Origin of the sequence: Flagellimonas maritima (genome assembly GCF_003269425.1) — a bacterium.
Lineage (GTDB): Bacteria > Bacteroidota > Bacteroidia > Flavobacteriales > Flavobacteriaceae > Flagellimonas > Flagellimonas maritima.
In genome coordinates this window covers 57672-115342 of the sequence record NZ_CP030104.1, presented here as the reverse complement: position 1 = coordinate 115342, position 57671 = coordinate 57672, and the positions used below count along the sequence as shown (strand labels likewise).

Genomic DNA, 57671 nt, shown 5'->3' with positions numbered 1-57671 from the left:
CCCCAAATGCGGTACTGAACGAACCTGTTGCACCAGAAATGTAATCGCAGACCAACATCGTGGAGACAAATCCCATTCCCATGCCGCCATAAGATTCTGGTACGGCTACACTCAAAAGACCAAGTTCGCCAGCTTTGCGCATGGTTTCTTCGGTGTAGGCATAGTCTTTTTTCTCAAATCGTTCCCAATGCGCCCATAGTTCTCTGTCTACAAACTCCTTGGTACTTTCACGCATCATTTTCTGTTCCTCGTCTAAGTCTTCAAGGGTGAAAATATCTTCACAATCGGTCTCTTTTACCAAAAACTGGCCACCTCTGAGGATTTCTTTTTCTTTTATTTCCATAGTTTTTTAGATTAATAGAGTCAAGAATCAAGAGCCAAGATTTACTTGCCTAAACTGAGTTGAAAACTTGAAATCATTTTTTGTAATTGTTTTATTTTTTGTTCTAATTTCTTAAATGTTTCTGCTGATATATACTTTTCATTATGGGCAATTATCAATTGTGTTTCCCATTCAAAAGCGGAGCCCAAACTAATTTCCAAGTAATTTTTGAAATGCTTATCGGAGCTTTTACTGGAACCTTCCGCAATGTTTGATGGAATTGAAGTCACACATCTATTCGTTTGACTGGCCAATCCAAATTTTTCAAAATCAGGAAAGGTCTTGGTGGTATTGTAGGATTCTGAAACCAAGTCCATACTATCTTCCCAGATTTTTAATTTTTTGAAATTATGCATTATCGTCCTGATTCCTGAATCTAGATATCTTGTTTCTTATGATAAAAATTCATAAATCCCCGCTGCACCTTGTCCAGTTCCTACACACATGGTGACCATCCCGTATTTTCCTTTCATATTGCGTTTGCGCATTTCATCGAACAACTGCACGGAAAGCTTTGCACCAGTACATCCCAAGGGATGCCCCAAGGCGATTGCACCTCCGTTTACGTTCACGATTTCTTGGTTTAGACCCAGTTCACGGATTACTGCCAATGATTGGGATGCGAATGCTTCGTTCAATTCTATAAGTTCTATCTCATCCTGTTTCATTCCAGCTTGTTTTAATGCTTTTGGAATCGCTTTTACCGGACCAATTCCCATAATGCGGGGCTCTACACCGGCAGCGGCATAATTTACGAGGCGTGCAATAGGTTCGAGGTTTAGTTCTTTTACCATTTCTTCACTCATCACCATGACAAAAGCTGCACCGTCGCTCATTTGGGAAGAATTACCTGCTGTTACGCTTCCACCAGCTGCGAAAACTGGACGCAATTTGTTCAACGTAGGAATATTGGTTCCCTTTCTTGGACCTTCGTCCTTATTTACGGTATAGGTCTTGGTCTCTTTCTTTCCAGCTTCGTTTACAAAGGTATGCTCCACGTCTATAGGGACGATTTGGTCTTGAAATCGGTTTTCCTCTTGGGCCTTTAACGCTTTCATATGAGAGCTGTAGGCAAAAACGTCCTGATCTTCCCTAGAAACCTTGAATTGTTGTGCCACTGCTTCCGCAGTAAGACCCATACCCCAGTAATAATCTTCGTTACCTTCTTTGGCAGTTGCATAGTCGGGAGTAGGTTTATATCCTCCCATAGGAATGTAACTCATACTTTCCGAGCCGCCGGCAATAATACAGTCTGCCATTCCAGATTGAATTTTAGCCGTAGCGATTCCAATGGTTTCCAGCCCCGATGCGCAATACCTGTTCACGGTAACGCCTGGCACATCGTCGACATTCAAACCCATCAACGAAATCAAACGTGCCATGTTCAATCCTTGTTCCGCTTCTGGCATGGCATTGCCTACAATTACATCATCGATTCTTTTTTTATCGAGATTCGGCAGTTCCTTCATCATATATTCAATGGTCTCTGCTGCCAGTTCGTCCGGTCTTTTAAATCGGAACAGTCCTTTGGGCGCTTTGCCAACCGCTGTTCTGTATGCTTTTACTATGTATGCTGTTTTCATTTTTTAGATACTAGATTTTAGTATTGAGTATTGAGTTCTTTGTTTACCAATGATTTTTGAAGGCTATAATTCATTTTTTGAATCTCAACGCACAATTCTTTTATGGGCTTTATTTTATTTTCTGAAATTAGGTTTAAATCAATTAAAAGCGTTAGCTGCGTATGAAGTTCATAGGATGAGCCGTTAGCAATACCTAAAAAATGCTTAAATTCTTTTTTAGAATTTCTTCCTGCTCCTTCGGCAATATTGGAAGGAATGGATACAGCGCACCTTTTTATCTGTGACGCAAGACCGAACCTTTCTTCTAACGGTAATTTGGTAGCCAACAAATAAATTTGTTTTGTCAAGTTCATGGCTTTGTTCCAAATCTTCAAATCTTCTACTTTATGCATTTTCTAAATACTATATGCTAAATACTCAATACTAAGAAACTCCTAGTTTCGTAACGGTTTCCCTGTTTTCAACATGTGCTGTATGCGTTCCAATGTTTTTCTTTCGGTACAAAGGGATAAAAAGGCCTCCCGCTCCAGATCCAAAAGATATTGCTCGGAAACATAACTGGCTTCGGACAAATCACCACCGGCCATTACATAAGCCAACTTATCGGCAATTTTTTTATCATGTTCGGAGATATAATGCCCAGCTTCCATGGAGTCTGTCCCTACTAAAAACATTCCTAACGCTTGCTTACCGAGTACTTTTACATCTTTCCGTTTAGGGGGTTTTGTGTAGCCAGCTTCTGCCATTAATCTAGCGTGTGCTTTGGCCGTAGCAATTTGTCGGTCTTTATTGACCACAACTACATCTTTGCCCTTTTGTAAAATACCTAAATCAAATGCCTCATATGCCGAAGTAGATACTTTTGCCATACCAATGGTCAAGAAATACTCTTGAAGTACATTGAGCTCAACATCATTTTTCCGGAATGTGTCGGATGCCCGTAACGCCATTTCTTTGGATCCACCACCACCTGGAATGACACCAACACCGAATTCCACCAAGCCTATGTAGGTTTCTGCAGCTGCAACGACCTTGTCGGCATGCATGGAAAGTTCACATCCTCCGCCCAAACACATCCCATGCGGAGCTGAAATTGTAGGAATTGAAGAATAGCGCATACGCATCATGGAATCCTGGAACATTTTAATAGCCATGTTCAGCTCATCGTATTCCTGTTCAACGGCCATCATGAAGATCATTCCAATATTGGCGCCTACCGAGAAGTTTGCAGCTTGATTACCAACAATCAACCCTTGAAAATCCTTTTCGGCAATATCGATAGCTTTGTTCAATCCTGAAAGCACATCACCACCAATAGTATTCATTTTGGATTGGAACTCTACATTTAGAATACCGTCTCCTAAGTCCTCAACTACTACGCCACTATTTTTGAATACTTCGTTTGATTTTCTAATATTATCAAGAATGATAAATGCATCCTGTCCCGGGATTTTCTCCATGGCTTTTTTCGGGATATCGTAGAAATAGGTGGCCCCATCCTTTACCGAGTAAAAAGTTTCAATTCCAGCTTCTTTCATCTTCGTTACCCAAGAAGAAACTTCCAAACCTTCGGCTTTTGCAAATTCCAAACCTTTATCCAAACCTACGGCGTCCCAAATCTGGAAAGGTCCGTGTTCCCAACCGAATCCTGCTTTCATAGCGTCATCTATTTTGTAGAGCTCATCGGAAATTTCAGGAATTCTGTGGGAGACGTACGCGAATAAGGCGCCAAAACTTTTTCTGTAGAATTCACCTGCTTTGTCTTTTCCAGCAGTTAGAACCGAAAATCGGTCAACGACTTTATCTATGGTTTTTGTAAGTTCAAGTGTAGCGAATTTTGCACTTTTTTTGGATCGATACTCCATGGTTTCCAAATCCAAGGTGAGGATTTCGCTCTTGCCCTTATCGTCTTTTACCTTTTTGTAAAAACCTTGTCCCGACTTGCTTCCCAGCCATTTGTTTTCCATCATGGTATTGATGAAATCGGGCAGTTTGAACAATTCCAATCGCTCATCGTCCTTACAGTTCTCATGGATTCCATTGGCAACATGTACCAAGGTATCCAACCCGACAACATCTACAGTTCTAAAGGTTGCGGATTTTGGTCTGCCGATGACGGGACCTGTAAGTTTGTCCACTTCTTCAACGGTCATTCCCATATCCTTTACCATATGGAACAAACTCTGAATACTGAAAATACCTATTCGATTACCGATAAAGGCAGGCGTATCCTTGGCTATGACCGAAGTTTTCCCTAAATATTGTTCTCCATAGCTGTTCAAAAAATCCAAAACCTCTGGAGAAGTTTCAGGACCGGGAATAATTTCAAAAAGTTTGAGGTAACGGGCAGGGTTAAAGAAGTGCGTACCACAAAAGTGTTCCTTAAAATCGTCACTTCTTCCATCACTCATAAACTTTATGGGGATGCCGGAAGTGTTTGAAGTGATCAACGTACCCTCTTTTCTGTATTTTTCGAGATTTTCAAATACTTGTTTTTTAATATCCAATCGCTCAACGACCACCTCAATAATCCAATCCACCTTACCAACTTTTGAAATATCGTCTTCCAAATTACCGGTAGTTATCCTATTGGCGAATTTTTGATGATAGATTGGGGATGGTTTAGACTTGAGAGCCGCAGCCAAAGAATCGTTTACGATTCTATTGCGAACGATTTTGTCCGATAGGGTCAAACCCTTTGCTTTTTCTTTATCGTTGAGTTCTCGGGGAACTATGTCCAATAATAAAACCTCGACCCCAATATTTGCAAAGTGGCAAGCGATACCGCTTCCCATAATACCAGACCCTATAACGGCAACTTTATTGATATGCCTTTTCATTTAAGAATTAGAATTAAGTTGTTGTTTTTATATATATTTTTTTATCTGAAATGAGTTTGTTGATGACTTCCGTGGTCTTAAAAAAACTCAACAAATCTTCATCGGAAACATGTTCTTTTACCACATCGTTAAAACGCAGTACCACATCCTTGGAATCTCTTCTTTTTTCCAATCCCAAAGCCGTTAAATGAATAAGTACACCTCTTCCATCTTTTGGGTTTGGTCTACGTTGGATATATCCTTTTTCCTCAATACTCTTTAAAATTCTGGACAAACTGGTTGCTTCCATTCCCATTTTCGGCCCCAAAGCAGTGCTTGGCGTTCCTTTTTTGGGGTCAATGCTCAATAAGGTGAAACCGATGGCCATGGTAAGTCCATAACTTTTTGCCTCTTCATTGTACATTCTTGCTACTGCCTGCCAAGTAGCCCTTAGGGCGTAGTCAATAGTTAATTCTTTCATAATTGAGGTTTGGTGCTTTCAAATATAGGAAAATTTATTATGCATGCATAATAAATTATAATTTATATGTCGTAGTAAAATAAAAAAGCCTACAGTTTGTGCAGGCTTATGTATTAAGTTTTGGATTCTTCCATTTACTATTTAGTATCCGTAAATACTGTTGTATAAATCCTTGTACTTCTCTTTAATGATTTTTCTTCTCAATTTCATGGTAGGTGTCATATGCCCGTCATCAATGCTCCAAGTATCTGGCGTCAATCTAAACTGTTTTACTTTTTCCCATTTTGCAAAGTCTTCGTTGGCAAGATCTACTTCCTCCTGTATTCTAGAGATTACTTTATCATTTAAAATGATATCCGAGTTTTCGCCTAGCGTAATATTATGACGTTTTGCCCATTCGTATAGAAATTCAAAGTTTGGCTGAATTAAAGCTGCAGGCATTTTCTCACCCTCACCAACAACCATAATTTGTTCAATAAAGCGGGATTGTTTAAAACGATTTTCCAACAACTGCGGAGCAACATATTTTCCGCCTGATGTTTTGAACATTTCTTTTTTACGGTCGGTAATCTTCAAGAAGCCATCAGCATCCAATTCGCCTATGTCGCCCGTATGGAAATATCCGTCCTTGATTACTTCTGCGGTTTTTTCAGGGTCCTTATAATATCCCATCATAACCTGTGGTCCTTTTATACATATTTCGCCATCGTCGGCAATCTTTACTTCTGTTCGATCTATAGGGATTCCTACGGTACCAATTCTAAAACCATTGTTTCGCATATCGTTCACTGAAACAACAGGGGAGGTCTCGGTAAGACCATATCCTTCCATAACACCCATTTCGGCTGCATTGAATATACGTGCCAATCTGGGTTGCAATGCTGCGCTCCCGGATGCAATTACCCTTAAGTTGCCACCTAATCCTTCTTTCCATTTACTAAAAATCAATTTTCTGGCCAATGCCAATTTTTGTTCGTACAACCACCCATTTTTTCCATACGGCTCATATTGTAGACCGATGTCAACGGCCCAAAAGAAAAGGTTCTTTTTTATACCACTGAGTTCTGTACCCTTGGCAATGATTTTGTCATATACTTTTTCCAATAACCGTGGTACGGCCGTCATAACATGAGGTGCGGTTTCCTTTAGATTCTCGCTAATGGTTTCAAGTGATTCCGCATAATAAATAGTAACGCCTCTATACTGATATAAATAAATGAGCATACGCTCATAAACATGACAAAGTGGTAAAAAGCTTAAAGATTTTGTCTCTCCGTCCACAATTGGAAATCTTTTGGAACTTTCAATGGCGTTACTGACCAGATTGTCATGGGATAACATGACACCTTTTGGACGCCCCGTAGTTCCTGATGTATAAATTAAAGTGGCCAAGTCTTCAGGCTTGACTTCCGCTTTCAGTTTTTCAACTTTTTCTTGGTTGGAATCATCTGAGCCCAATTCCAAAACCTCTTTCCAGCTTTTACAGTTGTCTAGGTCGTCAAACGAATATACGTCGTTTAATTTCTTGAGCTTTGGAGTTACCTCAAGCACTTTTTCCAAAACTTCACCGCATGAAACAAAACAATATTTTGCTTCTGAATGATTTAGTACGTATTCATAGTCTGCTGCAGAGATAGTAGGATAAATAGGCACATTTTGAGCTCCGATCTGGAGAATGCCGATGTCCATTATATTCCATTCCGTCCTATTGTTCATGGATATGATAGCTATTTTATCATTTGGTTTGACGCCCATCCGTAATAGCGCACGGCTAATCTTATTCGCTTTGTCAATATATTCTTTTGTTGAGGTGGCTACCCATTTACCGTCGTATTTGGTAACCAACGATTTCTCTAGCGGGAACTTGTCCAGTTGATAATATGGAAAATCAAAAAGCCTAGTAACTGTTTGCATAGTAAGTTTCTAAAAAGTAATTGCAAAATAGGGAAAGGAAGCGGGATTATAAAATGAGTTTTTCAAAAACTATCTAAAAAAATTGCTAATCTTATAATATATGTAGCTTCATTCCTTCGTGTGATGGCTCAAATCCCAAAGATTTATAAAATTTAAGTGCATCCGGTCGCTTTTTATCAGTGGTCAGCTGAACAACATGGGCTTTATTTTCTCTGGAACGTTCAATTGCCCACTTAAAAAGAATTTTGCCAATTCCCTTGCCGCGATAATTTTCATGAATGCGAACGGCTTCAATTTGAGCCCTTATACCTCCCCTATAGGTCAAATATTGAATGAAGCTTAGCTGAAGTGTCCCGATGACTTCCTTATTCTCATTTTCAAGAACGACCAATTCTTGATTTGGGTCGCTGTTTATATTATCAAAAGCCAAATAGTATGTATTGGGAAGCGGATCTTGATAATCTTCACGGAGCTTTCCTAACTTATCATTTGCTATCATTTTTACAATAGCGATTACATCTTGTCTTTTTGCACGTCTAACGTTCATTATTTACGTTTTCTACCCATTTTCGTGCGTTTATAAAAGCTTCCAACCAAGGCGAAACTTTGTCGTTTCTGTCTTTTGGATAATGCGCCCAGTTCCATGGAAAAATAGAGCGCTCTATATGAGGCATAGTAACTAGATGACGGCCTGTTTTATCACAGAGCATGGCTGTATTGTAGTTACTTCCGTTTGGATTTGCAGGATAATTTTCATATCCATATTTAGCAACGATATCGTAATTATCTTCAGGTAAGGGGAGATTGAATTTTCCTTCTCCGTGGGAAATCCAAACGCCTAGAGTTGTTCCTGCCAAAGAGGATAGCATTACGGAATGATTCTTCTGAATTTTTACCGATGTGAAATTACTTTCATGTTTGCTCGAATCATTATATGTCATTTTGGCTAGTTTCCCATACTCGGGATTGATCATATCCAGTTCCAAGAACAATTGGCATCCGTTACAGATTCCAACAGATAGCGTGTCTGGCCTTGCAAAGAAATTTTTAAGTGCTTTATTGGCTTTTTCATTGTATTTGAAAGCTCCCGCCCAACCTTTGGCACTGCCAAGCACATCAGAATTTGAAAAACCACCGACAGCGCCGATAAATTGAATATCCTTCAATGTTTCCCTTCCAGAAATTAAATCGGTCATGTGTACATCCTTAACGTCAAAACCTGCCAAATACATGGCATTGGCCATTTCGCGTTCAGAATTACTTCCTTTTTCGCGCAGAATTGCGGCTTTGGGGCGGTGACCGAGCGTAGCAGAAGTTACTGGATTCGTTCCTTGAGTGGATTCGAAGGTAACACTGCCTTTAAAATCTTTGGGAAAAATATATCGTAAAGGTTGATTCTTATAGTTATCAAATCTATTCTTCGCCAAACCATTCTGGGTTTGCTTGTTATCCAAAAGGTAAGAAGTCTTAAACCATGTGTCACGTAAGGACGGAATATTAAGACCAATTTCGATTCCTTTATTTTTAATACTCAACATATCCGATTCAACAACAGCACCTATTTTTTTGAATTCGACACCTGCATTTTTGAGCGTATTTTCAATAGTGTCGTCTTTGGATTGAAAAATCAATCCTACATTTTCCGAAAACAATAGTTTTATTGTATCGTCCTCTCCAAGTGTTGACAAATCTAAATTAGCACCCAGTTGATTATCAGCGAAACACATTTCCAGCAAACTGGTAATTAGGCCTCCGGATGCAATATCATGTCCAGCAAGAATTTGATTCTTTTTAATTAAGTCCTGTAGCGTGTTGAAAACAATTTTAACATAGTTAGAATCCAATGTTGAAGGTGTTTCATCGCCAATTTCATTCAAAATTTGGCTAAAAGAGGAACCCCCTAATTTAAAGCCATCTCTTGAGATATTTACATAATAAATGGCTCCACCATTTTTTTGAAGAACAGGTTCCACAACTTTGGTAATATCGTTACAATTTCCCGCTGCAGAAATAATTACCGTTCCCGGTGAAATCACATCGCCATCTTTGTATTTCTGTTTCATGGAAAGCGAGTCTTTTCCTGTGGGGACATTGATGCCCAATTCGATGGAAAACTCAGATACCGCTTTTACCGCTTCATATAATCTAGCATCTTCGCCTTCATTTTTGCAGGGCCACATCCAGTTTGCGGATAAGGAAACAGATGTAAGGCCATCTTTTAATGGTGCCCAGACCAAGTTTGTCAATGCCTCGGCAATACTGTTCCTACTTCCCGCAATAGGATTTATTAAGCCTGAGATAGGGGAATGTCCAATACTGGTTGCAATACCTTCCTTCCCTTTAAAATCCAGAGCCATAACACCACAGTTGTTCAAGGGCAATTGTAATGGACCGGTGCACTGCTGCTTGGCTACACGACCTCCTACACAACGGTCTACCTTGTTTGTCAACCAATCTTTGCAAGCCACAGCTTCCAATTGTAGTACCTGTTCCAGATAATCATGAAAATGTTCCAAAGAATAGACGAGGGGATTATAGTCCCTCTGTACTGTCTTATCGTCCATGATGGTTTGCGGTGAGCTGCCAAACATATCGGAAAGTTCAAGATTCATTGGTTTCTTGCCTGTTTTTTCAGATTCAAAAGTAAAACGATGGTTGCCCGTTACAGTACCTACATTATACATTGGTGAGCGTTCTCTTTTAGCAATTCTATCCAGTAAATTCAGGTCTTCCTCTCCAATCACCAACCCCATTCGTTCTTGGGATTCATTTCCAATAATTTCTTTGGCAGACAAAGTGGGGTCACCTATTGGAAGTTTATCGGTATTTATCTTACCACCAGTTTCTTCCACTAATTCTGATAAGCAATTTAGATGTCCGCCCGCACCGTGGTCATGAATAGAAATAATAGGATTTTCATGACGCTCCACCATGCCGCGAATAGCATTTGAGGCTCGTTTTTGCATTTCTGGATTGGATCGCTGAACCGCATTTAACTCAATAGCCGAACTGAACTCTCCAGTATCTGCACTTGAAACGGCGGCCCCACCCATTCCAATACGGTAGTTATCCCCACCAAGAATTACAATTTTATCTCCTTTTTTAGGAGTGTCCTTTAGGGCTTGCTCAGATTTTCCATAGCCAATACCTCCAGCGAGCATAATAACTTTATCAAAACCTAATCGGCGTGCTTCCTCTTGATGTTCAAAAGTGAGTACGGATCCCGCAATCAAAGGTTGTCCAAACTTGTTTCCAAAATCTGAAGCGCCATTGGATGCCTTTATCAAAATATCCATGGGAGTTTGATATAACCATTCCCGCTCTTGCATTCCATTTTCCCACGGTCTGTCCCCAGCCAATCTAGAATAGGAGGTCATGTAGACCGCTGTACCGGCCAGTGGCAATGAACCCTTGCCGCCCGCCAAACGATCTCTGATTTCACCTCCAGAGCCCGTAGCAGCTCCATTAAAAGGTTCTACAGTAGTTGGAAAATTATGGGTTTCCGCTTTAATGGACAAGACGGATTCAAAATCAACTTCTTCGTAAAAATCTGGGATATCAGCACTTTTTGGCGCAAATTGAATCACTTTTGGCCCTTTTATAAACGCAACATTGTCCTTGTATGCAGAAACGATATCGTTTGGATTTTTCTCTGATGTTTTTCGTATTAATTTAAAGAGCGATAATGGCATCTCTTTACCATCTATTATAAAAGTACCGTTGAAAATCTTATGGCGACAGTGCTCCGAGTTTACTTGACTAAAACCGAAAACTTCAGAATCCGTAAGTTTCCTTCCCAGTTTTTGGGATAGGTTTTCCAGATAGACCACCTCATCTTCATTTAAGGCCAGACCTTCCTTTGTGTTATAACCTGCAATATCATCAATCTCTAAAATAGCCTCTGGAGTAATATTAATGGTGAAAATATCTTGGCTCAATCCATTGTATTTTTGAAAAAGCATGGAATCATAATCAGAATACTTTTCCTCTACGGTATGAAATTCTTCAATTCTAAGAATGTCCTCAATTCCCATGTTTTGGGTAATTTCTGTGGCATTTGTACTCCAGGGAGTTATCATTGCAGCACGTGGACCAACAAAAAAGGCGTCAAGGGACGCCATATTTATCTTGGGCTGGTTGCCAAACAACCATGTAAGCTTTTCAATGTCCTTTATTGCAATTTCTTGAGTGGTTTGGACTGCGAATACTTTTGTCGCCACATCTCCAAAGAAATGAATCATACAGTTTGCTGATTGAACGGTTTAAGAAAATGCAAATTTACAAGTTTTATATGTGTTTTTTGATTGATTCTTTAACAGTTTTAAACCATCACTTGTTGATAATAAACTATTTTCTTTCAAGTCGAAAGGAGTACACGTCAATTAAGAATGGACATTGATCAAAACAGCAACTTTTATCTGTGCCATCCGCTTAGGTTTGAAGATTTTTACAATTATTTATCTTTGAAAAACGCAAGGAAAGAAAAACCAAGCCACCAATTTAAACGCCAGGGTAAAACAATCTTGGCCTTTGCTATTATTGCAATTATTACAGTAATTATAATTTGTTTATTCTTTCTTTCAGAAGAGAGGGATATAATTAATCTGGTAAAATATTTTCTGAAAAATATTTTCAAATCTATTTAAATAATGGTGCAGTCATACTTTCAGCATACCTAACTTAAAATTATCTGGATTAGGTCTCTACTATTTTTTTGAGTACATCTACAGGTTTTTTTTGTAATAAAGGTATGGTATCATTAAATAAATGATATTTTCAACTACATCTCAATTTTTCCAAAGTATTTCTGTATCTTTTTCAATGCTAATTCAAAAATCCAACCTTTATGAAATCCCTTAAACCCTTTCTATCCGGAGTTTTCCTCCTTGGTTTTGTGGTAACACTCACCGCACAAAAGAAATTTTCAAAAAAACAGATTGAAAAACTTAAAACGGAAGTCGCTGAAATTGTTGAAGCCAATAAAAAGCAGACCCAAGTAATGGTGGACAAGATTTTCAGTTTTTCAGAACTTGGTTTTCAGGAATATGAGTCTTCCAAATATTTAACAGGTATTTTAAAAGAAGCAGGATTTGCCATAGAAAATTCAATATCGGGTATCCCGACAGCGTGGTTTGCAAAATGGAGCAATGGCGACGGACCTGTGATTGCATTGGGCAGTGATGTGGATTGTATTCCCAAGGCTTCACAATATCCTGGAGTTGCCTACCATAAACCCATAGTGGAAGGAGCTCCCGGCCATGGGGAGGGCCATAATTCAGGAATACCACTGAACATAACTTCAGCATTGGCGGTAAAACAACTTATGGAACGTGAAAATATTGGTGGAACATTGGTAGTATGGCCAGGAATAGCCGAAGAATTGGTAGCTGCAAAGGCATGGTACGTACGTGATGGTCTGTTCGATACTATTGATATGTGTATTTTCACGCATGTTAGCAGTAATTTAAGTGTGTCTTGGGGTCCTACGCGTGGTACGGGGTTGATTTCCGTAGAGTACCTTTTTGAAGGTGAAGCGGCCCATTCAGCAGGCTCGCCATGGCGTGGAAAAAGTGCTCTGGATGCAGCGGAATTGATGAATATTGGATGGAACTATAAAAGAGAACATTTGCACCCATTAAAACGTTCGCATTCCATTTTTACCGATGCGGGTGATCAACCTAACGTGGTCCCTTCAAAAGCTGCTATTTGGTTTTATTTTAGGGATATCAAGTACGAGGGTATTATGGAAATGTACGCAGAAGCGAACGATATAGCAAAAGGAGCGGCCTTAATGACAGGAACTACCATGAGTTCAAGAGTTTTGGGAACAGCGTGGCCCAGACATTACAATAAGGTTATTGCTGAAACTATGTATAAAAATATTAAACAAGTAGGGCTGCCTTCTTGGTCAGAAAAAGACCAGATTTTGGCAAAGGCAGTACAGAAGAAGGTAAATTCAAAAAAGACTGAAGGTTTGGATGTAGAACTATCTGAAATTGGACTGCCAGTAAAAGAACCTATAAGTGGAGGATCTGATGATATCGGCGATATATCTTGGAAGGTACCCACAGTTACAATGCGATTTCCATCAAATATTCCCGGGCTGCAAGGACACCACTGGAGCAATGCAATTACAATGGCAACACCTATAGCGCACAAGGGTGTAACAGCAGGGGCCAAGGCAGAAGCGATGACCATATTGGATTTTCTTTTGAAACCTGAATTATTGACTCAGGCTTGGGATTATTTCAATAACGAACAAAGTAAGGAAACCAAATACGAGCCGATGATTTCTGCAGATGATATGCCGCCCACATATCTGAATAAAGATAAACAAGAGCAATTTAGAACGCAGCTTGAAAAGTACTACTATGATGAAACCAAATATGATTCATATTTGGAACAATTGGGTGTTGAATATCCTACAGTTGATAAATAGAAATTAAAAGGTAATTTCTTATAATGGATTTATGCTGCTAAATTGCAATCAGAGCAGTTTTTAATTTCACCATAATAGGTTTCTCTGTATCTGTGTAATGTATGGATCGGGATACCCAAAACATATTTTTTAATATATGTAACTTTAGTGGTAAGCTTGCCCATAGAGCGGCTATACCTTTTTTCGTATTTTGATTTGCGGTGTATTTTTATAAGTTTCATGCGATTATTGATTTTAAAAGTTCTGAGCTATGCAGTAGTACCCCTACGCGAAAATAAGCGCGAGGAAACAGAGCATTTAAATTGCTCGGTTTTTAACAGAATTGGTAAATTTTAATGTGAAATTAAATACGGATAAATTCCTTTTGACTCAAATTTATTTCTTTTAAAAGGTCCTCTGTAAATTTGAAGTGCCCCCTGGTCGTTATGATTTTGAACCTGTTTGATTTCAATCTGCTAAAAGTATCAAGCAATAACCATTTTGATTTTAAAATTTCAGGCTTTTCCGATTTTAAACTTATATCAAAAAAATACTTGCGACCATTTTTCGTTGCTGAAAGGTCTGGCGTGATTTCTAATCCGCTTCTCTGACTTTTGAATGTTTTTGGGGTTTCGTAATTTGGCATATCCGCCTTTATATTTTCAAATCCGCTGAATTTGAGATGTGAAATGGATTGCTCTAAAATTTCTTGATTTTCTTCTTTTTGTTTTTGAATCATAGCTATCCAATTTAAAAGAATTCCTTAAAGTTCCAAATTTTAGAAGGACTTTATGCTTTCTTTATGACTTATATTTTTTTTATCAACGCCATATAAAAACCATCATAGCCACTTTCTGACGAATAAATGTTTTGCTCTTTGATAAGCTTAAATTCCAAACCATTTTCAGAATCAAGAAAGGCCTTTACCTGATTTGTATTTTCTTGTGGCAGGACAGAACAGGTGGCATATACCATTTGTCCGCCTTTCTTTACCATTTTGCTGTAGTTTTGAAGTATATCTTGTTGAACCCCCATTATACGTTCCATAAACTCAGGTTCCAATTTCCATTTGGAATCTGGATTTCTTCGAATTACTCCTAAGCCCGAGCAGGGAGCATCCAATAAAACCCTATCAGCACTACCATGTAATTTTTTAATGACTTTGGTAGAGTCGATAGCTCGGGTCTCTACATTGTGGACGCCATTTCTTCTTGTACGGATTTTCAGCTTTTTTAACTTGCTCTCATAAATATCCAAGGCTATTAATTGACCTTTGTTTTGCATTTGTGAAGCCAAGTGAAGTGTTTTACCTCCAGCACCTGCACAGGCATCGACGACCCGTTGTCCCGGTTTAACCTCTAAAAAGGGTGCAACTAGTTGAGAGGATGCATCCTGAACTTCAAAGAACCCGTTCTTAAAAGCTTCGGTAGTGAAAACGTTTTTGCGTTCCTTCAATTTTAATGCATCGGGATAACCTTCAATAGGAATAGTTTCAATTTCACTATCGGCTAGTAATTCTTGAAGCTGTGCTTTTTGGATTTTGAGCGTGTTGGTTCTGAGTATGACCTCAGCTTGCTTGTTAAGCGCTGCTATCTCTTTGGTCCATAAATCGTTTCCCAAGGATTTTTCTCCCAATTCATCTAACCAATCAGGAATGGATTCTCGAAATTTTCTTATTTTTGAAAGCTCATCGAACCTTCCTTTTATACGCCGTTCCGGAGTAGTTTCCAATTGCTTCCAATCCGGTATTGAAATTCCTTTTAAAACACACCAAACAGTAAACAACCGAAATAGATTTGGTCTGGAATATGGTTCACGGACCTCTGCAATTTCAGAGTACAAACGCTTCCAACGGACAATATCATAGGTAGTTTCTGCAATAAAACCCCTGTCTCTTGCGCCCCACCGCTTGTCATAACGCAATACTTTTTCAATGACCTTATCCGCATATTCCTTTTCGTTGAATATGAGATTTAACGCATCAATTACGGCAAAGACAAGATTTCTATGTAAGCGCATCCTCAAAAATTAAGATTTGCAAAGGTATGGTTTCTTATAGGATTCCAATTACATTTGGTAAAAATGGAAATGATGTACAAATCAGTATTTATTCTTGTCCTTTTACTACTAGTTGGATGTACTTCCGAAGAAAAACTAAAAACCTTCTCATCTGTATCAATTAAGACAATCTATACAGATTCGGTCAGCATAAGGGCCATAGAATTTTTAGATGGGCAAACTTTAGCATTTGCAGGAAGCAATGGGGTGTACGGTTCTATAAATACATATACGGATAAAGTTCGTGCTAATGTCCAAAAGTTTGACACCATATTTCCAGAGTTTAGAGCAGTAGGACATACAAATTCAGATTTTTTCATGCTTTCTGTCGCTAACCCGGCACTTTTGTATAAAACTGGTGAAAATGGGCAGATGGAGTTAGTTTACAAAGAAGAAGCAGCAGGTGTTTTTTACGATGCGCTCAAGTTTTGGAACAATAAGGAAGGAATTGCCGTAGGTGATAATATGAATGGTTGTTTATCCATAATTATAACCAGGGATGGCGGTAAAAGTTGGAATAAGCTTTCCTGCAGTTCGTTGCCCAAAGCAATTGAAAGTGAAGGCGCGTTTGCGGCCAGTAACACCAATATTGAAACCATAGGAGATAAAACTTGGGTGGCCACGACTTCTGGCAGGATTTACTTTTCTTCTGATAAAGGAAAAACATGGTCGGTCATAAAAACACCAAGCTTAAGTGAAAAACAGACCGAAGGAATTTATTCCATCGATTTTTATGATGAAAATCTAGGGTTTGGAATAGGAGGTGATTATACAATACCCAAAGCAAACATAAATAACAAAATAATTACTGAAGACGGAGGAAGAACTTGGCGAACTATCGCTGATGGCCAAGAACCGGGATATAAAAGCTGTGTCCAATTTGTACCAAATTCAGAAGGAAAAGGTATTGTAGCAGTTGGATTTACGGGGATTTCGTATTCAAAGAACAAAGGGGAAAACTGGAAATCTTTGAGTAAAGAAGGTTTTTATACTATTCGATTTTTGAACGATTCCATAGCTTACGCGGCAGGAAAAAACCAAATTGCGAGATTATCATTCAAATTAAAAACAGCGGGAATAAAACTACCCCCGCCGCTTCAACTAACCAAACCAAACTAATTATACATTTACGACTACATAGTTTCTGCCTGTTCTTTTATACCATACCCCTCTATATTTATACAATCTTCTTCCGTTGACCACTACTACGCTGCGCGTTCTTGGCAGCCTTCTTACTTTAATTCCTACGGGTGCAGCTGCTACAACATAATTGCGACCTCTGGCTCTATACCAAACCCCGTCAGCAAAGTAAAAATTGGTCTTATTATGAACAACGACACTAGGGTTATTGACCGTTTTTACAACAGTACCATGTTTTGGGTATACGCGAACAACTGTTCTTTGAGCGTTTGCCATACTAAAAGACCCAAGGATCAATAAGGTTATTAAAATAGATTTTAAAGTTTTCATAATATATTTCTTTAATATTTCTAAACCTATGACTTAAGACTTGTGAAATGGTTTAATTGAAGGGGCTTTTTAGAAATATGATTATTGAATCAGTCAGGTTAAGTCTGTCTACCAAGATTGAATATCAGTTGGTTATGAATATTTCTACAAGTCTAACGTGAATTAGCAGGCACTTTTGAAAAACTCCTACTTGCATTTCATTAAAAAATAGCCATTAGATTTTTGCGATTTGTCAGGTGTGACATCTTGATAAAAATGACCAGCAAATAATAAAGTACAAAACAAGATATTTGGTTACGCGGCTCTTGTGACACAGTGATTGTGGTTTTAATACCTTCTATGACACAGACATTTTATTTTATCCGCCTCCCTGGCGTTTACGATATTGTTGCAACAATCGCTTTTTAAAATTGTTTTCTGCCCTAAACAATTGAATCACTTTTTTTGACGGAATCACACCTTGTAAGCCTTTGATAAATTCATTTTCGATTTCGAGTTTTTCTGCCTGTAGATTTATATATCGATCAATCATTTTAGCGGCCTCGTTCTCGGAGACGTTGGACATGTCCTCAAAACGACTGCCAAACTGTTGGCGCTCCTTTTTTCGAATATCCTCCAAAGCATCCTCATGTTCATTATAAACAGGCCAAAATTGCTGTGCTTCTTCTTTGGTCAGACTCAATTGTTCGGTCAGGTACGCCACTTTTAATGCCTTTATCCTGTCTTTAGCAGGTCTTTGGGCATAAAACCAATTAATCCCCATTAAAAAAACAAATACTATGAGCAACCTTCTATTCATAATCATTGTATTCTAAATTTAAATCTTCAATATCCTCAACATTTTCATTTAAATATTCCAAGATATTTTCTTCGTTCAATTCCGTTTCCAATATATCATCCATGCTTATTTCCTCAACTTCCATTATCTCGGCGATTTCGTATGAACTCAGACCAAATTCCATAGTATTAAAATAAGAATCTATTTCGGCATTGGCCAAATCATCAAAGCTTAGCTGGGGTTGATCGTTCCATGTGATTCCAAATATCAAAATAAATATTGCGGCTATGGCAGCAGCACTATAATATAATTTTTTAACGGACGTTAATCGAATGACCTTAATTTGTTTTTGGTCTGTTTTGGAAATTATTTTTTGATCCAAGTTTTCAAAATACCCATCTGGAACACCAAAACCATCAGTTTTTGGAATAATAGCTATCGCATCACGAATTTCCTGACCCTGCATTTTATCCATAAGTCGCTCATGGAAACTTTCAAAGTAACCTTCTGGAGTGTTAAAGGTATTTTTTTTCTTTTTGTCCATCTTTATGTTTTGATAGTCAATTCTTTAAAAGGTTTAATTTGTTGTGAGATGTGTTTGAATCTTCTTGACCGCTAGATGATACGAAGCTTTTAACGCCCCTACGGATGTCTCAAGAACTTCTGAAATCTCATCATACTTCATTTCCTGAAAATATTTCATGGTAAAGACCAATTTTTGCTTATCGGGAAGAGTGGCCAATGCTTTTTGCAATTTTAACTGTATTTTGTCCCCCTCAAAATAAACATCGGATTGTAGGTTCTCCACCAGTGAAATCTTTAATGCTTCATCACTGATGCCCATTTTCTTTGATTTCTGTTTTAGAAACGTCAAAGCTTCATTTGTGGCTATACGGTACATCCAAGAATATAATTTACTTTCCCCTTTAAATCCACCGATATTTCTATAAACTTTAATAAAGGTATTTTGAAGCACATCATCGGCATCATCATGGTTTAAAACAATTCTACGAATATGCCAATACAAACGTTCTTTGTAAGTGTTGACCAACACCTCAAAGGCCTTTGCCTGGGTACTTTCTTGCTTTAATTCTTTGACTAATGCTTCTTCAGCAATCAATTGTTCTTACAATTTGGTGCTTTGACTCAGTTTTTATCTAAAAGTTTAATCAGGCAGTAAATGATTGCATTTCCACCAGTTTTTTATATCCTTTTTCAGACTTCATCAATTCATCATGGGTGCCTTGCTCCACTATTTTTCCTTTGTTCAGTACAACTATGGAATCTGCGTTCCGAATTGTAGAAAGTCTGTGCGCGATGACCAAGGAGGTTCTGTTTCGCATCATATTCTCCAAGGCATCCTGGACCAAACGCTCGCTCTCGGTGTCCAGTGCAGATGTGGCTTCGTCCAAAATCATGATTGGGGGGTTTTTTAATACGGCCCTAGCTATGGAAAGCCGTTGTTTTTGACCTCCACTCAATTTATTGCCGCTATCCCCAATATTGGTGTCGTAACCATTGGGCAAATCCTTAATAAAATCATGGGCATTGGCCACTTTGGCGGCTTCAATGATTTCTTCGTCCGTAGCACCTTCTTTGCCCAATGCAATATTGTTATTCACCGTATCATTGAAAAGTATTGAATCCTGAGTGACCAATCCCATCAACCCACGAAGGGATTTTTTTGAAATATCCTTTATGTTGGTCCCATCAATCAAAATTTCACCTTCGTTAACATCATAAAACCGTGTAACCAAGTTGGCGATCGTACTTTTTCCACTCCCGGATTGGCCGACCAATGCCACGGTCTGGCCTTTTTTTACCTTTAAATTAAAATCCTTTAGAACGTAGTCTTGTTCATATTTAAAGGAAACGTCGTTAATTGCTATGCTGTCGGCAAAGCTTGTTTTTTCTGTAGCGTTTTCACTATCCGATATTGGATTTTGGGATTCAAGAACCTCCAATACACGTTCTGCAGCTGCGTTTCCTTTGCGCACACCGTATGAAGCTTTGCTAATGGCCTTGGCAGGAGTAAGTATATTATAGGCCAATCCCATATATGCTATAAAGGATGAGGCATCCAATGTTTCATCAACCAATACCATTTTGCCTCCAAACCATAATAATACGCCAATAACTAAAATCCCCAAAAATTCACCTGTTGGGGAAGCCAGATTTTGTCTGTTCAATAAGGAATTGGAGAATCTAAAAAAACGATCGGTGGAATTTTTAAATGTTTGATAAAATCTAGATTCTGAATTGAAGGCCTTTATAACCCTTAACCCACTTAGGGTTTCCTCTACAATGGATAAAAATTCGCCTTGTTCTTTTTGTACCTTGTCCGATTGTTTTTTTAGTGATTTGCCTATTCTCGAGATTATCATTCCAGCAATAGGGATAAACACAAATACGAAAATGGTCAATTTTGTACTTATGCCGAACATAATCAATATGGTAAAAACTATGGTCAAAGGTTCACGAACAATCAGTTCAAGTACGGATAAAAACGAATGTTGAATTTCAAGCACGTCTGAAGTAATCCTGGCAATTACGTCACCTTTTCTTTTTTCTGAAAAATAAGAAATAGGCAGATCAACAATCTTTCTGTACATTTTATTTCTAATATCCTTTAAAACACCATTTCGTAAAAAGGTGATGAAGTACATGGCCAAATAATTGAATACATTTTTTAGAAGGAAAAGTACAAGGACCAGTCCTATGACCAAAACCAATCCTTTCATATCGTCATCACCCGAATATGCTGTAACCCTAAAGTTGATATAATCCTGTAAATAGTCCTTAAGATTGGAAAACCCAAGATATTCAGGCTCTTCAAAAACCTTGTCCTCCGGTTTAAACAAAACATCCAACATAGGTATCAATGCAGCAAAAGAAAGTGCACTAAACAAAGCGTAAAGAACATTGAAAAATATATTCAGAAAACCGTATTTGCGGTAAGGTTTCGCAAACTGGAGAATCTTTTTAAAGTAATTCATTAACCTATAAATTCAATTCAGATTGGATGCCGTCCAACTTGGCTTCCAACTGCGAATTTACGGATTTATAGTCCGCCGCTTTATCCAGTTTTGCGTTCGTACTGATGTAGAATTTCACCTTTGGTTCCGTACCACTCGGTCTGGCTGCTATTCTGGTTCCGTCTTCGGTTTCATAGATCAGTACATTGGATTTGGGTAAATTAATCGTTTTTTCTTCACCTGTTTGGACATTTTTGGCAACTGAAGTATTGTAATCCTCAATCCATACCACTTTTGAGCCTTGAACGGATTTCACAGGGTTCTCCTTAAAGTCAATAAGCATTTGTTTTATTTCCTCAGCGCCGCTGATCCCCTTTTTGGTCAACGAAATGAGTTTTTCCTTGTATAAACCATAATCTACATAAGCATTTATCAGTTCTTCATAAAAAGAACTGCCATTTGCTTTGGCGTCTGCTGCAATCTCGCAGGCGAGTAGGGTGGAGGTGACCGCATCTTTGTCGCGAACGAAATCGCCCACCATGTAACCAAAACTTTCTTCCCCACCACCAATAAATTGGGAATCAGGAAAGTCCTTTATCATTTTTCCTATCCATTTAAAACCAGTAAGTGCTGTTTTAAATTCTACGCCGTATGCTTTTGCCATTTGCTCCATCATAGGTGTGGAAACAATAGTGGTCGCTATAAATTCATTCCCCTTAAAACCTTTTTGTTTGTATTTTTCCAACAAGAACTTGGTCATCAAAACCATCGTCTGGTTCCCGTTCAGCAATTCTATTATTCCTTCGGAATTACGTACGGCAATCCCCAGTCTATCACTGTCAGGGTCGGTTCCGACAACCATATCTGCCCCGATTTCCTCAGCTTTTTGTATAGCCATTGACAAGGCTTCGGGTTCTTCTGGATTAGGCGATTTTACCGTGGGAAAATTTCCATCGGGTTCAGCTTGCTCTTCAATTACCGTTACATTTTTGTATCCCGCACGTTTTAAAACTTCTGGTATTGCAGTGATTGAAGTACCGTGCAAAGAGGTAAAAACTATCTTGAAATCATCTTTTCCCTTAGCATTAAAACTTCCATTGTTTACGGATGCTTCAAAAAAGACTTCATCGACTTCTTTATCGATTAATTCAATAAGCGTTTCATTTGCCTTGAACTTAATATCCTCAAATGATAACGAATTGATTTCCGCTATGATTTCACCATCTTGTGGCGGTACAATTTGTCCACCGTCGGTCCAATACACTTTATATCCATTATATTCAGGTGGATTATGGGAAGCAGTCAAAACGATTCCGGCATGGCAGTTCAGATATTTTACGGCAAATGAAAGTTCTGGGGTCGTTCGCAATTCAGAAAACAAAAAAACCTTAATTCCGTTTGCAGAAAAAACCTCTGCGACCGTTTTTGCCAAAGTATCGGAATTATGTCTGCAATCGTAGGCGATTACAACTTTTACTTCCTCATCACCATAGGTCTGGTTTAAATAATTGCTCAGTCCCTGAGTATTTTTACCGAGAGTATATTTGTTGATTCTATTGGTGCCAACGCCCATAATACCACGCATTCCACCTGTACCAAATTCCAAATCCTTGTAAAAACTTTCTTTTAAACCTTCGGAATCCTTATCGATAAGATGTTGAATTTCCTTTTTGATTTCTGGGTCAAAAAAATCGGTTAGCCAAGATTTTGCAGAGGTGAGTATGGAATCCATATATTTTGAAACGTTTTAGTGGTTTTAAAAATACAAAGAATCTATGTTCGCTATTGCGCTAAATATTAATTTTATCGGAGATGGTATAGCGTGTATCATTTTTTCTGGTACGGACCATGATTTCACCCAAAAAACCCGCTAAAAAGAATTGTGTTCCAATCAACATGGCGGTAAGCGCTATAAAGAATTGGGGACGATCGGTAATTAATCTACCCATAGGGTTCAGGAATATCTTATCGATACCCAGATAAATGGAAAACCCAAAACCTACAATAAACATGAGAACGCCCAGCGCACCGAACAAATGCATAGGTTGACGCCCAAATTTGGATACAAACCATATGGTAATCAAATCTAACAGGCCATTGATAAAACGTTCGGCACCAAACTTTGTGGTCCCGTATTTTCTAGCTTGGTGCTGCACTACTTTTTCAGAAATTTTTGAAAAACCCGCATTTTTGGCAAGCACGGGAATGTACCGGTGCATCTCACCGAATACTTCAATATGTTTCACCACATCGCTTTTATAAGCTTTTAATCCGCAGTTAAAATCGTTCAACTTTACCCCAGAGGTTTTTCTGGCAGCCCAATTAAAAAGTTTTGATGGGATGTTTTTTAAAATAACGGAATCATAACGTTTTTTCTTCCAGCCAGAGACGATATGTTGGTCCTCGTCCTGTATTAATTTGTACAATTCTGGAATCTCTTCGGGATTGTCCTGCAAATCTGCATCCATGGTGATGACCACATCACCCTTGGCAGCTTTAAAGCCAGCGTGCAGGGCTTGGGACTTTCCATAGTTCTTTAGAAATCGTATACCTTTTACATTATCATTTTTTCTTGATAGTTCAGAAATAACATTCCAAGAGCTATCGGTACTGCCATCATCAATAAAAATGATTTCATATACAAAATGATTGGATTGCATGACCCGTGCAATCCAATCATGGAGTTCTATGAGTGATTCTTGTTCGTTAAGTAAAGGGATTACAATGGAAATCTGCATTGTCAAATTCTGGAATTCCCTTCAAAAATAGTATTTTTTCCTTAGTAGGCAGGTTTGGCTTTTTTCAATATAAGACCTGTAATTAAGCCTAGTACTAATCCTATCACTATATTAAGGATAAGTATGACAGGATATCCCATCCACCAGAATTTTATGCTCTGTTCTTTTTGCATTTCAAACTGTTCCTGGGTAATGGTCCCTTCTTCCAAAGCTGGACCTAGACGGGCATCCATTATTTTTGAAGGAGCATCTGGATCTAAGAACTCCACCAATACAACGTTATAGATTATGGCAATGATGGCAGAGATTAAAGCAATTCCTGCTCCAATTTTTAAGGCTTGGCTAAGCGTCAGGAAACCGCCATTGGCTTTTTTAAAATTGTTGATTCCCAAAAAAGTGATTATTGCAGCAAGCACGATGCCTATAATCATCAATGCGGGGCTTTGCGAGGTATGCATGTCCTGGCTGAACAACATAATGCCAAAGACAACGCTCACACCACCAAGAATTAATCCGTAGTTAAGGGAAAACTTTCCCGTTTTAGGTTGATTTTCTTCCATTTTGTAGAATATTTAGTGTTGATTGTTGCTTGTTAGTGAGTATCTTATAAAATTTGTTACACTCAAAGGTAGATTTTTTCTTTTTTACCCTTTTTACATTGCAATACTAAAAGAAATTACTAAATTTGCACCTCGAAAAATCCAAGTTTAAGTAGTTACGACGATGAAAAAAGATATACATCCAGAAAATTATAGATTGGTAGCGTTCAAAGATATGTCCAATGATGACGTATTTCTTACAAAGTCTACTGCTGATGCAAAGGAGACGATTACAGTAGATGGAGTAGAATATCCTTTGGTAAAGTTGGAGATTTCAAGAACTTCCCACCCATATTATACTGGTAAGACCAAGCTTGTTGATACTGCCGGTAGAATCGATAAGTTCAAGAACAAATACAAAAAATTTAAAAAAGAGGAGAAAACCGAAGAATAAGGTCTTTTCTATTTAAATATAACGCTCCTGATGAATGTCAGGGGCGTTTTTTATTTTTGCACTATCGTAAACAACAACCATGAACTACATACTTGCAGATGGTCCCCAACGTAAAGCTTTATTGCCCTTCACATTTACACGTCCAGTAGGGGAAATTAGGATTGGGATTTTGACCATTCGTGAAAAATGGGAAAAATACCTGGAAGCTTCTATTAGTTTTAAAACGGAAGAATACCTGTCTGAAAAGTATCCGATGGTAACTGCGGATGAAAATATCGTTATTACGGCCTCTTTTTTGCCTAATGCAAAATTGGCAGAAATGGTTCGATCGCTTAGTGCGGACCAAGCCATATTTTATGGGGAGGAATTGGTTGCGTATCGTACAAAGAACCCAAATATGGAAATGGATACATCCCGATTTAAAGTTATTCATTTTAAAGGTGAGGTGCTGAAAGTAGATTTTACTTGGGATATTTTTTCCAAAAACGGTGAAGCACTCCAAGCTGATTTTAATATCATCACCAAAGGCCGTAAAAGTGCCCCCATTTCAGATACCAATCGACTGATACATGCTGAAAATATTTTTTTGGAAGAAGGCGCCAAAGTGGAACACAGCATATTGAATGCCACCAATGGCCCCATTTATTTGGGCAAAAAAGCTGAAATATGGGAAGGTTGCATGGTACGTGGTGCGTTGGCTTTATGTGAAAAGGCCGTTATTAAAATGGGTGCCAAAATGTATGGCCCAACGACCATAGGGCCTTATGGAAAGGTATGTGGCGAAATCAACAACTCGGTCATTTTTGGCTATTCCAGCAAAGGACATGATGGGTATTTGGGCAATGCCGTGCTGGGAGAGTGGTGCAATATTGGCGCGGACTCTAATAACTCCAATTTAAAGAATAACTACGCTAAGGTTCGTCTTTGGAACTATGCCACAGAAAAGTTTGACCATACGGGATTGCAGTTTTGTGGACTTATGATGGGCGACCACAGTAAGACAGCCATCAATACCATGTTTAATACGGGAACGGTAATTGGGGTAAACTCCAATATCTATGTACCTGGATTTCCAAGAAATTTTGTGCCCAGCTTTAGTTGGGGCGGGGCCTCGGGCTTTACCACCTATATGCCAAAACGTGCTTTTGAAGCTGCCGAAGTAATGATGAACCGTAGGGGCGTTGCCTTTGACGACAAAGAAGCGAGAATCTTGGAGCACGTGTTTGAACTTACAAAAAAGTGGCGGAACTATTAAAAATGCTTTTGTTGTCGGTTTTGTATAATATAAATAGATCGAAAAAAAAGCACTTATTATTCGGTTGAGCACGAGGCAAATTTAAAAATTGGTGACTTTCCAAAAATGCCCAAGCTTTAGTGTTATCAATGACTTGCCTTATTATTTTATGGATAGTTCTATATAGTTATTTCTCCTGTATTTTTGATTATTCGTAATAATGCGTGGATTGTAGATAAATAATGGTAAAACATCCAACTATGCCAGATTGCTTTGTCATAATTTAATTTTTGCTTGTTATTATAATGTCGAATTCCGTAATTATTGACAATAATTTTGAAACAGTATCATTAGGTATCTAATCTCAAGCTCAAGTTTTGAGATGATTTGTAAAAACTTCGAATTGAGAAGTCAGCTATCAGAGATTGGAAGTCATAACTACCAATAACCAACAACCAACAACGAACAACTAAAGACTAAAGACTAAAGACTAATTAGTATCTTTGCAGCCCTTTAATAAGGTTGGGCATGAACAAAAAAGTCGCTTTCTATACCTTGGGCTGCAAGCTGAACTTCTCTGAAACTTCTACCATAGCCAGAAATTTTGAGGGAGAGGGCTTTGACCGTGTGGACTTTTCCGAGGAGGCGGATATCTATGTCATCAATACTTGTTCTGTTACCGAGAATGCGGACAAACGCTTTAAGACCATTGTAAAACAGGCACAAAAGAGTAACCCAAAGGCTTTTGTTGCTGCTGTTGGCTGTTACGCCCAGTTAAAGCCTGAGGAACTGGCCGCCGTTGACGGTGTGGATTTGATATTGGGTGCTACAGAAAAGTTTAAGATTACCGATTACCTCAACGACCTTACCAAAAATGATCGGGGAGAAGTACATTCCTGTGAGATAGAAGATGCCGATTTTTATGTGGGCAGTTATGCCATTGGAGATCGAACCCGAGCCTTTTTAAAAGTTCAGGATGGGTGCGACTACAAATGTACGTACTGTACTATTCCACTGGCACGCGGAATTTCCAGAAGTGATACATTGGGCAATGTCCTAAAAAATGCTACTGAAATAGCCTCCAAAGGCATCAAGGAAATTGTGCTTACGGGAGTCAATATAGGCGATTATGGTAAAGGGGAATTCGGGAACAAGAAGCACGAGCATACTTTTTTGGATTTGGTAAAGGCACTTGATAAAATCAATGGAATTCATCGTTTGCGTATTTCATCCATAGAGCCCAACCTCCTTAAAAATGAGACTATAGATTTTGTGTCCCGGAGCAATAGTTTTGTCCCGCATTTTCATATTCCTTTGCAAAGTGGCAGCGATGCCATACTAAAACTGATGCGCCGCAGGTATTTGACCAATTTATACGTAAATCGTGTTAACCGAATCAAAGAGAACATGCCGCATGCCTGTATTGGTGTTGATGTGATTGTGGGCTTTCCTGGAGAAACTGATGAACAATTTCTGGAGACTTACCACTTTTTGAACGAACTGGATATTTCTTACCTGCACGTATTCACCTATTCGGAGCGTGATAATACACCGGCGGCAATAATGGAGGATGTGGTTCCCAAAAATGTGCGTAACAAGCGCAGTAAAATGCTTCGTGGTCTTTCTGCGAAAAAGCGAAGGGCTTTTTATGAAAGCCAGCTTGGCAGCACCCGGACTGTTTTGTTTGAGGGCGAGAACAAATCAGGATACATATATGGCTTTACCGATAACTATGTAAAAGTAAAGGCTCCGTGGAATCCGGAACTTGTCAATACGCTTCACCAAGTGGAACTTACCAAAATAGACGAAGATGGTTTGGTTCGTTTTGAATTCATTTCCAGTACAGTTATGGTATAAAAAAACCTCTCGAAAAGAGAGGTTTAAATGCTTGGTTTGTGGTGGTTAGATGCGAATCCCTACGGGCAGCATCTCTTTATATTGTCTGTTTTTTCTCAAAAAACCTGCAATGTGCGGGCTTGTAGGCACTACCCTAAGGTTTTTCTCTTGTATTTGACTTAAGACAGCTTTGATAAAAGTTTCCTTAAAGCCCTCTTCGGTAATTTCCTCAGGAATTACCAGTTTGGTTAAAAATACCTTGCGCTCTTGTGAAGAGTATTCAATTTTGGCTAAATGCCCATCAACCTTAGTCTCAAACTGACGTAAGAAACTATTGTCATTTACTTCCATTTCTGTCATGTAGTATTATTTTAAATTGATTTTGCGTAAATCACCAATACGGTAATTTTAGTTTATTCTTCCTTTAATGGGTTGCATGTATTTATTCTATTGGGGCTAGTTGCAAAAGGGTTACAAAATTAGTAAAAAAATTGTTAATTTCCTAGCCGAATCGATATTAGGTAAGAAATGCCGGACGATAAAATACACATATACCTCATGCCGGGAATGGCGGCCAATCCATCCATATTTGATGGTATAAAACTACCGCAAGAAACGTTTGCATTGCATAAGTTGGAATGGTTTCCCCCAGAAAAAGGAATAACGTTGTCTGAATATGCAAATCAAATGTGCAAAAAAATAACACATGAAAATCCTGTTTTATTGGGAGTCTCCTTTGGAGGGATGCTTGTACAAGAAATGTCCAGATACATCGCTACTTCAAAAATCATAGTGGTTTCATGTGTTAAAAAACAAACTGAACTGCCCAAGAAGATGCTTTTCGCAAAATATACCAAAGTCCATAAATTACTGCCTACGGGCTTGGTAAACAACGTTGAGCTTTTGGCGAAATATGCTTTTGGGGAGACCGTGACGAGACGTTTAAAACTTTATGAGCAATATCTCTCCATAAGGGATAAATACTATATAGATTGGGCTATAGATAATATCATAAACTGGGACCAGGAGGAGCCACCCAAAAACCTTGTACATATTCACGGAGAATTGGATGCAGTTTTCCCCATCACCAATATTAAAGATTGTATCACCATAAAAAAAGGAACGCATACGATGATAATTCACAGAGCACGATGGTTTAATGAGCATCTGCCTGCAATTATTTTAGAAGAAGGAAGTTCTATATAGTATCTTTATATCATCGAAGCATTAAAAGTATGAAACATATAAAAAATATCTTGGCGGTCATTGGACTATTGGTAGTGGTGGGCAGTCTTATTTTTGCCGCCCAATCCAATAACACCCAAAAAGTGGTTGATTCCAAAACAACTATTGAAGTTGACAAAAATGTCGCTTCCGGTTATAAAATCAGTGCAATTGAAATACCGAGCGATTTAAATTTTGCAGGTGAACCGGTTCCATTGGAAGACCCTGAGATTATGGAACGGGTGGACCGCGAATTTTTGGTGAATACCTATTGGCAATCCAATGCACTTTTGTTGATGAAACGTGCCAATAAATATTTCCCTATAATTGAACCCATTTTGGCAAAAAATGGTATTCCAGATGACTTTAAATACCTTGCCGTTGCCGAAAGTGCTTTGACGAATGATGTATCTCCCGCCGGTGCTACGGGTTTTTGGCAGATAATGAAAGCGACCGGTAAGGAATACGGACTTGAAATAAACTCGAACGTGGATGAAAGATACCATGTGGAGAAAGCGACACAAGTGGCTTGTGAATACCTTAAAAAATGGAAAAAAAGATTTGGTAATTGGACATTGACAGCTGCTGCATATAATGCTGGTCCTGCCGGAATCAAAAGATATATGGATATTCAAAAAGTTGATGATTATTATGATTTGCTGCTGGGTCAAGAAACAGGGCGCTACGTATTCCGGATTATGGCCATAAAGGAAATTGTTTCAAATCCTGATAAATATGGTTTTGCAGTAGAGCAAGACGATTTTTACAACGCAGTACCTACGTTTTCCGTTGAAGTAGATTCTGCCGTGACCAGCTGGGCAGATTTCGCAAAGCTTTATGAAATCAATTACAAAATCTTAAAAAGACATAACCCTTGGTTGCGCGAACCCCATTTGAACAATGCATCCGGCAAAAAGTATGTAATTGAAATTCCCAACAAAGGATATTACCGAGCTACCAGTGCAGGGCAATAAGCATCTGATCTGTAGTTGAAGTATTTTTGACTTTGATTTCAAGTTTAGGAGCAAAGTAAAAAATTAGACAGATAAAGTAATCTTGTAACTTTTCAGATAAAAAGTTCAAGATATTTGTTTTAAACTAGATTTATTTCCTAAACTTTATAAATACTATAGCAATTATTATAAATCCGATACCGGTGATTACTGGGGGATTTACTATATTATCTCTTTGCAATCCCAAATAGATAATTGTTATAGATAGAATAAATAAGATAATACTGGCGGAGGTCAAGATGTTTTTCATCTATGTAATTTAAGCTATTTTATTTCATTGACCACTATTCCAAAACGATAAGCTCAGAGTTTCTTCATCTGTTGCTGCATCATCTTTATCTGTTCGGTGAGCATATTGTTCTTGTCCAACTTTTTGGCTTCCTGTAATAACTGCGTTGCTTCCCGTTTTCTTCGTTTCTGCATGGCAATTCCCGCTAAGCTCAATTTTGCCATTGCAACATCATAATCCATAGTAAGTCCGAGTTTCAAAGCCTTTTTAAAATACTTTTCGGCTTGAGTAAGATTCTTTTGGGAGTAAATAATCCCGTGCAGATAATTGTAATATCCCTGTTGCTTCTTAATCAAGGCAGATTCTGGGTTCTTTATTTTTGCCAACCATTTTTGGGTGCCCTCCATATCCTGTTTGCGCATACGCAGGAATGCCATGAGAATCAATTCATTTCTAAAATAAAGGAAAATGAAAACGGCAGCGAGAAAGATCAGGGCGATACCATTGCCAATATACCCCTCTATAAACTGATAAACTGCATAAGCGATGATAAGGGCGGCAATAACGAGTTTTATATTTTTGTTGAACATTTTCCGGAGTGGTTTTACCTTAATTTTAGAGGAGGCAAAAGTAGTAAAAACTATTTTAAATATTTTCTTGTTGAACTTGTCAAAGTAAAAAGTCTTCGTATATTTGCGCCCAGAATTTTTGGAGAAGTTTTAGCTTCCCTACCTTATAAAATCCATTTAAAGAGTTCCGAAAATGAAAAGAACGTATCAGCCGTCAAAAAGGAAGAGAAGAAACAAGCATGGTTTTAGAGAACGCATGGCGACTGCCAATGGTAGAAAGGTTCTTGCTAGAAGAAGAGCCAAAGGAAGAAAAAAACTAACTGTTTCCTCAGAGCCAAGACATAAAAAATAATGACTGTCAATAACTTTTAATTAAAGGTGCTACTTTTCAAGTTTAGCACCTTTTTTTTGACTTATTTTTAAATTTTTAACAACGAGTAATCCTTTAGAATGCCTAAAAGAGAAGATTTAAAATCCATTTTGATAATTGGTTCTGGCCCTATTATTATCGGTCAGGCATGCGAGTTCGACTATTCCGGTTCCCAAGCGCTACGTTCCCTTCGTGAGGACGGTATTGAAACGATTCTGATTAATAGCAATCCGGCTACGATTATGACGGACCCTGCAATGGCGGACCATGTTTACCTTAAACCATTAAACACAAAATCAATCATTGAGATTTTAAAAAAACATCCCAATATCGATGCGGTACTTCCTACCATGGGTGGACAAACTGCTTTGAATTTATGTATTGAAGCGGATGAAAAAGGAATTTGGGAGGATTTCAATGTTGAAATTATTGGTGTGGATATCGATGCCATAAATATTACCGAGGACCGAGAAAAATTTAGGGAACTGATGCTAAAAATAGGTGTGGGAATGGCTCCTCAAGCAACGGCGACCTCATTTTTAAAAGGGAAGGAAATTGCTCAGGAATTTGGTTTTCCGCTGGTAATCCGTGCCTCTTTCACACTCGGCGGGGCAGGGGCATCCATAGTACACGACCCTAAGGATTTTGATGATTTATTGAGCCATGGATTAGAGGTCTCCCCAATACATGAGGTGATGATCGATAAGGCATTGATGGGCTGGAAAGAATATGAACTGGAATTGCTTCGCGATAAAAATGACAACGTAGTAATAATTTGTGCCATAGAGAATATGGATCCAATGGGCATACATACAGGGGATTCGATTACCGTGGCACCGGCAATGACACTTTCGGACCGTACCTATCAGCGTATGCGGGATATGGCAATACATATGATGCGCAGTATCGGGGATTTTGCAGGAGGATGTAATGTGCAATTTGCGGTCAGCCCAGATGAAAAGGAGGATATCATTGCCATAGAAATCAACCCAAGGGTTTCCCGTTCATCGGCCCTGGCTTCCAAAGCTACAGGATATCCAATTGCAAAGATTGCTGCGAAGTTGGCCATAGGTTATAGTTTGGACGAGTTGGAAAACCAGATTACCAAGTCCACTTCGGCCTTGTTCGAACCGACGTTGGATTACGTCATCGTAAAAATTCCAAGATGGAACTTCGACAAGTTTGAAGGTTCTGACAGAACGTTGGGACTCCAGATGAAATCCGTAGGTGAGGTCATGGGTATAGGCCGTTCTTTTCAAGAAGCATTGCACAAGGCTACACAATCATTAGAGATAAAACGTAACGGGTTGGGTGCGGACGGAAAAGGATACACGGATTATGAAACAATCATGCAAAAATTAAAGATTCCCAGTTGGGATAGAGTTTTTGTGATTTATGATGCCATACAGCTTGGAATACCTTTGAAAAGAATCCACGACATCACTAAAATTGATATGTGGTTCTTAAAACAGTATGAAGAACTGCACTATCTAGAGCGGGAAATTTCTAAATATACCATAGAAAGTTTGCCAAAATCTTTCCTTTTGGAAGCCAAGCAAAAAGGTTTTGCAGACAGGCAGATTGCGCATATGCTGGATTGCTATGAAAGTGAAGTGCACAAAAAGCGTACAAATCTGGGGATTAACAGGGTCTATAAATTAGTGGACACCTGCGCTGCAGAGTTCAAGGCGATGACACCGTATTACTATTCCACTTTTGAAGAGGAAATAAAAACAGCAGACGGAAAACGTTACGTGGCCAACGATAGTGAGGTCACGGACAGGAAGAAAATAGTGGTATTGGGTTCTGGACCCAATAGAATTGGACAGGGAATCGAGTTTGATTATTGCTGTGTACATGGGGTTTTGGCGGCAGCGGAGTGCGGTTATGAAACCATTATGATCAATTGCAATCCAGAAACTGTTTCCACGGATTTTGACACGGCGGACAAGCTTTATTTTGAGCCTGTTTTCTGGGAACATATCTATGATATTATCCTTCACGAAAAGCCTGAAGGCGTCATAGTCCAGTTGGGAGGACAGACCGCATTGAAACTGGCCGAGAAGTTGGATAAATACGGTATTAAAATTCTTGGAACCAGTTTTGAGTCCTTGGATTTGGCAGAAGACCGCGGAAGCTTTTCCACATTATTGAAAGAAAACAATATTCCTTATCCAAGATTTGGAGTCGCCGAAACCGCAGACGAAGCTTTGGAACTATCCGATGAACTCAATTTCCCTTTATTAGTGAGGCCTTCCTATGTTTTAGGGGGTCAAGGGATGAAGATCGTCATTAATAAAGAGGAACTGGAAGCGCATGTAGTTGATTTACTAAGGAAAATACCGAACAATAAGTTATTGCTCGATCACTACCTGGACGGTGCTATAGAAGCAGAAGCGGACGCAATTTGTGATGGAGAGGATGTTTATATCATTGGTATTATGGAACACATTGAGCCCTGTGGAATCCATTCAGGTGATTCCAATGCCACATTGCCGCCCTTTAATTTAGGGGAGTTTGTAATGCAACAGATCAAGGACCATACCCGTAAAATTGCTTTGGCGTTGAATACGGTCGGACTCATCAATATCCAGTTTGCCATCAAAGACGATATGGTCTACATTATAGAGGCAAATCCAAGAGCATCCCGTACCGTTCCTTTTATCGCGAAGGCATATGGGGAACCTTATGTAAATTATGCCACTAAAGTGATGCTGGGAGAGAAAAAAATCAAGGATTTTGATTTCAAACCCCATTTGGATGGATATGCTATCAAACAGCCTGTATTTTCATTCAATAAATTTCCTAACGTGAACAAAAACTTGGGGCCTGAAATGAAGAGTACTGGAGAAAGTATTTTGTTTATTGACAGTTTGAAAGATGATGATTTTTATAATCTGTATTCAAGAAGGAAGATGTATTTGAGCAAGTAACCAAACAATTATACAAACAAAGAAGGGGCCGCTTAAGTGGCCCCTTTTTTATATCCAATAACTTTTCTTTTTATTGATTTTCTAATTTTTCCAAGCGCTCTGCCAGTTTATTGATAATTTCGTTTTGACTGCTCAGTACTTTATTGGTTTTCTTTAAACTATCAATTTCCTTTTGTTGTGCTATAGTATAAAGCGTTAGCTCTTCTATTTTTTGTAAAAGCTTTGCGTTCATCACTCCCAAATCTATGCCATCCTGTTTAACATTTTCTGCATTTGGTATATTGGGAAGGTGTCTGTACGCTTTAATAAAACTCTCTACTTCACTTAAAGGCTTTAGATTGAACTCTTCATCAAAGACAAAATCCGGCCATTCCCCTTCGAGCTCTACTTTAACGCCCTCAGCAATTACATCTCCTCCAACAGCCAACATATATCCTTGGGTATCTAAAGTCCCTATACCTACGTTTCCAGTATTGTAGAATAAGTCATTGGCAGTTGAGTCCCATTGTGAACCAATAATTTCCGTTCCATCTTGAAGAATGCTTGTTGCATTTAAAGTTCCTGCTACATCAAGTTCAAAACCAGGAGTTAAAGTCCCAATACCCACGCTCCCCGATGCAGGAAATAAATTTTGGCAATACATTGAGGATGTAACCAAAAAGAAAAATAAAATATTTAGGAGTAATGTTTTTTTCATGATTTTCGGTGTGATTTTTTTATATATTCTTAAACTAAATATTGGTCTATTCTTTAAACCTACTCGTATTCCCTAAGCTCAAATGACAAATTGCTAAAATTATCTGCAAATACATTTATTCCGTTCTGCAGCTCAATCCTTACTTGATTGTCACCTATCAATTCCCCCCTAACGCCAGTATGGGTGGTGGGGGTAGTAAAGAAAATTACAGTTTTTCCAATAATCACAGGATTGTCAAGCGTACCAACATATTGACCTGGAGCATCCCTGGTCCAGTCTATAGTAAGACCCAAACTGTTCTCAACGATGTCACTTTGTGGGTCATCTGTTCCACTTTGGCTAATCAGTGACACATAAGAGCTATAACTAAGATTGCTATTATCACCGTTGCACAAAAATTCAGACGTATCAACCTCATTTGCGTCCAATTGTCCATTTGCATTAGTGTCCAACCCCGCTTCTATTTTGAATCCCCCATTGGAACAATTAGTTCCAGGCTGTTCGATTACTGTAGAGATCAGACTATTGAGTCCATCGGTACCATCAGTTCCATCAGTTCCGTTTGTACCATCTGCACCATCTTCTGAGCTACACGAGAAAAGCGAAGCTAAAACTATAATTATCAAAAACTTAAAAGAAAAGTTTGTTTTCATGGGGTTTTTGTATTGTTGAGGTTGTTCCAAAACAAAATTAGGAAACCCTAACCATAAGATTCTGTTTAATTAAAGAAAATTGATAGGATTTTAGATAAAAGGGATAATCTCTTGGATAAACGGGATGTCGGTGCCACAGGATTACATCAATTCAATGCTCTCAAGTAAGACCTGAACTTTTTATGACCTAGAATAAAAATTTAATCTTACTGAATAGTTGATATACCATAGAACATTTTATAAGCCCCATTCTGTATGAAAAATACCTTTTCTATCCAACCGTTCGTAGGTGTGTGACCCAAAATAATCGCGTTGGGCCTGAATTAGGTTAAGCGGTAGTCGGGTACTCGTATAAGCATCAAAGTAGGTGAGCGCATTGGAAAGGCCAGGTAGGGGAATACCATTTTTTGCGCCGTAGGCCACCAGCTCTCGTACCGAGTCCACAGTTTCTTGAACTTTTTCAACAAAATACGTGGACAGCAATAGATTTTGTAAATTTTCATCAGCTTTGAAAGCATCTGCAATATCTGCCAATAGTGCCGCACGAATTATACAACCTGCCCGCCAGATTTTTGCAATTTCTGTAAGTTTCAATTCATATCCGTATTCTTTTGATGCATCGGCCAATTGATGCATCCCTTGGGCATAGGTTATGATAAATGCGAAATACAGAGCATTTTCCGCCTTAACAATCAACTCCTTTTTATCAAAAGATTCTGGAGTAGGGCGGTCATATAGTTCATCTGCCTTTATTCGTTCTGATTTTAAGGCTGAAATCTCCCGCATGCTAACGGCAATATCGATTGTGGGAACAGGAATTCCCAAATCCATAGCATTTTGCGATGTCCATTTCCCTGTTCCTTTCTGTTTTGCTTTGTCCAGAATTTGATCTACCAAATTGCCATTGCCAAATTCATCCTTTTGCTCGAATATTTTCGAAGTTATCTCAACTAAAAACGACTGTAATCTACCCTCATTCCATAAAGCGTAGGTTTTATGAAGTTCTTCATTGGTTAAGCTACCAGCTTTTCTAAGCAAGTCATAAATTTCAGAGGTCAATTGCATTAGCCCATATTCAATACCATTGTGAACCATTTTTACATAATTACCAGCGGATTTTGGACCTAAATAGGTTACACAGGGTTCTCCTTTGTATTTAGCAGAAACGGCTTCAAAAATTGGTTTTACATGTTGATAGGCATCCCGTGAACCTCCAGGCATGATACTGGGTCCCTTTCGTGCACCTTTTGCACCACCTGAAACTCCTGCTCCAAAAAAATTGATGCCCTTTTCTTTAAGGTATGCTTCCCTTCGATCTGTATCTGTAAAAAATGAATTTCCACCATCAATAATAATATCACCTTCGTCCAAATGGGGAAGCAGACTTTCAATTACGATATCCACTACTTTACCTGCTGGAACCAATAACATAATTTTTCTGGGAGTTTTTAATGCCTTGATAAATTCAGTTACAGCAACACTGGCATTGATCTTGTTTTCGTCACCACCCAATTTGATTAGTGCTTTGACTTTTTCTGGATCCAAATCATTGCCGAAAGCCGTAAAACCATTATCGGCCACATTAAGAATAAAATTTTGTCCCATTACCCCAAGGCCCACGAGCCCAAAATCATATGTATCTGCCATGTTCTCTGTTTTAATGTCTTATGTTAAGACTACACTAAGTACGCTATTTATTCAATTCCGAACCTAAAATAAACGTTATATTCGTTAAGCTCAAAATTATATGGCAATGTCGGATATCTTTTAAGAAATAATCGGACAATCCAAAGAATTTTGTGAGATAAAAAATTTTGCACATAATTATGAAAAAGACCGATAGTCAGATGCTTATTATATTCGGTGCATCAGGCGATTTGACCGCCAGAAAGCTTATTCCCGCATTGTTCAATTTATATATTGCAGAACAGCTACCGGATAATTTTGTTGTTTTGGGAGCCAGCAGAAGCAATCTCTCGGACGAAGAGTTTAGGGGCAAAGTGGTTTATGATAGCACTTATTTAAAAGAGAAAATCAAAGAACTGGACAAGAAACAAGTTGAGGATTTCGCCAACAAGCTGTTTTATGAGGACCTTGGTGATGACTATGCTTCTGATTATGAGGGTTTGTCCAAACGTATTGAAACTTTGAACGATTCCCACGATACAGAACATAATTACATGTTCTACTTGTCCACACCTCCAAGTATTGTCGAAACCGTAGCAAAAAACCTTTCTGAATACAACCTAAACGATGAATCCAAAGGTTTTAAAAGACTGATTGTGGAGAAACCTTTCGGTTATAATTTGGAAACTGCAAAGAATCTTAACAATGGTTTACAACAATATTTCAAAGAGCCACAGATTTACAGGATTGATCATTATCTGGGCAAGGAAACGGTACAAAACCTATTGGTAACACGTTTTTCCAATAGTATTTTTGAACCATTATGGAACCGTAATTATATTCATCATGTAGAAATTACCAACGCTGAGAGTGTTGGTGTGGAGAAGCGTGGGGGATATTATGATAAATCCGGTGCCCTACGGGACATGTTTCAGAACCACTTATTGCAAATAGTTTCATTGGTTGTCATGGAACCCCCAATTGGTGATCAGCCTGAAGAAATCAGAAATGAGAAGGTGAAGGCATTGAAATCCTTGCGGGTCATGCGAGACGAGCAGACGCTTTTCAATAATACCATTCGCGCCCAATATGTTTCTTCTGAAATTGATGGAGAAAAGGTAAAAGGTTATCGTGAGGAGGATGGTGTAGACCCGAACTCGACCACTGAAACCTACGCCGCGATTAAATTTTTCGTAGATAATTGGCGATGGCACGGGGTTCCATTTTACGTACGTACGGCTAAGCGCATGCCAACCAAAGTGACCGAGGTCATTATTCATTTTAAAACACCGCACCATCAAATTTTTCAGGACTCTGGCGTAAATAGTAAGGACAATAAACTTATAATCCGTATTCAACCTGATGAGGGCATATTGGTCAAATTCGGTGTTAAGGTTCCTGGTCAAGGTTTTAAGGTGGAACGGGCGAATCTGGATTTCTACTACTCCAGTTTGGCGCAAACTTATGTCATGGAGGCATATGAGCGACTTTTGCTTGATGCCATGCAGGGTGACGCTACACTTTATGCACGTGCAGATGAGGTAGAGGCTGCATGGGAATTTGTAGACCCTATTTTGGATTATTGGAAAAATGGCAAAGATGTGCGCATGTACGGTTATGCAGCAGGCGTCTGGGGCCCTGAAAATGCAGATGAGCTTATTGACGATTTAGGATTCTGGAGGAATCCTGGAAAAAATTTAGCTGATGACCCTGGGTATTGTGTTATTTGTTAGGAGTTAGGAGTTAGGAGTTAGGAGTTAGGAGTTAGCGGACATATGACAGAAGAAGAATCATGAACAAAGTAGTTTACAAAATTAATTGTCATGGAGTTAAAAATCTACAAGGATAAAAACGAGGTTGCTCAACATTTTTCAGCATATTTTTCTGAATTGTTTAAAGATAAATCTACATTTCATGTAGCGCTATCGGGTGGAAGTACGCCCAAAGTTGTTTTTGATGTATTGGCTGCGGATTTTTCCTCTAAAATTGATTGGACTAAAATTCATTTTTACTGGGGAGATGAACGGTGCGTTCCACCTTCGGATGATGAAAGCAATTATAAAATGACTATGGAACATCTGTTTTCAAAAATTGATGTGCCCAAAGAGAACATCCATAGAATTTTAGGTGAAAAAGAGCCACTACTAGAAGCAATGCGATATGGCGGGTTATTGGAGAAAAATCTACCATCACAAAACGGAACTCCCCAATTTGATTTGGTGATTCTGGGAATGGGCGATGATGGCCATACTGCATCTATTTTCCCCCATGAAATTGAATTATGGGACTCAAGCAGAAATTGTGAGGTTGCCGTACATCCAGATTCAGGACAAAAAAGGGTGACTATTACTGGGAAAATCATAAACGCAGCTAGTCAAGTAGCATTTTTGGTAACGGGAAGCGGAAAAGCAGAAAAAGTAAAAGCGATTATTGAAAAACAGGAAGACTTTAAAAAGTATCCAGCTTCTTTAGTAAGTCCAGATTCTGGAAATCTGATTTGGTTTTTGGATGGAGATGCCGCTACAGGAATTTCTTAGTCAAAATTTATTTTTACGTTTTCATCTTGTAAAAACCGAATATATTCGTCCACTTCAAAATTAGAGGATTCGTATTTTGAATCACGGTAGTTTGCTGAGGCTTTTCTTTCTTTACTTCTTGCAAACCGTCGTATGCCTTGTTTACCGTTTAAAAGTAACCCTGGAATAACGATATTTTTTCCAGCCTCATCTTTGGCCACCATTGTAAAATAGGAAGAATTACAGTGTTTCGTTTCACCTGTGGTAATATTTTCAGATTCTACACGTACTCCTACAACCATTGAAGTCCGCCCAGTATAATTGATAGATGCCTTTAAGGTGACCAGTTCACCAACTTCAATCGGATTTAAAAAATCCACACGATTGACAGAAGCGGTTACACAATAGGCCTGTGAATGTTTGGAAGCGCAAGCAAATGCAATTTGGTCCATTAAATTTAAGATATGACCCCCGTGCACCTTTCCTCCAAAATTGGAATGGGAAGGGAGCATAAGTTCCGTAATCTCCACTTTGGATTCTTCAGCGCTCTTGAATTTCTTCATATCAATTTCCAAAATGGGGAGATTTCTCTTCTTCTACTTCGGTAATGAAATACTTGGTATCTCCCAACCAAAAGAAAGTAGCGTAGCGCTCTTTATAGGTTACCTTTACGTAATGTCCTTGATATTCCTTTAGCTTCTGAATGACCTCACTTTTATTGTCCTGAACGGAAAATTTAAAGATTTGGGCTCCAGAAATCCCTTGGCTGATTTCTCCTTCCCACGTCTTGACCAGCACACCTTTTCTGCTAAATTTTATCAATTCTCCAGAGCGATATCCTTCACTAAATGGAACATAATAAATGAACGCGAAGTAAACTACAAATGCCAACAAGATGACCGAAATGGTTATAAATATTGCTTTTCTCATAATTAAATTTCAAGTTTTGGTTCTTGGTAGTCGTCTTCTTCGGCGCGTTTTAGGATAGGTTCCGGAATGGATTTTTTTGCCTTTGCACCCATTTTTTTTAGTTTTTCAATACTGGTCACAATGTTTCCTCGACCGTCAACCAATTTGTTCATTGCACCTCGGTATTCTGTTTTCGCCTCATCCATTTTTTTGCCCACTTTTGTCAAATCTGTTACAAAACCTTCAAATTTATCGTACAGGGCACCTGCCTGTCGAGCAATTTCAATGGCGTTCTTTTGTTGTTTTTCATTGTTCCACATACTGTCTATGGTTCGCAAGGTGGCCAACAAAGTTGATGGTGTCACAATAACAATATTTTGTTCAAACGCTTTGTTGTACAACGAGTTATCCTGGTTTATTGCAACAGCAAAAGCAGGTTCAATTGGAACAAAAAGAAGAACAAAGTCAGGACTTTCCATCTCATACAGATCTTCGTATTTTTTAGCGGAAAGTTGTTCTACGTGTTTTCTTAGTGAATTGATATGGTCCTTTAAGTATTTTTCCTTTAATTCTTCTTCAGCATTCGTGTAACGCTCATAATCCGTTAGTGACACTTTGGAATCGACCACCATCTTTTTTCCATCTGGAAGGTGGATGATGACGTCTGGCATTACGCGTGAGCCATCTTCCCGTAAAAAGCTCTGTTGCACACTGTACTCCCTATCTTTTTCCAGTCCTGACTTTTCCAATACGCGCTCCAAGACCAGTTCCCCCCAATTCCCCTGCATTTTGCTATCGCCTTTTAAAGCCTTGGTCAAGTTTTCTGCCTCTTGGGTAATTTTTAGGTTTTGGCTTTGAAGATTCAATAATTGTTCCCTTAAGGCCGAGTGGATACTGATATTCTCTTTTTGTGAGGCTTCAACTTTTTTCTCGAACAGTTGAATTTTTTCTTGTAATGGATTCAGAATTTGTTTAATGTTCTTTTGGTTTTGTTCTGTAAACTTAGTGCTTTTCTCTTCCAATATTTTTGAGGCGAGAATTTCAAAATCCTTCGCGAACTTCTCCTGTAATTTTTCTACCTCTTCTTTCTGCTCGGTATTTATACGCTCTAAATTTTCTAAATCAGCTTGATGACGTACAATCTGGTTTCCCAGCTGCTCTTTTTCCAATTGCAGCTGTTTTTTTTCAGTATCTGTTGAAAGCAATCTGTCATTTAAGGTGGTGACGGCATTGTTCAATTGTTGTTCACGCTCTTGCCAAACACTTTCATTGGAGCTGGTTTTTAATTTTTGGATGTAGATACCCAGAAATAAACCAACAATGGCTGCGAGTATACCAACAATTACATAAATCAATTCACTACTCATAAAATTTTTTTCTTAGGATAAAGATAAAGGATTCCTGACTACAGAAAAGTGGGAAACTAACTTACTTTTTTATTTTAAATGAACCTGTTTTGGCATCAAAGTGAACCATTTCTGAAGGGAAAAGCCTTTCAAAACACTTTTGCTCGATTAGTTGACAAGGTTCACCAAAAGGATTTTCTGCACCATCCAAAATCAATATTTTATCACATAATTGAATGGCCAAATCAATTTCATGGGTTGTGAAAACAATGGTTTTCCGTTTTTCATGGGCAAGCTGCTGAAGTAATTTTAAAATTTGGACTTTGTGGAACAAATCCAAATGGGTCGTTGGTTCATCCAATACTATAATTGGTGTGTCCTGTGCCATAGCTCGGGCAATCAATACGCGTTGAAGCTGTCCGTCACTGAGTTCGTGGCATTTACGATAGCGTAAGTCGTTCAGTAAAAAAGTACTCAAACTCTCCTCAATTTGGCTTTTATCTTTTTTTGTTAAAGTGCCAATCCAGTTTGTATAGGGTTGCCTGCCGAGTGCAATGAGTTCTTCTACGGTCAGATTTTTTGAGGCGGGCTGCTCCGTCAGGACCAAACTAAGTTTTTGCGCCAGTTCCAGCGAAGTATATGAGGTCAGGTTTTTCTCGTCAATGGTCATAGTGCCGGATAAATTGGGCTGGAGATTTCCAAGGGTACGTAAAAGTGTTGATTTTCCAACTCCGTTTGCGCCGACCATGGCACACAATTCACCTGATTCCAAAGAAAAATTAATTTGTTTGGCAACTACCGTGGATTTATAGCCGATTGCTAAGTTTTCAACCGATATTTTATATTTTTTCAGTTCCGTCATCAAAATAGCATTCTTCGTTTTCTAACCAACAGCCAAATGACCACTGGCGCACCGATTAAGGAGGTTACAGCGTTTATGGGTAGGACATTGGCAGAATTGGGCAACTGTGCAATGGTGTCACATAGCAGCATCAATATAGCACCGTAGAGAAATACCGAAGGTATTAAGATTCGATGCTCCATCGTATTAAAAATTTGTCTGGTAAGGTGGGGAACAGCTAAACCAACAAAAGCTATGGGGCCTGCAAAAGCCGTGATTCCACCCGCTAGAATCCCTGTGGCGATGATAATCAATAATCTGGATTTTTTTAAAGAGATGCCCAAGCTCTGAGCATAATTTTCACCTAGCAGAAAAGCGTTCAGTTTTTTTATGGAAAAAACACTCAATAAAACCCCTATTGCCACAAGACTGCTCAAAATGATCAGCTGTTGTAGCGATAAATTTCCTACGCTGCCAAAAGACCAAAAAATAAATCGTTGAAGGTTTTCCGCAGTGGAAAAATAGGCTAGAACACTAACTATTGCTGCAGTAATGCTTCCGAACATTAAACCAATAATCAATAATGCCATGGTGTCCTTTACTCGATTTGCCACTATCATGACCACAAGCAATACCAAAAAACTTCCAATACTCGCTGCAACTGCCAAAGAAGCATCGTTCAGAATAGTGAACGAAGCAAGCCCCGTAACAACTGATGCCCCCATCAATAGCAATGCAGCACCCAGACTGGCTCCAGAACTAATGCCCAAAACAAAAGGTCCAGCGAGTGGATTGCGAAAAAGTGTTTGCATTAACAGACCACTTAAAGATAAACCTCCACCGACCAAAATTGCGGTAAATGCCTTTGGGATGCGATAGTTCCAGATAATATAGTTCCATGATTCAGTTTCTACACTACCAATGAACAAGGAAGTCAACACATCATTAAAGGGTATGTTGACAGACCCCGAACTTATGTTCAATAGCCATGCAAAGACCAGAGCCAATAAAATGAGCGCAAACGAAATACGATATGAATTGCGGTGTTGCATCTATTGTAAAGGCAAGTAAAAGTTGGGCTCGTGCTCTTGTAAAAGTTCTGGATGAAGGATGGAGATTAAATCCTTAAGAACCAAATCTGGCCTTTGTGGCGCCAGCTCATAAAAAAGAAGTCCGCCAGTAGCGCCTTTATTGACGGCATTTGAATATATCTTTTTATTTGAAAAAGCCTTAAATCTTTTGTAATGGGAATTTGCTTTTTCCAATGCGTCATAAGTTGTGTGCAAGGAAGGGTTTAACCAAAATTCGGCCTGTTGACCTTTTTCCAATACAGCTTCCAAACTCATGCCAATGCTTCCTTGTTCTTCAGTATCTGACCAAATATAATTGGAATTGGCATCTTCCAAAAATTTTGCCATCCAGCTTTTGCCGCCTGATATGTACCATACGTCTTTATACAATCCACCTGTTAAGACTGTCGGTTTTTGGGTTGCTCTCAGTGCTAAAAGTTTTGCATTATTATATGATTCTTCAATATTCTTGAAAATACTGTCCGCTATTTTTTCTTTTTGAAAGAATGGTGCAAAAAACTTAATCCATTCTGATTTTCCCAAAGGTGTTTCTTCTATCCATTCACCATTGTATACCACGGGTACTCCTGAACGTTTTAATGTTTCATAGGCCTTATTGGTATCATTTATGCCAAATCCCACAACTACTCCTGGATTTAACTCAAGTACTACTTCGGTATTGATATTTTCATTGGTTCCCAATTCCATAATCTGTCCAGAATCTATAAGCTCCCTGGTTGCGGAAGAAGAAATCAAGTTGGTATTGGGGAAACCTTTTATTGTTTTTAGTTCTCCCAATGCTTCCAAGGATGGAATATGTGTTGTGGAGGTGACTACCATGCTTTTTACAGGGGTAGCCACTATAGCATCATATTCATCACGGGAAAGTGTTATGGTTGCTATTTTTTCTTTAGGTACCAGCGCATATTTAAACGTAGTTTCAGTACCTGGCCAAGGTGATGTTACTTCGATTACCGTGAAATTTGCATTTGATTCCACCGAAAAACCTGTAGCATGATAGATTTTGGTTTTCGTACCACTTTGTTCAATTGGTATAGGCTTCTTTTTTTTAGCGCAACCAGATAAAAAAAGTATAAAAAAAGCTGTGAAAAAGGCAATTGATAATCGTTTTCTTGACATAGCCTCAAATGTAAGATTATTTAACTTTTACAGAAAAAGATTAAACAGAATCCTTACTTTCGCACTGAATTTTGGTTTGACCCAATCACAAGAATTTTGATTTTGGAACCTATATAGGTTTAAGAAACAGATTTGGGATGACTGTGTCGATTAAAAGGGAATCCGGTGAAAATCCGGAACTGTTCCCGCAACTGTAAATTCATGCCAAGAGTTTCTTGGCACCTTGTTACCAACGAGGATGTTGTTTACTTCATAGCCACTGCTTGTGCCAAGGAGAAAAGTAAAGCACGAGTGGGAAGGCAAAACAGCATTGAACAAGTCAGGAGACCTGCCAAATTCAAACAAAGCATGTTAAACTTTCGGGACAAAGGTTTACGTATGGGTACAGACATACTATTCTCCCGTTTATTTCAGTAAACGAAAATGAAAATCAATTATTTATGGTTAGGTGCCGCTATTTTAGTGGGCAAGAGTCTTTCTGCGCAGAACACAAAAAAAGACTCAATTAAAATTCAACAACTACAAGAGGTGGTTGTAAGCGATTCCCGTTTTGAGCTTAAAAGAGAGAATTCTGGAAAGACAGTAATTAAGGTTTCAGCTGAAGAATTAAAACGAAATCAAGGTAGGACCGTAGCTCAGATAATCAATACGAAAAGCGGTATCGAAATCGTGGGTAGCCGTGGTAGGGATGGTGATGTTCTAGGTGTATTCGCTAGAGGTGGTCGCGGGCGCCAGGTACTTGTTATTATTGATGGTGTTCGGGTTACAAACCCTTCTTCATTTTCTGTTGAATATGATTTAAGGCTTTTATCGACCGCAAATGTGGAATCCATCGAAATTATTAAAGGCGCAGCGAGTACACTTTATGGCACTAATGCAGCCACGGCAGTTATCAGTATTACGACCAAGAAAAATTCCAAAGAAAGAATGGCAGGAAATTTTCAATCTACTGTTGGTACAAATCAAACCTCTGAAGATCAAAACTATAATCTCGCCAGTTTTTCCAACGGAGCAAGTGTTAGTGGAACACTGGACAAGTTCTCCTACGGGCTTAATTTTTCCAATCGGTATTCCAATGGGCTTTCTGCAGCCATTACCCCAGAAAATGAGGAAGATGATTTTTCACAATATAGCACAGACCTTAAGTTGGGATATGAATTTTCCAAGAACTTCAATATGTCAGTTTACGGAAATAAAACTGAGTTTAAATCGGAGTTTGACGCCGACCGCGCCGAAGCTCCGAACAGATTAAAACAAGATCAAGAACGTGTGGGAGTTGCGTCTACATTTAAATATGGAAAGGGTTCCATACAATTTAATGCCGCTTACACGGATTTTGAGATAGATACAAGAAGTACGTCCGGCGAGAGTAGCGCCAATGGTGAAAATTTTGTATTTGATTTCTACAACAAATACGTTTTCAATAAAAAGTTCTATACTGTTTTAGGTGTAAATTACATCAAAGACAAAGCTTCTTTTACCAATGCCGTAGATTTTACGATTATAGATCCCTACGCAAACTTGGTATATGTTTCCGATTTTGGTCTTAACTTGAACACTGGTGTACGATTAAATAATCATTCTGAATACGGGAACCATGTTGTGTATAATATCAATCCATCTTACGTTTTTCCCATGAAAAGTGGTTATATAAAGCTTTTGGGTAGTTATGCAACATCTTATATTACTCCTAATCTTACACAATTGTTTGGGGATTTTGGTGCAAATCCAAATTTAGAGCCAGAGGAGAATACTACAATAGAAGGAGGGGTAGAATACTTTGTAAATGATAAATTAAGGTTAAGCACAGTTTATTTTAATCGCAATGAGGAAAATAGGTTTGGGTTTGATGCAAACTTTCAAAGCATAAATATTACGGATGAAATAGATGTGAGTGGTGTTGAGGTAGAGGTTTCATTGTCTCCTATGGAAACCTTCACTCTTGATGCCAATTATGTTTTTACTGAACGAAAAGGAGATAGTGCAATTAGGATTCCAAAACATAAAGCAAATCTTACATTAAGTTATAAATTTTCAGAGAAAACTTTTGCTTCTGTTGGATATCAATTCACTGGGGATAGAATTGATACAGTATTTCCACCATTCCCAAATCCTGCTTTTAATGTAGCTTTGGATTCTTTTTCTTTGGTGAACCTATATTTTTCGCATGATGTTATTCAAAATAAACTGAAAGTGTTTATTGATGGAAATAATCTTTTTAATGAAGAATTTACTGAAGTGTTTGGTTTTACGACCAGGGGGAGAAATTTTAGTGCTGGTTTTAATTTAAATTTTTAATAATTAAATCGATAGAATGTTGAAAGTCTGTTCTTTTATGCCTGCGGTTACCCAAATGATCTATGATATGGGTCTCGATAATCAGCTCTATGGTGTCACTTTTGAATGCCCCGAGCAGGCATTGAAAGAAAAGAAACCTATTGTGCGGTGTATTTTGGAGGGTAAACATCTATCCAGCAAAGAAATAGACACATTATTTTCTGCGAGCAAGCATCAAGGAAAAGATTTATACTATGTTGATGAAGGTCTTCTAGAAGAGATTTCTCCAGATGTTATATTTACACAAGACATGTGCGATATATGTCAAATAGATACGGCCTGTACGGCAGCTGCGGTAGCCAATTTGGAAAAGCAGCCAATATTGATTTCAATCAGTCCACAATCTTTAGAAGACGTTTTCCAATCTGCAATTACTATTGCCAAAGCTATGGATAGGGAAGAAGTAGCATACTCTTATTTGGCAAAATTGAATAATAGAATCGATAGTATAATCGATAGATTAAGAGCATCAAAGGCTTTACCAAAGCGTGTTATGCTTATGGAATGGTTGGATCCTATATTTAATTGTGGACACTGGATTCCCCATCAAATTGCATATGCAGGTGGTGTGGATATGCTTTCCAACCCATCTGGTGAGAGTATCGTAACACGATGGGATAAAATTGTAAAGTATGACCCTGAGGTTTTGGTCATAGCGCCTTGTGGTTTTACGATTGAACGAACCATTGAAGAAATGCACTTGCTGATGAAAAAAGAGGGATGGAATGAATTAAAAGCAGTAAAAGAAGACGCCGTTTACATTGCAGATTTTGATATGTTTACCCAGTCATCTGCCAATACACTTGTCAACGGAATAGAAGTGTTGGCAGGGCTTTTTCATCCTGAAATTATAGAGGTTCCCAAGAGACTAGCAAATAAATACAGACATTTTAGTAATTATATGATGGTCCAATAAAAAAGCGGCTTTAAGAGCCGCTTTTTTATTTATTTAATATTAATTTCCAAAGGCTTGTCCAAATACATGTTATCCTTTAGCGGAGTCATTAATCTGGAACTCATAAAAGTTTTAGCCGGCATTTTAACTGAAAAGTCTTTTTTACTTACAGCACCCATAATTTCATCAATTGCTCTTGCAAGTAAGGGTTCATTGATATCTCCCAATGTTCCTAGGTTTTCAAGGTCTTCTTGCAATACAATATTTGGAGGCAAACCATCTGTGTAATCAAAAAAGCCATCAGCATTTTCATTTCTACCGACTAAAGGTTGTAATCCCCAACTGTTATTGACATTAATTTGATTTTCGCGATTTGAATTATAAATATAATCGCCATTTGGGTCATCTACTAAAGTAATGGAGAACTCATTTTTACCTCTTGTTGTTTCACCAATGTGAACAATGTCCACATAAGGTGCCAAACCGTTCATGACCAGTTCACTTGCTGATGCCGAATCATTGGTTGCCAAAACATAAACCTTGTTCAAGCCAAGTGTATTTATGGGGGAACCTGTATTGTTATTTCCAATACCACTGGCAAAATTATCTTCTAATTGTGCTGCAGAAAATTGTGACTGTATTTTAGCGTTCCATCGCTGGCGTATATATAGTTTATCAGTATCGGTGCTATGGATCATACTGGCCAATAATCTTGAACTGTTTACCGACCCACCTGGATTGTAACGCATATCCAAAATTAGTTGTGTTGCTCCATCTGCCACAAATTGTGCAAATGCGTTATTGAGTTCTTCATTGAAACTACCCAAGAATCTGTTGTACATGAGGTATGCAACTTTTTCTCCTCCAACATCCAAGGTCTCTGATACCAGAATCGGATTTTCCACAAAATTTTCGATTTTTGTAAGGCTCACTTCTTTTGATGTATCGGTTATTGTACCGTTATTTATTTCGGCCATCCCAAGAACATAGTTGTTGTTGCTTCCAAAAAGCAAGCTTATATAATTATCGATGTTCAATTGCTGTCCATCAACCCGTGTAAAAATGTCCCCACGTTGTATATCTTTAGTGGAAGCATCAGAGTCAGGTAGCACATATTGAACAAAACCAAAAATATCGTTACTTCCAGAGAATTGAATCAAACCGAATTCCAATCCATTGCTTTTTGACACTCCAGAAAGGTTGCTTACCAATTCTTCATAGTCATCATTGGAAAAACTAAAACGGTCTTCATTAAATTGTATACTATTATAGAAATCCAGTGGATCGGGAGTTGCTTCCAAAAAAGTAGTGTATTCGGCGTCGTTCGCAAAACGTGTGTCCGATAAATTTGGCACTTCGCCCTGCCAAAAATACCACAGGTTCATGGCTTTCCACATAAAATTTTGTACGGTAACATCAGCTCCAGGTGTGGGGTCTGGAGTTTCGGGATTTGTAATTCCATCGTCATCATCACTGCAACTAATTGTAAACAGTAACAGCCCTAGGAGGAGAAATAAATATTTTTTCATAACATATATTTTGCTCAAAACTATCAATTATCATTCCATTAAACCAGAAACAATATTGGATAAGTAGGATTTATGATTAAATTCTTACAATTTCAAGGTAGCAAAATAAAGACATATCATGAGAATGCAAATCTTTTGTAACAAAATTCGATGTGTGTCGTCGTGATAATGTAAGCAGACAAAAAAGCTTGTAACAACCAAAACAACCAAATGAAACAGGCCGAATTTTTAAATGTAGTAATGCCCTTTAAGGACAAGCTCTACAGATTGGCTAAAAGACTTTTGGTCTCTAGGGAAGAGGCAGAAGATGCAACGCAAGAAATATTATTGAAGTTATGGTCAAAAAACGAAACCATATCACAATATAAAAACGTAGAGGCTTTTGCAATGACGATGACCAAAAATTTCTGCTTGGATAGATTAAAATCCAAACATGCCAGTAATTTGAAGTTGGTGCACAGCAATTATAGTGATGAAAATACATCACTACAAAAGCAACTAGAAGCCGAAGATAGTGTACAATGGATGCAACGGATCATGAACGAACTACCGGAGCAGCAAAAAATGGTATTGCAATTGCGTGACGTAGAACAATATGAGTTTGATGAAATATGTGAGCTTTTGGAGATGAAACCCACAGCGGTTCGAGTAGCGTTATCAAGAGCAAGGAAGATGGTAAGACAAGAATTAGTAAAAAAACATAACTATGGAATTGGATAGCATAGAAAAATTATTGGAAAAATATTTCGAAGCCACTACAACCGTGGCGGAAGAAAAGACATTACAGGCCTATTTTTCTCAAGAAAGTGTAGCAACACATCTTGAACAATATAGACCAATGTTCAACTATTTTTCCAGTGCCAAGGATGAAAAGTACACAAGGCAGGTTCCATTAAAACCTAGAAAAAACTATTATAAATGGATTTCCGTAGCAGCTGTGGTTGTTTTAACCTTTGGCCTATATTTTGGTAATGAATACCGAGAGAGAAAGAAGGCAGAATATGCCTATCAAGAAACAAAAAAAGCTTTTGAACTCTTAGCGGAAAATTTTGGTCGCGGCACTGAAAAAGTAGCACATTTAAAAGAGTTCCAGATTGCAAAACAAAAAATTTATAACAATAATTAAATTAAGAAAAATGAAAAATTATATTCTAATAGCAACGATAACCTTATTACCATTTTTAGGTTTTTCCCAATCATTGTTCGATAAGTACGAAGATTTGGACGATGTCACCTCTGTAGTAGTCAACAAGAGCATGTTTAACCTTCTTGCAAAGATAGATGTGGAAGTGGACGACCCAGAAGCACAAGACTTTATGGATATTGCCAGTAGCCTTAAAAGCTTGAAGGTGTACACTACGGATAACAAAGAAATTGGCAATAATATGAAGTCATCTGTGGACAAGTACCTAAAATCCTCTACCATGGAAGAGTTAATGCGCGTAAAGGACAAAGATGCCAATGTTAAGTTTTACATTAAGCAGGGGAAGGATGCAGACCATGTTAGTGAACTGTTGATGTTCGTTACTGGTTTAAAAGAAGTAGAAACTGATGGCAGAAAATTTGAAACTGTGCTACTTTCTTTGACAGGTGATATCGATTTGAATAAAATCAATTCTCTGACCAAAAAGATGAACCTGCCCGAAGAATTAAATAAAGCTGGTAAAAAACAGTAACCAAGGATTCAGTTTTCGGTCAATAGTTAGAAGTGAAAATAAAGTGTAACAAAACATGATATTTCCCAACTAATAACTATTGACCGTAAACTATTTTAACATATCAATCATAAAACTACAGTCTCATGAAAAATATAATCAAATCACTATTGGTACTTATGTCAGCTTTTGTAGCTTCATGCTCTTCGCAGCAAAGTTTACAAGAATATTATGTTGACAATTCGGAGAATCCCAACTTTATTTCAATAGACGTTCCTGCCAATATATTAAAAATGGATGGAGCTGACCTTACAGACGCTGAATCCGAAGCAATGGAATCTTTGAGAAAGTTCAATCTTTTGGCTTTTAAAAAGACCAGTGAAAATGTTGCGGAGTATCAAATTGAAAAAAAGAAAGTAAAGGAAATCTTAAAGAACGATGAATTTGTGGAATTAATGAAAATTAATTCTCAGTATGGAAAAGGTGTAATCAAATATTTAGGTGACGAAAATGCCATTGATGAGGTCATTATTTATGGCGATAGCAAGGAAAAAGGTTTTGCATTAGTGCGTGTTCTCGGAAAAGATATGAATCCCGCGCATATCGTTCAATTGATGCAAGCAATTCAAAAATCAGATTATAAAGGTGAAGGTCTAGGGGAAATTGGAGAATTTCTGAAAGGGTAGATTAAACCGTTTGTATGTTCAGAATCCCGAGCAACTAAATTGCCCGGGATTTTTTATGCAATCATATCCCAGTATAATTTGCCGGGGTTATTCTTTTTAGTTCTTCTTTTATTTTATCGGAAACTTCTAAAGTATTAATGAAATCCGCTATGGAAGCTTGGTTTATTCTTTCGTTCGTGCGGGTGAGACCTTTTAAGGCTTCATAGGGATTAGGATATCCTTCCCTTCTTAAGATAGTTTGGATGGCTTCGGCCACTACGGCCCAGTTGTTCTCAAGATCTTCTTCAAACTTTATTTTATTTAGGACCAATTTGTTCAACCCTTTAAGTATTGAAAGTAAGGCCACTTGTGTGTGGGCAAACGGAACCCCAACGTTTCTTAGTACAGTACTGTCCGTTAAATCTCTTTGTAATCTTGAAACTGGAAGCTTTGCCGATAAATGCTCAAAAAGTGCATTGGCAAGACCTAAATTTCCTTCGGAATTTTCAAAATCTATGGGATTTACCTTATGTGGCATAGCAGATGATCCCACTTCCCCCTCTTTGATTTTCTGCTTAAAATAATCCATGGAAATATAGGTCCACATATCCCTGTTCAAATCAATGAAAATAGTATTGATTCTTTTTAAACAATCAAAGAGAGCCGCCATGTGGTCGTAATGCTCAATTTGTGTAGTGGGAAAAGAATGATGTAAACCCAATTTTTCTTGGACAAATTTTTGTCCGAACGCTTTCCAATCCACACTCGGATATGCCACTTTATGGGCATTGTAGTTTCCTGTTGCCCCTCCAAATTTAGCTGCGCTGGGAATATCGTTCAACAGATTGAACTGTTCTTTTAAGCGTTCCACAAAAACATCGATTTCCTTTCCAAGTCGGGTAGGGGACGCTGGTTGCCCATGGGTTCTGGCCAACATGGGAATATTGGACCAATCTGATGCTAGCGCCTTTAGCTTTTCAAAAACCTCAAAATACAATGGAACATAAACATCGTTCATGGCCTCTTTAATCGATAGTGGAATTGCAGTATTATTGATGTCCTGGGATGTTAGTCCAAAGTGGATAAATTCCTTATGCTTTTCCAGTCCTAAATCATCAAACTTTTTTTTGATAAAGTATTCAACTGCCTTTACATCATGATTTGTGGTCTTTTCAATTTCCTTTATGGCCAAAGCATCTTCTGAAGAATAATCCAGATACACTTTTTTAAGGTCGGAAAACATTGAAGTGTCAAAATCAGCCAGTTGTGGTAAGGGAATCTCACAAAGTGCTATAAAGTATTCAATTTCTACCTGAACGCGGTATTTAATCAATGCTTCTTCGGAGAAATAGCTTCCCAAAGCTTGTGTTTTGTTACGGTACCTGCCATCAATAGGTGAAATTGCGTTTAGTTGGTTCAAAGACATCGGTCAATATTTTAGAAAGCAGCAAAGATACTTAATTAGAGAGGGAGATTAAACGTGAAGCCCTCTAAGTTCTGATAATATTTTACCAGCTCTGAACTTGTACCCTGCAGTGCCCTTATGGATGTTCTGTTCTAAAATAATCTTCAGTTCAGTGTGGACCCAATCATATTTCATCCCCAACCAATATAAGCTGGTCATGGCAAATACTTTTGCCGCAACTTTATGATTTCCTATGAGCCAATCAAAGCACACGGTCATTATCCGTTCCAATTGCTCTGAAGTAATTTGTTGCTGGAAGGCCATATCTTTATTTTTAAAATATGCAATCGTGCATAACTCACAAATATGGCTCATCGGCCTAATGACCGACTCGGATTTAAGGGTGGACAAACCTTTGGAAAACGTTTCAAGATGTGGTAATAGATAAATTAGTCTTTCTCTCATGAGATGGTCGAACACCCAACTTGCGTTGAAATTGTCCTCCCTATCCTGTTGAAACACTTCTTGTAGCAAGCTTCCAGTTAATTGAGGCTTATGGATCAGTATGTCCACTAATTCCATGATTCTCTGTTTGGAAAGCCGATTGGAATTTAGAGCCGTATGCAGTTGTTGTTGGGTCACTACATCAAGTTTATTCAGTTGATAATGTTTTGACCAAGTCGGGCACACCTTCTACGGCTGTTTTGGAAATCACGGTAAGGTTGATAAAGTCATTTTGGCTTATGCTTGGCTTGGGGTCTATAAAATATATGGGCTTTCTTGTTGCTACGTAGTGAATTAAGCTTGCTGCCGGGTAAACTTGCATTGAAGTCCCGATTATGATTAAAATATCTGCTGTTTGGGTTATTTCAATAGCAACTTCAAGCATGGGTACCATTTCTCCAAACCAAACAATGTGGGGTCGCAATTGATTTCCATTTTTATCAAAATCCCCTAAAATCAAATCCTTTTTCCAATCCAGTACCTGATTTTCATCAACTGTACTACGGACTTTAAATAATTCTCCGTGTAGATGAACTACATGTGAACTTCCCGCTTGCTCATGCAGGTTGTCCACATTTTGGGTCACTATGCTTACATCAAATTTATTTTCCAACGATACTAGGGCCTTGTGCCCTTCATTTGGGAAAACGTCCAAAAGCTGTCTTCTTCGCTGATTGTAGAAATCCAGTACCAATTCGGGATTTCTTTGAAAACCCTCTGGGGAAGCTACCTGCATAACATCGTGTCCTTCCCATAACCCATTGGAATCACGAAATGTTTTTAGGCCACTTTCCGCGCTCATTCCAGCACCTGTGAGTACAACAATTTTCTGCTTTTTATCCATAGTACCTTAAAAATAAGAAATTCATTTTTTGCTATCTTGTTCTTTATGTTCAATGATGATCTATTGACATATTTGGAAAACTTCATTACCGAAGAACGAAAACAAAGGTTCTTGGATGTACTAGCTGAAAGAACCAAATTTTTGACCGTTGCCATTGAAGATGTATATCAACTGCACAATACAAGTGCCGTGATCAGAAGCTGCGATGCTTTTGGGGTACAGGAAATACATGTAATAGAAGATAAATTTGGTAAGCGATTGGACAAGAACATAGCTATGGGAGCCGAGCAGTGGGTAGATGTGAATCGTTATACTACAACTTCAGATTGTATTAGAGTTTTGAAAGACGAAGGATATACAATCATTGCAACAACTCCTCATGATAACTCGACCTTACTATCAAATTTTGAATTTAAAACAAAAATCGCACTATTTTTTGGAACAGAAAAAGAAGGTTTGAGCAACGAAGTATTACAAAAGGCCAATAGTTTTTTGAAAATACCTATGGTTGGTTTTTCAGAGAGCTTGAATGTCTCTGTCTCAGCCGCAATTATTATTCAAAAGCTAGTACAGTGCTTAAAAAACTCCCAAATGCAGTGGCAACTTTCCGATATTGAGATACTTGAAAAAAGAATGGATTGGACCAAAAAATCGATCAAAGATGTAGAACGTATTATAGAAAGATTCCAGTTGAAATAATTTTTTGTATTTTGAGATTATAACCAATTAATATACAAATGATTATAGCACTTTACATTCTCGTGGGGATTGTATTCCTCGTTATGATCTTAGCAGCAATCGCACCAAAATCTTATAATGTTTCAAGGTCAATTGAAATTGACAAGCCCAAAAAAACTGTCTTTGAAAATTTGAAATTTCTCAAGAATCAAGATGCATGGTCACCATGGAACAAGAAAGACCCAAATATGGAAAAGAAATTTACTGGTACCGATGGTGAAGTAGGGGCAGTAAGCTACTGGAAGGGAAATAAAGATGTTGGCGAAGGGGAACAGGAGATTATAAAAATTGTTGATGGGGAACGTGTTGAATCTGAACTACGTTTCTTGAAACCTTGGAAATCAATTTCTGATGCCTATTTGTTGACCGAAGCCGTGAATGAAAATAGGACCAAGGTAACATGGGGATTTTCTGGCAAGAACAAATTCCCAACCAGTATTTTCATGCTATTTATGAACATGGACATAGCTGTTGGAGGAGATTTTGAGGAAGGATTGGCCAGTTTAAAATCGAAATTGGAAAAATAGTTCATGGAACAGAATATGGTTACTTGGTTTGAAATTCCTGTGTTGGATATGAACAGAGGCAAAATATTTTATGATACGGTTTTCAGATTAAAATAAAAACACAGAATTTTGGTGGCACCATGATGGGTTGGTTTCCTTGGGCCGATGGAAAAACCGGTGCAAATGGCTCACTAATTTTGCAACCCAATTGGTATCGCCCTAGCAAAATGGATGGCGTACTACTATATTTTGCGAGTAGCGATGTTCAAAATGAACTTGATGGAATAGAGCAAGCGGGGGGTAAAATACTTAAGCCCAAAACCCAAATCAGTCCAGATATAAGTTTTATGGGTTTGTTCTTGGATTCAGAAGGCAACAGGATAGGGTTGCATTCAAGGGTATAATCGTTACTCGGCCAACTCCAACAATGCAATATCAAAGTCATTTTCAAGAATGACCTTACCATTAGTTACGGTTGCCTCGGTTTCTGAGTACGTATCATATAATTTAGTGCCGTCACCGAAAAAACCTTTTACCCAAAGCGATTTTTTGCCTTTTGGCAAATTTAATCCGACTACAATTTTATCTTTAAAATCACCATCAACATACATTCTTGAGAAGACATATGGTTTTTTTGCCAGTCTTTTGTGCTTACCGGCACCTATTGCTGGATGGTTTCTTCTAAATTGGCCCAACTTCTGCCAGTGCTTATGGATCTCTTGGATTTGGGGCAGACTGTCCAAATCTTTCCAATTCATAAACGAGCGTAACGTTGCATCACCCTCTGTACCTTCAATAACAAGGCTTCTTGCGGTTTCATCACCATAGTAAACTTGTGATGCACCTGGAGTCAACAATAAAATGTTGGCGGCATATTTAGATTGCTTTCGTTCCCTATCAAAAGGGTTTCCATCATCATGGGAGGTTAAATAATTCAATACGCTCTTGCCATTCAACTTGGTGCTTAAAAGGTTATTGTATTTTTTAAAAACGGTTTCGTAATCGCTGTTAGCATCATTTTTCAGCTCAAAGTTGATAAGACCTTTAAATCCATGGTTAAAAAAGTCAACTTTTTTGTCTCCAAAGTCAAATTGCCGACCACTGGAAATACCATAATTGTAGACTTCACCAACCATGTAGAAAGGATTTTCATCAAGTACATGGTCAGGATGTTTTTTCTTCCATGTCTCAAAAGCGTAGGTAGCTTCTTTATAAAGGTCTGACCATGCATTCTCATTGACATGTTTTACGGTATCCACCCTAAAGCCGTCAATGCCAAAATCATTTACATAATCGGTCAGCCATTTTATAATATAATACCGTGGAGCACGTGGATATCCTGTACGTTCAAAAAATAATTGTAATTCGTCCAATTCTTGACTCAATCTGCCTTCTTCTTTCCATTTTGCCAACAGTGCGTCAGGTAGTTCTACGGCTTCATTTGACTCAGTAAGGATATCGGGCAGGTTTTTCACCAAAGTACATGCTGTTGTGTTCTCATAGGTTGAAAATTCACAAGTTGGTCCCGTCCTTACCCATTCGTCTGGCCAAACAGGATCTTTATCGGTAACAGGCCCCGTGTGATTCAGGACTACATCCAAGAGAATACGTATTCCATTGGAATGCGCTGTCTTCACCAATTTTTCTAAATCTTTTCTAGTGCCAAAATTGGGGTCGATTGCTGTCCAGTCCTTGGTCCAATAGCCATGATAACCATAGGTTTTGCCCGTACCTTCATCTGTATAACCATGTATTTGTTCCACAACTGGTGTGAACCA

At 38.4% G+C, this 57671-nt stretch carries 55 protein-coding genes and 1 riboswitch (2 of these 56 cut by a window edge); of the genes, 20 read left to right on the top strand and 35 right to left on the bottom strand.

Annotated elements, in window-relative coordinates; genetic code table 11:
* The 9 genes from HME9304_RS00525 to purL all read right to left on the bottom strand — a co-directional run.
* A protein-coding gene (locus HME9304_RS00525) for an acyl-CoA dehydrogenase family protein (protein ID WP_112376730.1) crosses the window boundary here: on the bottom strand, positions 1-343 show its beginning. Its footprint begins 1463 nt before the window's first position; only the first 343 of its 1806 coding nucleotides appear in the window; it begins with the start codon at positions 341-343; its stop codon lies beyond the left edge, outside the window.
* 41 nt (positions 344-384) lie between these two features.
* Positions 385-738, bottom strand: a complete 354-nt coding sequence (locus HME9304_RS00520; RefSeq protein WP_112376729.1) for a four helix bundle protein — start codon at positions 736-738, stop codon at positions 385-387.
* A gap of 36 nt (positions 739-774) precedes the next feature.
* Positions 775-1965, bottom strand: coding sequence for an acetyl-CoA C-acyltransferase (locus HME9304_RS00515; RefSeq protein WP_112376728.1), 1191 nt, complete (start codon positions 1963-1965; stop codon positions 775-777).
* 17 nt (positions 1966-1982) lie between these two features.
* Positions 1983-2357 carry a four helix bundle protein gene (locus tag HME9304_RS00510; RefSeq protein ID WP_112376727.1) on the bottom strand — a complete coding sequence of 125 codons (375 nt, stop codon included), beginning with the start codon at positions 2355-2357 and terminating at the stop codon, positions 1983-1985.
* Between the two features lie 42 nt (positions 2358-2399).
* Positions 2400-4805 carry a 3-hydroxyacyl-CoA dehydrogenase/enoyl-CoA hydratase family protein gene (locus HME9304_RS00505; protein WP_112376725.1) on the bottom strand — a complete coding sequence of 802 codons (2406 nt, stop codon included), beginning with the start codon at positions 4803-4805 and terminating at the stop codon, positions 2400-2402.
* 13 nt (positions 4806-4818) lie between these two features.
* A complete protein-coding gene (locus HME9304_RS00500; RefSeq protein ID WP_112376724.1) occupies positions 4819-5265 on the bottom strand; it encodes a MarR family winged helix-turn-helix transcriptional regulator in 447 nt (148 codons plus the stop codon).
* Positions 5266-5406: 141 nt separating this feature from the next.
* Positions 5407-7179, bottom strand: coding sequence for an AMP-dependent synthetase/ligase (locus HME9304_RS00495; RefSeq protein WP_112376723.1), 1773 nt, complete (start codon positions 7177-7179; stop codon positions 5407-5409).
* A 91-nt stretch (positions 7180-7270) separates the two neighbouring features.
* Positions 7271-7726, bottom strand: coding sequence for a GNAT family N-acetyltransferase (locus HME9304_RS00490; protein WP_112376722.1), 456 nt, complete (start codon positions 7724-7726; stop codon positions 7271-7273).
* The gene (gene purL, locus HME9304_RS00485) at positions 7716-11420 is read right to left on the bottom strand and encodes a phosphoribosylformylglycinamidine synthase (RefSeq protein WP_112376721.1); all 3705 of its coding nucleotides are present in this window, start codon (positions 11418-11420) and stop codon (positions 7716-7718) included. The genes HME9304_RS00490 and purL overlap by 11 nt, the downstream gene beginning before the upstream one ends.
* A 605-nt stretch (positions 11421-12025) precedes the next feature.
* On the opposite strand from purL, the gene HME9304_RS00475 reads away from it, so the two are divergent.
* Positions 12026-13618 carry an amidohydrolase gene (locus tag HME9304_RS00475; RefSeq protein WP_112376719.1) on the top strand — a complete coding sequence of 531 codons (1593 nt, stop codon included), beginning with the start codon at positions 12026-12028 and terminating at the stop codon, positions 13616-13618.
* A gap of 343 nt (positions 13619-13961) precedes the next feature.
* Here the strand turns inward: HME9304_RS00475 and HME9304_RS00465 are convergent, their stop codons facing one another.
* Positions 13962-14336, bottom strand: a complete 375-nt coding sequence (locus HME9304_RS00465; protein ID WP_112376716.1) for a hypothetical protein — start codon at positions 14334-14336, stop codon at positions 13962-13964.
* 68 nt (positions 14337-14404) lie between these two features.
* The gene (locus tag HME9304_RS00460; protein ID WP_112376715.1) at positions 14405-15616 is read right to left on the bottom strand and encodes an RsmB/NOP family class I SAM-dependent RNA methyltransferase; all 1212 of its coding nucleotides are present in this window, start codon (positions 15614-15616) and stop codon (positions 14405-14407) included.
* Between the two features lie 72 nt (positions 15617-15688).
* Here HME9304_RS00460 and HME9304_RS00455 point away from each other — a divergent pair, with 72 nt between their 5' ends.
* A complete protein-coding gene (locus HME9304_RS00455) occupies positions 15689-16774 on the top strand; it encodes a beta propeller repeat protein (protein WP_417935249.1) in 1086 nt (361 codons plus the stop codon).
* Here HME9304_RS00455 and HME9304_RS00450 read toward each other — a convergent pair whose 3' ends face one another.
* The 8 genes from HME9304_RS00450 to HME9304_RS00415 all read right to left on the bottom strand — a co-directional run bounded on the left by HME9304_RS00450 (position 16775) and on the right by HME9304_RS00415 (position 24176).
* On the bottom strand, positions 16775-17125 hold the full coding sequence (locus tag HME9304_RS00450; RefSeq protein ID WP_112376714.1) for a DUF6515 family protein: 351 nt from the start codon (positions 17123-17125) through the stop codon (positions 16775-16777).
* 358 nt (positions 17126-17483) lie between these two features.
* Positions 17484-17924 (bottom strand): hypothetical protein, encoded by a 441-nt coding sequence (locus HME9304_RS00445; RefSeq protein ID WP_112376713.1) that lies wholly within the window; start codon positions 17922-17924, stop codon positions 17484-17486.
* Complete coding sequence (locus HME9304_RS00440) at positions 17917-18447, bottom strand: hypothetical protein (RefSeq protein WP_112376712.1); 531 nt, start codon at positions 18445-18447, stop codon at positions 17917-17919. Before HME9304_RS00440 ends, HME9304_RS00445 begins: the two co-directional genes overlap by 8 nt.
* A gap of 33 nt (positions 18448-18480) precedes the next feature.
* Positions 18481-19023: an RNA polymerase sigma factor gene (locus HME9304_RS00435; protein ID WP_112376711.1), complete on the bottom strand. Its 543-nt coding sequence runs from the start codon at positions 19021-19023 to the stop codon at positions 18481-18483.
* Positions 19024-19072: 49 nt separating this feature from the next.
* Positions 19073-20899, bottom strand: a complete 1827-nt coding sequence (locus HME9304_RS00430) for an ABC transporter ATP-binding protein (RefSeq protein WP_112376710.1) — start codon at positions 20897-20899, stop codon at positions 19073-19075.
* 4 nt (positions 20900-20903) lie between these two features.
* Entirely contained in the window at positions 20904-22610 is a 1707-nt protein-coding gene (locus HME9304_RS00425; protein WP_112376709.1) for a phospho-sugar mutase, read from the bottom strand.
* 58 nt (positions 22611-22668) lie between these two features.
* Positions 22669-23616 (bottom strand): glycosyltransferase family 2 protein, encoded by a 948-nt coding sequence (locus tag HME9304_RS00420; protein ID WP_112376708.1) that lies wholly within the window; start codon positions 23614-23616, stop codon positions 22669-22671.
* 41 nt (positions 23617-23657) lie between these two features.
* Positions 23658-24176 (bottom strand): DUF4199 domain-containing protein, encoded by a 519-nt coding sequence (locus tag HME9304_RS00415; protein WP_112376707.1) that lies wholly within the window; start codon positions 24174-24176, stop codon positions 23658-23660.
* A 163-nt stretch (positions 24177-24339) separates the two neighbouring features.
* Here HME9304_RS00415 and HME9304_RS00410 point away from each other — a divergent pair, with 163 nt between their 5' ends.
* The 3 genes from HME9304_RS00410 (at position 24340) to mtaB (ending at position 27700) form a co-directional block, all read left to right on the top strand.
* Positions 24340-24609, top strand: coding sequence for a type B 50S ribosomal protein L31 (locus HME9304_RS00410; RefSeq protein WP_112376706.1), 270 nt, complete (start codon positions 24340-24342; stop codon positions 24607-24609).
* Positions 24610-24688: 79 nt separating this feature from the next.
* Positions 24689-25864, top strand: coding sequence for a GlmU family protein (locus tag HME9304_RS00405; protein WP_112376705.1), 1176 nt, complete (start codon positions 24689-24691; stop codon positions 25862-25864).
* 507 nt (positions 25865-26371) lie between these two features.
* Positions 26372-27700: a tRNA (N(6)-L-threonylcarbamoyladenosine(37)-C(2))-methylthiotransferase MtaB gene (gene mtaB, locus HME9304_RS00400; protein WP_112376704.1), complete on the top strand. Its 1329-nt coding sequence runs from the start codon at positions 26372-26374 to the stop codon at positions 27698-27700.
* A gap of 45 nt (positions 27701-27745) precedes the next feature.
* Here the strand turns inward: mtaB and HME9304_RS00395 are convergent, their stop codons facing one another.
* Complete coding sequence (locus HME9304_RS00395; protein ID WP_112376703.1) at positions 27746-28039, bottom strand: GNAT family N-acetyltransferase; 294 nt, start codon at positions 28037-28039, stop codon at positions 27746-27748.
* 168 nt (positions 28040-28207) lie between these two features.
* Between HME9304_RS00395 and HME9304_RS00390 the strand changes: the two genes are divergently transcribed.
* Together HME9304_RS00390 and HME9304_RS00385 are read left to right on the top strand one after the other, a co-directional pair.
* Positions 28208-28885, top strand: coding sequence for an alpha/beta hydrolase (locus tag HME9304_RS00390; protein ID WP_112376702.1), 678 nt, complete (start codon positions 28208-28210; stop codon positions 28883-28885).
* A 29-nt stretch (positions 28886-28914) separates the two neighbouring features.
* Positions 28915-29877 (top strand): lytic transglycosylase domain-containing protein, encoded by a 963-nt coding sequence (locus tag HME9304_RS00385; RefSeq protein WP_112376701.1) that lies wholly within the window; start codon positions 28915-28917, stop codon positions 29875-29877.
* 342 nt (positions 29878-30219) lie between these two features.
* On the opposite strand, the gene HME9304_RS00380 is transcribed toward HME9304_RS00385, so the two are convergent.
* Positions 30220-30735 carry a DUF2892 domain-containing protein gene (locus HME9304_RS00380; protein WP_112376700.1) on the bottom strand — a complete coding sequence of 172 codons (516 nt, stop codon included), beginning with the start codon at positions 30733-30735 and terminating at the stop codon, positions 30220-30222.
* A gap of 172 nt (positions 30736-30907) precedes the next feature.
* On the opposite strand from HME9304_RS00380, the gene rpmH reads away from it, so the two are divergent.
* Together rpmH and carB are read left to right on the top strand one after the other, a co-directional pair.
* Positions 30908-31066 (top strand): 50S ribosomal protein L34, encoded by a 159-nt coding sequence (gene rpmH / locus HME9304_RS00375; RefSeq protein WP_082433296.1) that lies wholly within the window; start codon positions 30908-30910, stop codon positions 31064-31066.
* 98 nt (positions 31067-31164) lie between these two features.
* Positions 31165-34017, top strand: a complete 2853-nt coding sequence (gene carB / locus HME9304_RS00370; RefSeq protein WP_112376699.1) for a carbamoyl-phosphate synthase large subunit — start codon at positions 31165-31167, stop codon at positions 34015-34017.
* A gap of 70 nt (positions 34018-34087) precedes the next feature.
* On the opposite strand, the gene HME9304_RS00365 is transcribed toward carB, so the two are convergent.
* From HME9304_RS00365 to gndA, 3 genes are all read right to left on the bottom strand, one after another.
* Positions 34088-34714: a hypothetical protein gene (locus HME9304_RS00365; RefSeq protein WP_123877296.1), complete on the bottom strand. Its 627-nt coding sequence runs from the start codon at positions 34712-34714 to the stop codon at positions 34088-34090.
* A gap of 59 nt (positions 34715-34773) precedes the next feature.
* Positions 34774-35367 carry a DUF7151 family protein gene (locus tag HME9304_RS00360; protein WP_112376697.1) on the bottom strand — a complete coding sequence of 198 codons (594 nt, stop codon included), beginning with the start codon at positions 35365-35367 and terminating at the stop codon, positions 34774-34776.
* Positions 35368-35604: 237 nt separating this feature from the next.
* Entirely contained in the window at positions 35605-37014 is a 1410-nt protein-coding gene (gndA, locus tag HME9304_RS00355; RefSeq protein WP_112376696.1) for an NADP-dependent phosphogluconate dehydrogenase, read from the bottom strand.
* Between the two features lie 179 nt (positions 37015-37193).
* Between gndA and zwf the strand changes: the two genes are divergently transcribed.
* Together zwf and pgl are read left to right on the top strand one after the other, a co-directional pair.
* On the top strand, positions 37194-38726 hold the full coding sequence (zwf, locus tag HME9304_RS00350; RefSeq protein WP_112376695.1) for a glucose-6-phosphate dehydrogenase: 1533 nt from the start codon (positions 37194-37196) through the stop codon (positions 38724-38726).
* A 90-nt stretch (positions 38727-38816) separates the two neighbouring features.
* On the top strand, positions 38817-39530 hold the full coding sequence (gene pgl / locus HME9304_RS00345; protein ID WP_112376694.1) for a 6-phosphogluconolactonase: 714 nt from the start codon (positions 38817-38819) through the stop codon (positions 39528-39530).
* On the opposite strand, the gene HME9304_RS00340 is transcribed toward pgl, so the two are convergent.
* From HME9304_RS00340 to HME9304_RS00315, 6 genes are all read right to left on the bottom strand, one after another.
* Positions 39527-40072, bottom strand: a complete 546-nt coding sequence (locus HME9304_RS00340; protein ID WP_112376693.1) for an acyl-CoA thioesterase — start codon at positions 40070-40072, stop codon at positions 39527-39529. The genes pgl and HME9304_RS00340 overlap by 4 nt on opposite strands.
* Before the next feature lies 1 nt (position 40073).
* A complete protein-coding gene (locus HME9304_RS00335) occupies positions 40074-40439 on the bottom strand; it encodes a 6-phosphogluconate dehydrogenase (RefSeq protein WP_112376692.1) in 366 nt (121 codons plus the stop codon).
* 2 nt (positions 40440-40441) lie between these two features.
* Positions 40442-41785 carry a DNA recombination protein RmuC gene (locus HME9304_RS00330; protein ID WP_112376691.1) on the bottom strand — a complete coding sequence of 448 codons (1344 nt, stop codon included), beginning with the start codon at positions 41783-41785 and terminating at the stop codon, positions 40442-40444.
* A gap of 61 nt (positions 41786-41846) precedes the next feature.
* The gene (locus HME9304_RS00325; protein WP_112376690.1) at positions 41847-42626 is read right to left on the bottom strand and encodes an ABC transporter ATP-binding protein; all 780 of its coding nucleotides are present in this window, start codon (positions 42624-42626) and stop codon (positions 41847-41849) included.
* The gene (locus tag HME9304_RS00320) at positions 42626-43657 is read right to left on the bottom strand and encodes a FecCD family ABC transporter permease (protein ID WP_112376689.1); all 1032 of its coding nucleotides are present in this window, start codon (positions 43655-43657) and stop codon (positions 42626-42628) included. The genes HME9304_RS00325 and HME9304_RS00320 overlap by 1 nt, the downstream gene beginning before the upstream one ends.
* Positions 43658-44815 carry an ABC transporter substrate-binding protein gene (locus tag HME9304_RS00315; RefSeq protein WP_112376688.1) on the bottom strand — a complete coding sequence of 386 codons (1158 nt, stop codon included), beginning with the start codon at positions 44813-44815 and terminating at the stop codon, positions 43658-43660. It abuts the gene before it with no gap.
* Positions 44816-44926: 111 nt separating this feature from the next.
* A riboswitch (cobalamin riboswitch) is annotated at positions 44927-45165 on the top strand.
* A 73-nt stretch (positions 45166-45238) separates the two neighbouring features.
* Between HME9304_RS00315 and HME9304_RS00310 the strand changes: the two genes are divergently transcribed.
* Positions 45239-47113, top strand: a complete 1875-nt coding sequence (locus tag HME9304_RS00310) for a TonB-dependent receptor plug domain-containing protein (RefSeq protein WP_112376687.1) — start codon at positions 45239-45241, stop codon at positions 47111-47113.
* Between the two features lie 16 nt (positions 47114-47129).
* Positions 47130-48068, top strand: a complete 939-nt coding sequence (locus tag HME9304_RS00305; RefSeq protein WP_112376686.1) for an ABC transporter substrate-binding protein — start codon at positions 47130-47132, stop codon at positions 48066-48068.
* Between the two features lie 29 nt (positions 48069-48097).
* Here the strand turns inward: HME9304_RS00305 and HME9304_RS00300 are convergent, their stop codons facing one another.
* On the bottom strand, positions 48098-49576 hold the full coding sequence (locus tag HME9304_RS00300; RefSeq protein ID WP_112376685.1) for a S41 family peptidase: 1479 nt from the start codon (positions 49574-49576) through the stop codon (positions 48098-48100).
* Positions 49577-49786: 210 nt separating this feature from the next.
* Between HME9304_RS00300 and HME9304_RS00295 the strand changes: the two genes are divergently transcribed.
* From HME9304_RS00295 to HME9304_RS00280, 4 genes are all read left to right on the top strand, one after another.
* Positions 49787-50296, top strand: a complete 510-nt coding sequence (locus HME9304_RS00295) for an RNA polymerase sigma factor (RefSeq protein WP_112376684.1) — start codon at positions 49787-49789, stop codon at positions 50294-50296.
* Positions 50283-50702 carry a hypothetical protein gene (locus HME9304_RS00290; protein ID WP_112376683.1) on the top strand — a complete coding sequence of 140 codons (420 nt, stop codon included), beginning with the start codon at positions 50283-50285 and terminating at the stop codon, positions 50700-50702. The genes HME9304_RS00295 and HME9304_RS00290 overlap by 14 nt, the downstream gene beginning before the upstream one ends.
* A 10-nt stretch (positions 50703-50712) precedes the next feature.
* Positions 50713-51252 (top strand): DUF4252 domain-containing protein, encoded by a 540-nt coding sequence (locus HME9304_RS00285; RefSeq protein WP_112379677.1) that lies wholly within the window; start codon positions 50713-50715, stop codon positions 51250-51252.
* 125 nt (positions 51253-51377) lie between these two features.
* The gene (locus tag HME9304_RS00280) at positions 51378-51917 is read left to right on the top strand and encodes a DUF4252 domain-containing protein (RefSeq protein ID WP_112376682.1); all 540 of its coding nucleotides are present in this window, start codon (positions 51378-51380) and stop codon (positions 51915-51917) included.
* A gap of 61 nt (positions 51918-51978) precedes the next feature.
* On the opposite strand, the gene purB is transcribed toward HME9304_RS00280, so the two are convergent.
* The 3 genes from purB to HME9304_RS00265 form a co-directional block, all read right to left on the bottom strand.
* Entirely contained in the window at positions 51979-53322 is a 1344-nt protein-coding gene (gene purB / locus HME9304_RS00275; protein WP_112376681.1) for an adenylosuccinate lyase, read from the bottom strand.
* A 48-nt stretch (positions 53323-53370) separates the two neighbouring features.
* Complete coding sequence (locus HME9304_RS00270) at positions 53371-53883, bottom strand: adenylosuccinate lyase (RefSeq protein ID WP_112376680.1); 513 nt, start codon at positions 53881-53883, stop codon at positions 53371-53373.
* A gap of 70 nt (positions 53884-53953) precedes the next feature.
* The gene (locus tag HME9304_RS00265; RefSeq protein ID WP_112376679.1) at positions 53954-54649 is read right to left on the bottom strand and encodes an SIR2 family NAD-dependent protein deacylase; all 696 of its coding nucleotides are present in this window, start codon (positions 54647-54649) and stop codon (positions 53954-53956) included.
* Between the two features lie 45 nt (positions 54650-54694).
* Here HME9304_RS00265 and HME9304_RS00260 point away from each other — a divergent pair, with 45 nt between their 5' ends.
* The 3 genes from HME9304_RS00260 to HME9304_RS00250 all read left to right on the top strand — a co-directional run bounded on the left by HME9304_RS00260 (position 54695) and on the right by HME9304_RS00250 (position 56297).
* Positions 54695-55348, top strand: coding sequence for a TrmH family RNA methyltransferase (locus tag HME9304_RS00260; RefSeq protein WP_112376678.1), 654 nt, complete (start codon positions 54695-54697; stop codon positions 55346-55348).
* A 38-nt stretch (positions 55349-55386) separates the two neighbouring features.
* Positions 55387-55914 (top strand): SRPBCC family protein, encoded by a 528-nt coding sequence (locus tag HME9304_RS00255; RefSeq protein WP_112376677.1) that lies wholly within the window; start codon positions 55387-55389, stop codon positions 55912-55914.
* A 119-nt stretch (positions 55915-56033) separates the two neighbouring features.
* Positions 56034-56297, top strand: a complete 264-nt coding sequence (locus HME9304_RS00250) for a VOC family protein (RefSeq protein WP_239023344.1) — start codon at positions 56034-56036, stop codon at positions 56295-56297.
* Positions 56298-56300: 3 nt separating this feature from the next.
* Here the strand turns inward: HME9304_RS00250 and HME9304_RS00245 are convergent, their stop codons facing one another.
* Positions 56301-57671 carry the 3' portion of an alpha-amylase family glycosyl hydrolase gene (locus HME9304_RS00245; protein ID WP_112376676.1) on the bottom strand. The gene runs 315 nt beyond the window's last position, so only the last 1371 of its 1686 coding nucleotides appear in the window; its start codon lies off the right edge, out of view; it ends in the stop codon at positions 56301-56303.

What these genes read in the sequence shown, in the direction of transcription:
- HME9304_RS00520 (WP_112376729.1), bottom strand. Translation starts at nt 738, where the DNA reads ATGCATAATTTCAAAAAATTAAAAATCTGGGAAGATAGTATGGACTTG.
- HME9304_RS00515 (WP_112376728.1), bottom strand. Translation starts at nt 1,965, where the DNA reads ATGAAAACAGCATACATAGTAAAAGCATACAGAACAGCGGTTGGCAAA.
- HME9304_RS00510 (WP_112376727.1), bottom strand. Translation starts at nt 2,357, where the DNA reads ATGCATAAAGTAGAAGATTTGAAGATTTGGAACAAAGCCATGAACTTG.
- HME9304_RS00505 (WP_112376725.1), bottom strand. Translation starts at nt 4,805, where the DNA reads ATGAAAAGGCATATCAATAAAGTTGCCGTTATAGGGTCTGGTATTATG.
- HME9304_RS00500 (WP_112376724.1), bottom strand. Translation starts at nt 5,265, where the DNA reads ATGAAAGAATTAACTATTGACTACGCCCTAAGGGCTACTTGGCAGGCA.
- HME9304_RS00495 (WP_112376723.1), bottom strand. Translation starts at nt 7,179, where the DNA reads ATGCAAACAGTTACTAGGCTTTTTGATTTTCCATATTATCAACTGGAC.
- HME9304_RS00490 (WP_112376722.1), bottom strand. Translation starts at nt 7,726, where the DNA reads ATGAACGTTAGACGTGCAAAAAGACAAGATGTAATCGCTATTGTAAAA.
- purL (WP_112376721.1), bottom strand. Translation starts at nt 11,420, where the DNA reads ATGATTCATTTCTTTGGAGATGTGGCGACAAAAGTATTCGCAGTCCAA.
- HME9304_RS00475 (WP_112376719.1), top strand. Translation starts at nt 12,026, where the DNA reads ATGAAATCCCTTAAACCCTTTCTATCCGGAGTTTTCCTCCTTGGTTTT.
- HME9304_RS00465 (WP_112376716.1), bottom strand. Translation starts at nt 14,336, where the DNA reads ATGATTCAAAAACAAAAAGAAGAAAATCAAGAAATTTTAGAGCAATCC.
- HME9304_RS00460 (WP_112376715.1), bottom strand. Translation starts at nt 15,616, where the DNA reads ATGCGCTTACATAGAAATCTTGTCTTTGCCGTAATTGATGCGTTAAAT.
- HME9304_RS00455 (WP_417935249.1), top strand. Translation starts at nt 15,689, where the DNA reads ATGTACAAATCAGTATTTATTCTTGTCCTTTTACTACTAGTTGGATGT.
- HME9304_RS00450 (WP_112376714.1), bottom strand. Translation starts at nt 17,125, where the DNA reads ATGAAAACTTTAAAATCTATTTTAATAACCTTATTGATCCTTGGGTCT.
- HME9304_RS00445 (WP_112376713.1), bottom strand. Translation starts at nt 17,924, where the DNA reads ATGAATAGAAGGTTGCTCATAGTATTTGTTTTTTTAATGGGGATTAAT.
- HME9304_RS00440 (WP_112376712.1), bottom strand. Translation starts at nt 18,447, where the DNA reads ATGGACAAAAAGAAAAAAAATACCTTTAACACTCCAGAAGGTTACTTT.
- HME9304_RS00430 (WP_112376710.1), bottom strand. Translation starts at nt 20,899, where the DNA reads ATGAATTACTTTAAAAAGATTCTCCAGTTTGCGAAACCTTACCGCAAA.
- HME9304_RS00425 (WP_112376709.1), bottom strand. Translation starts at nt 22,610, where the DNA reads ATGGATTCCATACTCACCTCTGCAAAATCTTGGCTAACCGATTTTTTT.
- HME9304_RS00420 (WP_112376708.1), bottom strand. Translation starts at nt 23,616, where the DNA reads ATGCAGATTTCCATTGTAATCCCTTTACTTAACGAACAAGAATCACTC.
- HME9304_RS00415 (WP_112376707.1), bottom strand. Translation starts at nt 24,176, where the DNA reads ATGGAAGAAAATCAACCTAAAACGGGAAAGTTTTCCCTTAACTACGGA.
- HME9304_RS00410 (WP_112376706.1), top strand. Translation starts at nt 24,340, where the DNA reads ATGAAAAAAGATATACATCCAGAAAATTATAGATTGGTAGCGTTCAAA.
- HME9304_RS00405 (WP_112376705.1), top strand. Translation starts at nt 24,689, where the DNA reads ATGAACTACATACTTGCAGATGGTCCCCAACGTAAAGCTTTATTGCCC.
- mtaB (WP_112376704.1), top strand. Translation starts at nt 26,372, where the DNA reads ATGAACAAAAAAGTCGCTTTCTATACCTTGGGCTGCAAGCTGAACTTC.
- HME9304_RS00395 (WP_112376703.1), bottom strand. Translation starts at nt 28,039, where the DNA reads ATGACAGAAATGGAAGTAAATGACAATAGTTTCTTACGTCAGTTTGAG.
- HME9304_RS00390 (WP_112376702.1), top strand. Translation starts at nt 28,208, where the DNA reads ATGCCGGACGATAAAATACACATATACCTCATGCCGGGAATGGCGGCC.
- HME9304_RS00385 (WP_112376701.1), top strand. Translation starts at nt 28,915, where the DNA reads ATGAAACATATAAAAAATATCTTGGCGGTCATTGGACTATTGGTAGTG.
- HME9304_RS00380 (WP_112376700.1), bottom strand. Translation starts at nt 30,735, where the DNA reads ATGTTCAACAAAAATATAAAACTCGTTATTGCCGCCCTTATCATCGCT.
- rpmH (WP_082433296.1), top strand. Translation starts at nt 30,908, where the DNA reads ATGAAAAGAACGTATCAGCCGTCAAAAAGGAAGAGAAGAAACAAGCAT.
- carB (WP_112376699.1), top strand. Translation starts at nt 31,165, where the DNA reads ATGCCTAAAAGAGAAGATTTAAAATCCATTTTGATAATTGGTTCTGGC.
- HME9304_RS00365 (WP_123877296.1), bottom strand. Translation starts at nt 34,714, where the DNA reads ATGAAAAAAACATTACTCCTAAATATTTTATTTTTCTTTTTGGTTACA.
- HME9304_RS00360 (WP_112376697.1), bottom strand. Translation starts at nt 35,367, where the DNA reads ATGAAAACAAACTTTTCTTTTAAGTTTTTGATAATTATAGTTTTAGCT.
- gndA (WP_112376696.1), bottom strand. Translation starts at nt 37,014, where the DNA reads ATGGCAGATACATATGATTTTGGGCTCGTGGGCCTTGGGGTAATGGGA.
- zwf (WP_112376695.1), top strand. Translation starts at nt 37,194, where the DNA reads ATGAAAAAGACCGATAGTCAGATGCTTATTATATTCGGTGCATCAGGC.
- pgl (WP_112376694.1), top strand. Translation starts at nt 38,817, where the DNA reads ATGGAGTTAAAAATCTACAAGGATAAAAACGAGGTTGCTCAACATTTT.
- HME9304_RS00340 (WP_112376693.1), bottom strand. Translation starts at nt 40,072, where the DNA reads ATGAAGAAATTCAAGAGCGCTGAAGAATCCAAAGTGGAGATTACGGAA.
- HME9304_RS00335 (WP_112376692.1), bottom strand. Translation starts at nt 40,439, where the DNA reads ATGAGAAAAGCAATATTTATAACCATTTCGGTCATCTTGTTGGCATTT.
- HME9304_RS00330 (WP_112376691.1), bottom strand. Translation starts at nt 41,785, where the DNA reads ATGAGTAGTGAATTGATTTATGTAATTGTTGGTATACTCGCAGCCATT.
- HME9304_RS00325 (WP_112376690.1), bottom strand. Translation starts at nt 42,626, where the DNA reads ATGACGGAACTGAAAAAATATAAAATATCGGTTGAAAACTTAGCAATC.
- HME9304_RS00320 (WP_112376689.1), bottom strand. Translation starts at nt 43,657, where the DNA reads ATGCAACACCGCAATTCATATCGTATTTCGTTTGCGCTCATTTTATTG.
- HME9304_RS00315 (WP_112376688.1), bottom strand. Translation starts at nt 44,815, where the DNA reads ATGTCAAGAAAACGATTATCAATTGCCTTTTTCACAGCTTTTTTTATA.
- HME9304_RS00310 (WP_112376687.1), top strand. Translation starts at nt 45,239, where the DNA reads ATGAAAATCAATTATTTATGGTTAGGTGCCGCTATTTTAGTGGGCAAG.
- HME9304_RS00305 (WP_112376686.1), top strand. Translation starts at nt 47,130, where the DNA reads ATGTTGAAAGTCTGTTCTTTTATGCCTGCGGTTACCCAAATGATCTAT.
- HME9304_RS00300 (WP_112376685.1), bottom strand. Translation starts at nt 49,576, where the DNA reads ATGAAAAAATATTTATTTCTCCTCCTAGGGCTGTTACTGTTTACAATT.
- HME9304_RS00295 (WP_112376684.1), top strand. Translation starts at nt 49,787, where the DNA reads ATGAAACAGGCCGAATTTTTAAATGTAGTAATGCCCTTTAAGGACAAG.
- HME9304_RS00290 (WP_112376683.1), top strand. Translation starts at nt 50,283, where the DNA reads ATGGAATTGGATAGCATAGAAAAATTATTGGAAAAATATTTCGAAGCC.
- HME9304_RS00285 (WP_112379677.1), top strand. Translation starts at nt 50,713, where the DNA reads ATGAAAAATTATATTCTAATAGCAACGATAACCTTATTACCATTTTTA.
- HME9304_RS00280 (WP_112376682.1), top strand. Translation starts at nt 51,378, where the DNA reads ATGAAAAATATAATCAAATCACTATTGGTACTTATGTCAGCTTTTGTA.
- purB (WP_112376681.1), bottom strand. Translation starts at nt 53,322, where the DNA reads ATGTCTTTGAACCAACTAAACGCAATTTCACCTATTGATGGCAGGTAC.
- HME9304_RS00270 (WP_112376680.1), bottom strand. Translation starts at nt 53,883, where the DNA reads ATGGAATTAGTGGACATACTGATCCATAAGCCTCAATTAACTGGAAGC.
- HME9304_RS00265 (WP_112376679.1), bottom strand. Translation starts at nt 54,649, where the DNA reads ATGGATAAAAAGCAGAAAATTGTTGTACTCACAGGTGCTGGAATGAGC.
- HME9304_RS00260 (WP_112376678.1), top strand. Translation starts at nt 54,695, where the DNA reads ATGTTCAATGATGATCTATTGACATATTTGGAAAACTTCATTACCGAA.
- HME9304_RS00255 (WP_112376677.1), top strand. Translation starts at nt 55,387, where the DNA reads ATGATTATAGCACTTTACATTCTCGTGGGGATTGTATTCCTCGTTATG.
- HME9304_RS00250 (WP_239023344.1), top strand. Translation starts at nt 56,034, where the DNA reads ATGATGGGTTGGTTTCCTTGGGCCGATGGAAAAACCGGTGCAAATGGC.